This is a genomic window from Pseudomonas sp. BT76 TE3572 (genome assembly GCF_050435365.1).
In the GTDB taxonomy this organism is placed as follows: domain Bacteria; phylum Pseudomonadota; class Gammaproteobacteria; order Pseudomonadales; family Pseudomonadaceae; genus Aquipseudomonas; species Aquipseudomonas fluorescens_W.
Map to the genome: position 1 here is coordinate 4,273,588 of NZ_JBNDKE010000001.1, position 57,671 is coordinate 4,331,258.

The 57,671-nt window shown below is 60.9% G+C and carries 40 protein-coding genes and 2 pseudogenes (2 of these 42 only partly in view); 8 read left to right on the forward strand and 34 right to left on the reverse strand.

From position 1 onward, the window contains the following. Both ABH912_RS19390 and ABH912_RS19395 read right to left on the reverse strand, forming a co-directional pair. On the reverse strand, positions 1-862 hold the 5' portion of the coding sequence (locus ABH912_RS19390; protein WP_429511405.1) for a vWA domain-containing protein. 851 nt of this gene lie to the left of the window's left edge; only the first 862 of its 1,713 coding nucleotides appear in the window; its start codon is at positions 860-862; its stop codon lies beyond the left edge, outside the window. Between the two features lie 86 nt (positions 863-948). Next, on the reverse strand, positions 949-1,509 hold the full coding sequence (locus ABH912_RS19395) for a YbhB/YbcL family Raf kinase inhibitor-like protein (RefSeq protein WP_429511406.1): 561 nt from the start codon (positions 1,507-1,509) through the stop codon (positions 949-951). Between the two features lie 139 nt (positions 1,510-1,648). Here ABH912_RS19395 and ABH912_RS19400 point away from each other — a divergent pair, with 139 nt between their 5' ends. After that, positions 1,649-3,175, forward strand: a complete 1,527-nt coding sequence (locus ABH912_RS19400) for an FAD-dependent oxidoreductase (protein WP_429511407.1) — start codon at positions 1,649-1,651, stop codon at positions 3,173-3,175. Positions 3,176-3,294: 119 nt separating this feature from the next. Here ABH912_RS19400 and ABH912_RS19405 read toward each other — a convergent pair whose 3' ends face one another. The 10 genes from ABH912_RS19405 to ABH912_RS19450 form a co-directional block, all read right to left on the reverse strand. Next, a complete protein-coding gene (locus ABH912_RS19405; protein WP_429511408.1) occupies positions 3,295-4,800 on the reverse strand; it encodes a YdgA family protein in 1,506 nt (501 codons plus the stop codon). A 238-nt stretch (positions 4,801-5,038) separates the two neighbouring features. Further along, a complete protein-coding gene (locus ABH912_RS19410) occupies positions 5,039-5,677 on the reverse strand; it encodes a hypothetical protein (protein WP_033058623.1) in 639 nt (212 codons plus the stop codon). Between the two features lie 82 nt (positions 5,678-5,759). After that, complete coding sequence (locus ABH912_RS19415; RefSeq protein WP_033058625.1) at positions 5,760-7,208, reverse strand: efflux transporter outer membrane subunit; 1,449 nt, start codon at positions 7,206-7,208, stop codon at positions 5,760-5,762. Further along, a complete protein-coding gene (locus tag ABH912_RS19420; protein WP_429511409.1) occupies positions 7,205-8,092 on the reverse strand; it encodes an efflux RND transporter periplasmic adaptor subunit in 888 nt (295 codons plus the stop codon). The genes ABH912_RS19415 and ABH912_RS19420 overlap by 4 nt, the downstream gene beginning before the upstream one ends. Next, positions 8,089-8,298: a DUF1656 domain-containing protein gene (locus tag ABH912_RS19425; protein WP_033058629.1), complete on the reverse strand. Its 210-nt coding sequence runs from the start codon at positions 8,296-8,298 to the stop codon at positions 8,089-8,091. The genes ABH912_RS19420 and ABH912_RS19425 overlap by 4 nt, the downstream gene beginning before the upstream one ends. Further along, positions 8,295-10,367: an FUSC family protein gene (locus ABH912_RS19430; RefSeq protein WP_429511410.1), complete on the reverse strand. Its 2,073-nt coding sequence runs from the start codon at positions 10,365-10,367 to the stop codon at positions 8,295-8,297. Before ABH912_RS19430 ends, ABH912_RS19425 begins: the two co-directional genes overlap by 4 nt. Next, complete coding sequence (locus ABH912_RS19435) at positions 10,364-10,792, reverse strand: MarR family winged helix-turn-helix transcriptional regulator (protein WP_033058633.1); 429 nt, start codon at positions 10,790-10,792, stop codon at positions 10,364-10,366. The genes ABH912_RS19430 and ABH912_RS19435 overlap by 4 nt, the downstream gene beginning before the upstream one ends. A gap of 138 nt (positions 10,793-10,930) precedes the next feature. After that, positions 10,931-11,122, reverse strand: coding sequence for a type II toxin-antitoxin system Phd/YefM family antitoxin (locus ABH912_RS19440; protein WP_033058634.1), 192 nt, complete (start codon positions 11,120-11,122; stop codon positions 10,931-10,933). 96 nt (positions 11,123-11,218) lie between these two features. Then, a complete protein-coding gene (locus ABH912_RS19445) occupies positions 11,219-11,464 on the reverse strand; it encodes a DUF2789 domain-containing protein (RefSeq protein ID WP_429511412.1) in 246 nt (81 codons plus the stop codon). Between the two features lie 139 nt (positions 11,465-11,603). Continuing rightward, complete coding sequence (locus tag ABH912_RS19450; RefSeq protein ID WP_033058638.1) at positions 11,604-12,065, reverse strand: aminoacyl-tRNA deacylase; 462 nt, start codon at positions 12,063-12,065, stop codon at positions 11,604-11,606. A 198-nt stretch (positions 12,066-12,263) separates the two neighbouring features. Between ABH912_RS19450 and ABH912_RS19455 the strand changes: the two are divergent. The 3 genes and pseudogenes from ABH912_RS19455 to ABH912_RS19465 all read left to right on the forward strand — a co-directional run bounded on the left by ABH912_RS19455 (position 12,264) and on the right by ABH912_RS19465 (position 14,266). Beyond that, a pseudogene (locus ABH912_RS19455) lies at positions 12,264-12,794 on the forward strand (NfeD family protein). A gap of 2 nt (positions 12,795-12,796) precedes the next feature. Then, positions 12,797-13,555, forward strand: a complete 759-nt coding sequence (locus ABH912_RS19460; RefSeq protein ID WP_129439535.1) for a slipin family protein — start codon at positions 12,797-12,799, stop codon at positions 13,553-13,555. A 327-nt stretch (positions 13,556-13,882) separates the two neighbouring features. Continuing rightward, positions 13,883-14,266 (forward strand): DUF6124 family protein, encoded by a 384-nt coding sequence (locus ABH912_RS19465; RefSeq protein ID WP_429511413.1) that lies wholly within the window; start codon positions 13,883-13,885, stop codon positions 14,264-14,266. Between the two features lie 122 nt (positions 14,267-14,388). Here ABH912_RS19465 and ABH912_RS19470 read toward each other — a convergent pair whose 3' ends face one another. The 7 genes from ABH912_RS19470 to ABH912_RS19500 form a co-directional block, all read right to left on the reverse strand. Then, positions 14,389-15,321 (reverse strand): sulfotransferase family protein, encoded by a 933-nt coding sequence (locus tag ABH912_RS19470; protein ID WP_429511414.1) that lies wholly within the window; start codon positions 15,319-15,321, stop codon positions 14,389-14,391. Next, positions 15,309-16,094, reverse strand: coding sequence for an aspartyl/asparaginyl beta-hydroxylase domain-containing protein (locus tag ABH912_RS19475; RefSeq protein ID WP_429511415.1), 786 nt, complete (start codon positions 16,092-16,094; stop codon positions 15,309-15,311). Before ABH912_RS19475 ends, ABH912_RS19470 begins: the two co-directional genes overlap by 13 nt. After that, positions 16,091-16,696, reverse strand: coding sequence for an adenylyl-sulfate kinase (gene cysC / locus ABH912_RS19480; protein WP_429511416.1), 606 nt, complete (start codon positions 16,694-16,696; stop codon positions 16,091-16,093). Before cysC ends, ABH912_RS19475 begins: the two co-directional genes overlap by 4 nt. Next, complete coding sequence (locus ABH912_RS19485) at positions 16,680-18,194, reverse strand: TolC family protein (RefSeq protein ID WP_429511417.1); 1,515 nt, start codon at positions 18,192-18,194, stop codon at positions 16,680-16,682. Before ABH912_RS19485 ends, cysC begins: the two co-directional genes overlap by 17 nt. Positions 18,195-18,234: 40 nt before the next feature. Beyond that, positions 18,235-26,124 carry an Ig-like domain-containing protein gene (locus ABH912_RS19490; RefSeq protein WP_429511418.1) on the reverse strand — a complete coding sequence of 2,630 codons (7,890 nt, stop codon included), beginning with the start codon at positions 26,122-26,124 and terminating at the stop codon, positions 18,235-18,237. A 51-nt stretch (positions 26,125-26,175) separates the two neighbouring features. Then, positions 26,176-27,021, reverse strand: a complete 846-nt coding sequence (locus tag ABH912_RS19495; RefSeq protein WP_033058648.1) for a sulfotransferase family protein — start codon at positions 27,019-27,021, stop codon at positions 26,176-26,178. 119 nt (positions 27,022-27,140) lie between these two features. Further along, positions 27,141-28,712 (reverse strand): glycosyltransferase family 39 protein, encoded by a 1,572-nt coding sequence (locus ABH912_RS19500; RefSeq protein ID WP_429511419.1) that lies wholly within the window; start codon positions 28,710-28,712, stop codon positions 27,141-27,143. A 241-nt stretch (positions 28,713-28,953) separates the two neighbouring features. Between ABH912_RS19500 and ABH912_RS19505 the strand changes: the two genes are divergently transcribed. Then, positions 28,954-29,541 carry a phage tail protein gene (locus ABH912_RS19505; protein ID WP_429511420.1) on the forward strand — a complete coding sequence of 196 codons (588 nt, stop codon included), beginning with the start codon at positions 28,954-28,956 and terminating at the stop codon, positions 29,539-29,541. 54 nt (positions 29,542-29,595) lie between these two features. Further along, positions 29,596-29,907, forward strand: a complete 312-nt coding sequence (locus ABH912_RS19510) for a DUF6916 family protein (protein WP_429511421.1) — start codon at positions 29,596-29,598, stop codon at positions 29,905-29,907. Between the two features lie 124 nt (positions 29,908-30,031). Here the strand turns inward: ABH912_RS19510 and ABH912_RS19515 are convergent, their stop codons facing one another. From ABH912_RS19515 to ABH912_RS19530, 4 genes are read right to left on the reverse strand one after another with little or no spacing between them, the layout of a single operon-like run. Then, on the reverse strand, positions 30,032-30,529 hold the full coding sequence (locus tag ABH912_RS19515) for a GNAT family N-acetyltransferase (protein WP_429511422.1): 498 nt from the start codon (positions 30,527-30,529) through the stop codon (positions 30,032-30,034). Between the two features lie 12 nt (positions 30,530-30,541). After that, entirely contained in the window at positions 30,542-32,638 is a 2,097-nt protein-coding gene (locus tag ABH912_RS19520) for a biotin/lipoyl-binding protein (protein ID WP_429511423.1), read from the reverse strand. Beyond that, the gene (locus ABH912_RS19525) at positions 32,639-33,958 is read right to left on the reverse strand and encodes an efflux RND transporter periplasmic adaptor subunit (RefSeq protein ID WP_429511424.1); all 1,320 of its coding nucleotides are present in this window, start codon (positions 33,956-33,958) and stop codon (positions 32,639-32,641) included. Next, positions 33,955-34,728 carry an efflux RND transporter periplasmic adaptor subunit gene (locus ABH912_RS19530; RefSeq protein ID WP_033058662.1) on the reverse strand — a complete coding sequence of 258 codons (774 nt, stop codon included), beginning with the start codon at positions 34,726-34,728 and terminating at the stop codon, positions 33,955-33,957. Before ABH912_RS19530 ends, ABH912_RS19525 begins: the two co-directional genes overlap by 4 nt. A gap of 499 nt (positions 34,729-35,227) precedes the next feature. On the opposite strand from ABH912_RS19530, the gene ABH912_RS19535 reads away from it, so the two are divergent. Next, positions 35,228-35,917, forward strand: a complete 690-nt coding sequence (locus tag ABH912_RS19535) for an NYN domain-containing protein (RefSeq protein WP_429513132.1) — start codon at positions 35,228-35,230, stop codon at positions 35,915-35,917. On the opposite strand, the gene ABH912_RS19540 is transcribed toward ABH912_RS19535, so the two are convergent. The 11 genes and pseudogenes from ABH912_RS19540 to ABH912_RS19590 all read right to left on the reverse strand — a co-directional run bounded on the left by ABH912_RS19540 (position 35,898) and on the right by ABH912_RS19590 (position 50,265). Beyond that, positions 35,898-37,385: an efflux transporter outer membrane subunit gene (locus ABH912_RS19540; RefSeq protein ID WP_429511425.1), complete on the reverse strand. Its 1,488-nt coding sequence runs from the start codon at positions 37,383-37,385 to the stop codon at positions 35,898-35,900. The genes ABH912_RS19535 and ABH912_RS19540 overlap by 20 nt on opposite strands. After that, the gene (locus tag ABH912_RS19545) at positions 37,382-38,452 is read right to left on the reverse strand and encodes an HlyD family secretion protein (RefSeq protein WP_429511426.1); all 1,071 of its coding nucleotides are present in this window, start codon (positions 38,450-38,452) and stop codon (positions 37,382-37,384) included. Before ABH912_RS19545 ends, ABH912_RS19540 begins: the two co-directional genes overlap by 4 nt. Before the next feature lie 26 nt (positions 38,453-38,478). Next, on the reverse strand, positions 38,479-40,014 hold the full coding sequence (locus ABH912_RS19550; RefSeq protein WP_033058669.1) for an MFS transporter: 1,536 nt from the start codon (positions 40,012-40,014) through the stop codon (positions 38,479-38,481). Positions 40,015-40,229: 215 nt separating this feature from the next. Next, complete coding sequence (locus ABH912_RS19555) at positions 40,230-41,150, reverse strand: LysR family transcriptional regulator (RefSeq protein WP_033058671.1); 921 nt, start codon at positions 41,148-41,150, stop codon at positions 40,230-40,232. A 201-nt stretch (positions 41,151-41,351) separates the two neighbouring features. Next, a pseudogene (locus ABH912_RS19560) lies at positions 41,352-42,219 on the reverse strand (ABC transporter permease). A 20-nt stretch (positions 42,220-42,239) separates the two neighbouring features. Continuing rightward, complete coding sequence (locus ABH912_RS19565) at positions 42,240-43,100, reverse strand: ABC transporter ATP-binding protein (RefSeq protein ID WP_033058675.1); 861 nt, start codon at positions 43,098-43,100, stop codon at positions 42,240-42,242. A gap of 5 nt (positions 43,101-43,105) precedes the next feature. Then, positions 43,106-44,131 (reverse strand): ABC transporter substrate-binding protein, encoded by a 1,026-nt coding sequence (locus ABH912_RS19570; RefSeq protein ID WP_046047244.1) that lies wholly within the window; start codon positions 44,129-44,131, stop codon positions 43,106-43,108. Between the two features lie 18 nt (positions 44,132-44,149). Continuing rightward, on the reverse strand, positions 44,150-45,046 hold the full coding sequence (locus ABH912_RS19575) for a TauD/TfdA dioxygenase family protein (protein WP_429511427.1): 897 nt from the start codon (positions 45,044-45,046) through the stop codon (positions 44,150-44,152). 310 nt (positions 45,047-45,356) lie between these two features. After that, entirely contained in the window at positions 45,357-46,724 is a 1,368-nt protein-coding gene (locus tag ABH912_RS19580) for an HlyD family type I secretion periplasmic adaptor subunit (RefSeq protein ID WP_429511428.1), read from the reverse strand. Beyond that, complete coding sequence (locus ABH912_RS19585; protein ID WP_033058683.1) at positions 46,714-48,870, reverse strand: type I secretion system permease/ATPase; 2,157 nt, start codon at positions 48,868-48,870, stop codon at positions 46,714-46,716. Before ABH912_RS19585 ends, ABH912_RS19580 begins: the two co-directional genes overlap by 11 nt. Before the next feature lie 42 nt (positions 48,871-48,912). Further along, positions 48,913-50,265: a TolC family outer membrane protein gene (locus ABH912_RS19590; RefSeq protein WP_429511429.1), complete on the reverse strand. Its 1,353-nt coding sequence runs from the start codon at positions 50,263-50,265 to the stop codon at positions 48,913-48,915. Positions 50,266-50,623: 358 nt separating this feature from the next. On the opposite strand from ABH912_RS19590, the gene ABH912_RS19595 reads away from it, so the two are divergent. Next, positions 50,624-57,671, forward strand: partial view of a retention module-containing protein gene (locus tag ABH912_RS19595; RefSeq protein ID WP_429511430.1) — the 5' portion only. It continues 6,800 nt past the right edge of the window; only the first 7,048 of its 13,848 coding nucleotides appear in the window; the start codon lies at positions 50,624-50,626; its stop codon lies off the right edge, out of view.

Sequence of the window (57,671 nt, forward strand, 5' to 3'; positions counted from 1 at the left end):
GCGCCATTTGATAGGCCAGTTCGATGCCTGACGCCCCAGCGGTGGAGCCGCCGGCGTTTAACTGATCGATGGCGGTACGAATTTTCGCCTTGTCGCGTCCGGACGTCGGCTCCAGCACCACTCTCGAATCGCCGGCATAGACGACCAATGAAACCCGGTCCTGTTCGCGCAATTGATCGACCAGCAATTTCAGGGTGCTTTTGACCAGCGGCAAACCTTCGCGCCGGTCCATCGAGCCGGACACGTCCACCAGAAACACCAGGTTCGCCGGGGCCAGTTCCGCGACCGCGCGGTCCGAGGCCTTGATGCCGATGCGCAGCAATCGGGTATGCGGGTTCCACGGCGACGGCGCCAGCTCTGTGGTCACGCCGAAGGGCGAGCCATCGGTGGGCAATGCGTAATCGTAGGGGAAGTAATTGACCATCTCCTCCAGTCGCACCGCACCTTCGGGTGGCAGGCGCCCCTGATTGAGCAAGCGGCGGACGTTGGCGTAAGCACCAGTGTCGACGTCGGCACTGAAGGTCGAGACGGGCGCTTCGGCCACGCTGTGAATCGGGTTATCCGCCAGCGCTTGATACTGCTCCCGTTGCTCATCCCGATATCCCTGTGGAGATGCCTCGCCCGCCAGCATCGGCGCATTGCTCGCCATCGGTGCCGGACGCACGCTGCGCTTGGCCATCGAGGTGTCTGCCATGACCGCCTCGCTGCGCACCATGACTTCAGCCGGCAGCGCACCTTGAGCCGGTGGCGGAGCCGAGGCGGAATCAGGCGTGGATGAAACGCCACAACCGGCAATGGCCAGCAGCAACCCGGCGGCGAAACCCTGGGCGGCCGGGCGGAGGAAATGCAGAGGGAGGAACATGGGGGCTGACCTCAGGAGGAAGTTGATCCATTCATCCTCTGAGACGAGCCCCTTTTCAGGTTCGGGTTAAACCGGCCGAAAAAATTTCAGCGGTGATAACGCCGCACCACACTGCTGTTTTTCAGCACATGGCCTTTGATTTTTTCCAGTAGCTGCACGCGCGTCAGGCCGGCGGGCAAAGCCTCCGGCGCCAGGTCCAAGGCATAGAGCTGGATGATGTAGTGGTGCGCACTGTCGCCGACCGGCGGGCAAGGGCCCATATAACCGGCGGTGCCTTTGCTGTTGGTGCCACTGACGCCTTCAAGGGCGGATTTTGCGCCGACGCCAGCGGCAATCTGATGCGTCGTGGCTTTGATGCCGTAATGCACCCAGTGATCGACGCCTTGGCCTTTTTGGCCGTCAGGATCGTGCATGACGATGGCGTAACTGAGAGTTCCCGGTGGGCCGGCGTTCCAATTCAAGGCCGGTGACTGGTTGTGCCCACCACAATTTGGCGCATCGCTGGCGGCAGCCGAGGTGAACAGTCGATCATCGGTGACACCAGGGATGTTCAGGGTAAAACGCTCCTGGGCCTGCGCCGGAAATTGCACGCAAAGGGCGACTGCAACGGCCGCCAGCCAAGGGTTCAGAGAGGTCAATCGGGTCATACCGGAGCACCTTGTGCGGGTGGGGCCGTCGTCGGCGTGCAAACTATAGCCGGACCGTTCATTCGGTGGCAGCGGGAATTGGCTGAACCTCAAGATAAGCGCCAAACTCTTAAGTGAAACGCTTGCCTGGAGAGTGATCATGGCACTGCATCGCGTCGCCCGTTTCGCCGATGTGTCCGAAAACCGGGGCCTTGAGGTCCAGATCGCAGACACGAAAATTGTCCTGTTGCGGGTGGGCGATCAACTACGCGCCTTTCAGGGCGAATGCCCCCATGCCGGAGCGCCGCTGGCCGAAGGCGCACTGAGCGACGGACGTTTGATCTGCCCGTGGCACAAGGCTGTTTATCGGATCGAAGACGGTGCGCTGTGCGAACCACCGGCCCTGGACAGCCTCAAGCGCTATCCGCTGGAAGTGCGCGACGACGAGGTCTGGGTCGACGATCAGCCGATGTCCGACGCTCACACCCCGCCGGCGGATGACGCGCGAACGTTTGTAATCATCGGTGCCGGTGCCGCAGGCACGGCGTGCGCGGCGGCGTTACGCGAAAAGGGCTTCGGTGGCCGAATAATGTTGGTCGACCGTGAAACCGACGCCGGTTACGACCGCACGGTACTGAGCAAATTCGTGATTGCCGGGGAGATGCCGCCGGAAGAAGTCCCGCCACTGCGTGATGAAAACTTTTACCGCGAACAGCGCATTGAGCGAATAAACGCTGAAGTGACGAGCCTGGACGCCGCGAACAAAACGTTGCGCCTGTCTGATGGTCAATCGCTGAGCTACGACGCTGCCCTGCTCGCCACCGGTGGCACACCCAATCCGCTTACGCTGCCTGGCGCCGACCTGCCGCAGGTGTTCGTGCTGCGGTCAAAGGATCAGGCACAGCGGATTCTGGACTCGGCAAAACCGGGCCAACGGGCGGTGATCATCGGCGACAGCTTTATTGCGATGGAATCCGCGTCCTCCCTGCGTCAATACGGCCTGGACGTCACCGTTCTGGCCCGCCACGCAGTGCCTTTTGCTAAACAGTTTGGCGACGCCGTCGGTAAGGCGATTCGTGCCCTGCACGAGGCCAACGGTGTGGTGTTTCATACGGATGGCAACGCAACGCACATCGAAGGAACAGCCAACGTCGAAGCGGTGCGCCTGGACAACGGTCAACGTTTACCCGCGGATCTGGTGTTGGTCGGCATAGGCGTCAGCCCGGCAACCGCATTTACCGGCCTTCCCCTGGAAAAAGACCAGTCGCTGAAGGTCGACGGCGGGATGCGCGTGACCGATGGGCTTTGGGCCGCCGGCGATATCGCGACCTTCCCGCTCAACGGCCAGCCCCAACGAATCGAACATTGGCGCCTGGCACAGCAACAGGCACGGATCGCGGCGATGAACATGCTCGGCGGCGACGAGCATTACCTCGACGTGCCCTATTTCTGGACCTGGCACTTCGGTAAAAACTACGACTACCTCGGCCACGCCGCGACCTGGGATGAGGTCGAGTTCAAAGGCGATCCTGACCACCCTCCCTTTATCGGCCTGTTCGGCAAGGACGGGTTGGTGGTCGCTGCAGTGGCTTGCGATGAAGAACGTGCGATAGCGCTGCTCGCCGAACGGATGAAACGGCCGTTGTCGGTGGACGAGGCGTGGCGGCTGATTCGGGACCTGAATTAACGAGATGTGGGAGTCCTTCGGCTTCCAGCGGGAGCAAGCTCCCTGGCCACAAGCCAGACAGCAAAACGCCCGGCGTCTGCGTTGCGCAGAGGCCGGGCGTCGGTCTGTAAGCCTCGGCTTTACTCGACGGCGACGTTACCGCCGAATTTGCTCATGACAAACCCGACAAACTCTTCGACGGTCATCTTCTGGCCGTTGAATTCCACCTGATTGTTGGCGTAGTGCAGTTTGGCGACGATGTTGTTGTCATCCAGTTTTGCCAACTGCGTACCGACTGCCATGCTGCCAAACATGTCGGCGGTGGCGGTGGCCTGATCGGCGATGAGCTTGGCGTCGGTCTGACCCTCGATTTGCGACTGCACGCTCAGCAGGTCAACGAGCATTGGCTTGGACACTTTCACGTTGACGTCCAGCAGCGCGATCAGTTGTTGAGTCAACTGGTCCGGCGGCAAGTCCATGGATTGTGGTTTGGTCAGGTCAAGCACCAGGTTGGCGCGACTTTCGCCATTGGGGGTGTTGAACGACAGATTCTCCAGGGCGACCTGCGGACCGGCGGCCAGCAGTTTCTCCAGGCTGGTTTTGACCTGCGCCTCTTCGGCCGGGGTCAGGACCAGCTCTGGCGCCGGTTCACCCGCAGCGACAGCCTCAGCGGCGGCCCGCTCGTACGGTTGCAGTTTGGTCTGGTAAATCTGCATCAGCGACATTGTTGCCGGGATGTCGAGGTTCTTCAGGCTCATGGCCATCTGCGCAGACCCGACAGCCTTGCCGTTCAGGCTCACCTCACCCACCTTGTAATCGGCACGCCCCGAAGCGCTGGTACCGGATTCCTCGGTCTGGTTCTTCATTTCAAATTTCTTGAAACCCAAGACCGACTGCTTGGCGCCGAAGGTGGTCTTGCTGTCGGTCAGCTCGACGGTATTCTCGCCGGTGTAGTAGCCGTAGGTACTTTTTGTCAGGTTGCTGGCCACGGTCAGGCCGTTCAGTTCGACCTTCACCGGCGTCTGATCTTCAGCCACCGTGCTCAGGGTCAGGCTGTCCATGTAACCGTCGGCCTTGACCTTCTGCGCTTGAGCGCTGGCGGCGACATCGAGGTTCAGCCCGGAAAATTTCAGGTTGGACTTGTCGTCCAGCGCCACGTCCAGCGGCAGCAATTGCAGGGTACCGTTGGTGGCATTGTCGTAGCCGATGTTGACCACACCCGTGAGTGGGGATTTGTCTTTGGCAGCGACGAACCACTTCTCGGTGGTCGGCGTTCTTTCCAGTTCGTAGTGACTGGTGGCCAGGACCGGCAGCCACTTCAACGACATCAGGCGCGAAAACGGCAGCGGACCGTGCTCGATGCGATCGACGAACAGCAACTCCACCGGAGCTTCACCGAACATCTCGCCTTCGCCCTTGAGGCGGTAGTGCGCGGTGCTGCTGAACACATGGCGCTCCAGCGATACCAGCTCCAGCGACGCCGTGCCGTTGGAACCGACCAGCGCGGCTTGCAGCTCTTTGTTGGCGTCGGCGATCGAGGTGTTCAGCACACCTTCGAGTTTGGTGCCGGTGTACCAGGCACCGCCGGCGCTGATTGCACCGATGGCAATGACGATTCCAAGAAGCACGCCTGCTGATTTATTCATGAATGACCCGATCAATGTCCGTTGTTTGAAGTGTGGTCGTCTTCCCTGAACCCATGACGGGTTGCGGTCACGACTGCGCTAAAAGAGCGATGGAGATTAGCATCAGGCGCACCAGGCGACCCAATGATTAAAGGTTAAAGAGTGTCTATGGACCGTATGCAGGGGTTGAGAGTTTCGGCGGGTATGAAATCGCCTTCGCGAGCAGGCTCGCGAAGGCGTCAGTGCAGGCGACATCCATTCAGGAATACTGAACCTCAATCTCATCAAGCTGATGATCAAAGCTCTTGAGCCGTGCGGTCCACGTATAGACCAGCACTTCGAAGTCGCGATTGATCACCGCCGTGCCGCTTGGGGATTCCGAGCGCGGGTCGCAGAAGTCCAGTTGATAACGTTCGCGGGCCATGGCGGTGGCGACATCGGAGAGTTCACGGGCGTTATTGAGCCAGTGCCAGCCGTCGTCGGACACTTGCTTGTCCAGCGCCTGGCATTGTTTTTTCAGGGTTTCGAGGCTTTTTTCCAGCGGCGTGCCGGTGAGTTCGCCCATGACTTCCTGGAACGTACGCCCCGGTTGCCAGTAACTGCCCCAGAAATACCGATCGAACACCGTTTCGACACGGCGCAGCGCGACTTTGGTGTCCCAGATGAGCACAAGGGTCTTGCCTTGTTCGAGCTGTCTTTTTTTGATGCGTGCGCCCTGGACTGAAGCCCAGGCCACCACCACGATTGCCATCACGGCAATCAGTGCCGCGGCGCTGTCGAGGAACACCAGCGCTTTGTCGATCTGGTGGGCCAGCATGATGCCGTAGAAATAAGTGGCCGACAGCAACACCAATGCCGCTATAGCGCACCAGAAGCCGGGAGCATAAGGGTTTTTCATTATTGGAATCCCCATGACCAACGCGAGCCTTGATTGATGAGTTCGACGCGCGACCTCATCAAGTCAAAGCATAGCAACGGCCTCAGGGTTTGCCGGAGTTCGTGCCTTGCGTTCGTCCGCTTTCCCAGCCGCCACCCAAGGCCAGGAACAAATCGATCTGGCTCATGGCAACCTGCGTGCTGGCGGAAGCCAGTTGCGCCCGCACGTCGGTGTAGGTGCGGGTCGCTTGCAAGTCTGCCAGGAACGATGCGCGGCCGGCCTGGAAGAAGCGGTGGGTCTGATCTGCCGCCAGTTGCGCCGATTGCTCGGCATCGGCCAGTGCGTCGCGACGTTGTAACAACGCGGAGTACTGTGCCAGGCCGGTTTGGGTCTCGCGGATGGCGTTAAGCACTACGCCATCGAAATGTGCCAGCGCGCCTTGGGTCGTTGCTTCGGCCTCGCGGATTCGCGCCCGGGAGCCGTTGGACGGCACGGTCCAGGTGAGCAACGGCCCGAAGCCCCAGCGATTGGTCGCCGGTTTGCCGAGGTTTTCCAGGATGCCGACGGTACCCACGGTCGCGCCGATGCTGATGTCCGGGTACAACTCGCCCGTGGCGATGCCGATGCCGGCGGTCGCGGCAGCCAATCGACGCTCGGCCTGCCGCACATCGGGACGGCGCTTGAGCAACGTCGCACCGTCACCGACCGGCAACAATTGCGCAATCTTTGGCAGTTCGGCGCAGCGGTCAGTGCCGGCCGGCAGTTGATCCAGCGGTTTGGCCAGTAGCATCGACAACCGGAACAACCCGGCCTGACGCGCCGCCTCATAACGCGGCATGTCGGCGCGCAGGGATTTGAATTGGGTTTGCGAGCGGGTGACCTGGGTTTCATCGCCACGCCCGGCGTCACGCAAACGCTGGATCAGCGTGGTGCTCTGGGCTTGCAAGTCGAGGGAATGCTGGGCGATTTCCTGCTCTTCGTTGGCCGCGCAGACTTGGGTGTAGGCCCGGACCACATCGGCTACCAAGGTGATTCTCGCGGTATCGGCCGCGGCTTGGGTCGCATCGGCATTGGCCTTGGCCGCCTCGATGCCGCGCTGCAACGTGCCGAACAAATCGAACTGATACGAGGTGGTAATGCCAATGTCGCCGACGTTGGCCACCGGCACTTTCTCCGGCAGCAGGAATGCTTCGCCAGATTCCTGCAAACGCTGGGCGCCCATCTTTACCCCGCCGCTCCAGCCACCTGCCGCTTGAGCTTCATCGACCTGCGCACGCGCCCGGGAAAGGTTCGCCGCCGCCACGCGTAAATCAGTGTTGGAGGCCATGGCCTGCTCGACCAATTGATCGAGGCGCGGGTCCTGATACAAGCGCCACCAATCGCTGGGCACGGGTGCCGAGACGACATTTTTGCCGTTCACCGCCAAGTCGCCCTGCAAGTCTTCACGGTGTACGGCGGCCTCATCCGGCACGTGATAATCCGGCCCGACCACCTGGCAGGCCGACAGCAACAGACCTAAACCGGCGATAGCCAAACCCGAAGCCCTGCTCATTTCGCGGGCTCCTGGGTTTGATCGTCAATGATCGACACGGTGGCGGTACGCCCGGCGATCATGCGGAAGTCCGCCGGCACGTCATCGAATGCAATCCGCACCGGAATCCGCTGCGCCAGCCGCACCCAACTGAACGCCGGGTTGACGTTGGGCAGCAGGTTGCTGCCGCTGCTGCGGTCGCGGTCTTCGATGCCGGCGACGATGCTTTCCACATGCCCGCACAGGCGAGCGCGGTCGCCGATCACCCGAATATCGACGCTCTGGCCGACATGAATGCCGTCCAGTTTGGTTTCTTCGAAATAACCGTCGATGTGGAACGAATTGCTGTCCACCACTGACAACACCGGACGCCCGGCGGTGACGAATTCCTGGTTGCGCGGCGCACGGTCGTTGACGTAGCCGTCCACCGGGCTGCGGATGGTCGAGCGGTCGAGGTTGAGCTGGGCGCTGTCCACCGCCACCTGGGCTTCCATCAACGCCACTTCGGCGCGGGCCACCCGGGACTGGCTCTCTTCCAGTTGCTCACCCGGCACCAGATTTCCGAGGCCACGGTTACGCTTGGCTTCGCGTTGCGCCTGCGCCAGGGTTTCCTGACGGTCGGCGACCGCCGCCTTGGCCTGACGCAGGGCCAGTTTGAAACGGTCCTGATCAATGCTGAACAGCACCTGGCCACGTTTGACTAATTGGTTGTCACGCACGTCAACTCGCTGGATCAGCCCGGACACGTCCGGCGCGATCTGCACAATGTCGGCGCGAATGTGGCCGTCCCGGGTCCAGGGCGCGAACATGTAATACATCACCATGCGCCAGACCACGACAACGGCGAAGGTCACGATCAGCAGGGTCAGCACTACGCGACCGATGGTTAAAAAAGGTTTTTTCATGTCATCAGGTATCGACTGAGTGAGTCCACGGCGCCGAGCAGCACAGCGTAGAGAGCCACGTTAAACAATGCCCGGTGCCAGACCAGACGGTAAAAGTGCAGTCGCGTCAGCAACCCGTGCACCAGCAGGAACAACACGTACGTAATGCCCATCAGCACCAGCAGCGTGGGCAGGAACACCCCACTGATATCCAGATCACCGATCATAAAGGCGCTCCATCGATGCCATGGGGAAGCGGTTCTTCGAGCTCGCCGGCGCCGACGAATTCCACCCCCGGCAGCAACGACAGACGCAGGCCGCTCAAGGCGTGCAGCAAATGCAGACGCGCACTTTCATCGCACTCCGTGTTGAGAGCACGGCGGGTGCGGTCCAGGGTCATCAGCAACGGACTTGGTGCCGGCAACCGCTCGCCAGCCTTGAGGCAGGCCTTGAAATACTCACCAACCTCGGCCACCACCTGGTGCAGCAACACTTGCGGTGCGCCGAGGACTCGCGGTGTATAGGCGAGCAAATCCAGCAGGTTCAGCGCCACGCGCACTTCCCGCAGGGCGATGCCGGTGTCCTGGCCGGTCATGGCCAGGCGCGGCAAATGCTGCATCAGGCGATCGAGCATCTGCACACCCAAGTGCCGGTGCTCAGACAACGTCGCCGGTTCGGTCAGGCTGACGATGTCGCGCCAGCTGAAACGGGTCAGACGCTTGGCCGCCAGATCGGCGCCGAACGGCCGGGCAATCAGGGTCCAGACGAAGGCGAACAACAAGCCCACGGGACCGGCTAGGTTGGAGTTGGCGAAGCTGAGGAAATCCGCGTCGTAGGCGCCCTGAATACTGATGAAGGACGAGGTGTTGACGAGGGTCAGTAGCATGCCCAGATAGAACTGCGGCTTGACCGTCAGGGTGCCGATGCAAATGAACGGCACGGCAAACGCCAGCACCAGCATCGGGAAGTCATGCAGGTTGGGCAGGACCAGAAACAGATAGAGGCTGGCGAACAACACCGACATCGCCGTCCAGAAAAAGAATCGGTAGATCTGCGGCGCCGGGTCGTCCATCGAGGCGAAAAAGCTGCACGCCACCGCCGCCAGAATCACCGCAGCGCCACCGTCGGTCCAGCCGAGCAGAATCCACAGCACCGACGCGACGATGATGGCGGTGACGGTGGACGCCGCCGAATAGAGCATCAGCCCACGGTCGAGAAACGGCGACAGCCGACCGAGCCGCCAGTGCCGATAGACCGCGCGCCAGCTGTCCTGGCTTTCGCACTGGATGGCGTACTGCAGACTGCGGCAGTCCTGCCACACATCGATCCACTCGCCGAGGCGATACAGGGCGTTCGAAAACAGCAGCTGCTTGCGATCATCCAGCGCCTCGGCGGACGGTTGCAGCGCTTCGAGTTGATCTTTCAGCGCTTGCCAGCGCACGAGGTCGGCGTCTTTGTGGTCGAGCCATTCGGTGGTCGCGGCCAGCAGCGGCGCGAACTTATCCACAAGCTCGGGCGTGCGCCGCTCAAGGGCATAGAGCGCGTCGTCGAGGGCGTCGATCACTGGCAGCAGGTGAATCATGCGGCCGCGCAGTTCCTTGGTGTTGCGCACCGTTTGCGGCCGTGCGCCTTCGTGGGGCAACTGACCGATCATCAATTCAAGCGTATTGAAGGTCGCGACCATCGACGAACGCAGCGCGCTGACTTCGTCCGGCTGCACGTTGCGGCTGAGGAAACGCAGGCTGTAAGTCGAGGCATCGGCAAACCATTTATTCACCGAGTCGTTGAACACCGGCGCCAGCCGCCGAGGCCAGAACATGGCGCCAACCACCGCGGCCACGGCGATGCCGAGGAAGATTTCTTCGGTCCGTGCTTCGGCGATGTCCCACACCGCAAAGGGGTTATCCACCACCGGCAGAGCGATCAGCGGCAAGGTGTAACCGGCCAGCATCAGCGCGTAACTGTTGGCCGTGCGCAGGTGCAGCGACAGAAACAGCAGAATCCCGGTCCACAGCGCAATGACCACCACCAGCACATAGGGGCTCTGGACAAACATCGGCACGAAAAAAACCGCGGCGGCGGCACCGAGAAGGGTGCCGACTGCGCGGTACAGCGCCTTGGAACTGGTAGGGCCGACAAACGGACTGGAAACGATGTAAACCGTGGCCATCGCCCAATAAGGCCGGGGCATTTGCATGAGCATGGCGATGTACAACGCGATCATCGATGCCGCGAACGTTCGCACACCGTAGAACCAGTCCCGCGCTGGGGGCATGCCGGTAAAAAATCCGCTCAAGGGTTGATCACCGGCAAATGATTGGCCGATTCAAAAGCCCTCAGCACCCGCAACGCCGCTTCCAGATCACTCTGATCGATCCCTTCGAGCACTTCATGGCGCAAGCGCACCAGCTCGATTTCGACGGCCTGCACCAACTCACGGCCGGTCTCGGTCAGGCTCAGGCATTTGGCGCGCCGGTCATGGGTGTCTTCGGTACGGCAGACGTAGCCGGCATGACACAACTGATCCAGCAGACGCACCAGCGACGGGCTCTCCATCCCGGCCGCCTGCGCCACCGTCACCTGCCGCACACCCTCGCCCAAACGCCCGATCATCAACAACGGAACGGCGCAGGCTTCGGAGATTCCATAGTTGACCAGCGTGGTCTGGCAGATCTTCCGCCAATGCCTGGCGGCCACCACCATGGAGCTGCTGATGTTCATCTGGAGAGCGTCGAGGTTGTTCGGCACGAGGGAATGCACACACTGTTAGTTTGCTAACTATCAATATGGCATTTGAGGGGAAAGTTGGTCAAGTTTTGAAACAATTCTCAGGCGAACGGACAGCCTTTTTACGATCCATCAGGACGCCAGGTTGAAATCGCCTAGACGTACCAGCATCGCTTCATAAAGATCTGCCGAAACCAGATAGGCCTTGATCTTATTGTTTTCCAGCACCGCAATAGGTCCGGCTTGCGCTTCGCGTACTGTAGCTCCTGCGTTTTTCGCGAGCTCAGAGATGCTGATGACTCTTCCTGCCAAAACACGTTGCATGACTCGGTCTCATGGTCGGACTCAACGCCATGAAGCTACTTCAGCTCAGGTAATACCTTTCAGAAAAGCTGTGACAAGGTTTTGCGCTCAGATTTTTTACACCCCCCGCCCCTTCCTCAACAACACATCCAACTGATCCACCACCTCAGCCCAATCGGCGTCATCCAGAATATCGTCGCGCAAAAACTGCGCTTGGCTCTGGCTCCAGAAGAACGCATCCGCCAGGTGCAATTCGGGTTTGAGCGGTGAATGGGTGGCGATAAATTTGTCGATGCTTTCGGCGTCATCAGGCAGGCCGAGTTGTTTGAACAGGGAGGGGAGGCTGTGGGTTGGGGATTCCATGTCGGGCTCCTTTTTCATGGCAAATGATTGGGTGACTGCTAAGCAGTCAATCGCGGGCAAACCTCGCTCCCACAAGAACGGCGTGAACCCTGTGGGAGCGTGGCTTGCCCGCGAAGGCGTCATGACTGACGCCGAAAAACTACTGACTCAACTCACACACTTCAGCATGCGGCACCATTTTCAGGAATTCCGGCACGCTCATGTGCACCAGGTTGTTGTGGTTACCAGCCTCCAGGTAGATGTCTTTTTGCCGGGTCAGCAGTGGGTCGATGACCATGTCCAGGCCATAGGATTCGCCCAACGCCGGCACGGCGCCGCGTTCGCAGTCCTGGAACAGATGCGCCAGGGTGCTTTCCCGGGTGATCTGCCATTCGCCACTGCCGCGTACTTTGCTCAGGTCCAGGTGACGGCTCGCTGGCAACACAGCCATCAGATAATGGCCGTGGTGGTCGTCGAGGATCACCGATTTGGCCACCCGTTCGGCAGGAATACCCGCGACCCGCGCCGTTTCAAGGCTGCTGGCCGAGTGCGGATGGGTGACGACGTCAAATTCGCATTGAGCCTTGTTCAGGCTGTCCTGCACAGTTCTTGCCATACGCATGATGCACCTCGGAGTCCGCAACAACGTTTCGCGGACGATGGTTAAAGCTTTTCTCTTCACTAAAAGTCTAGGCCCGCTGGCGCCATCGCGCGGGAAATCTGCCCGCCGGAATAACGTCAACAACTGATCAAAATTCGTACAATTCAGAGCTCAGCTAGACTGTATAAAGAACCATCAATGACTCTCCCGGAGGGTCACGTGAACACTCGTTGTTGTGCAGTTGCGCTGCTGTTGGCCTTGAGCGGATCGGTGTTCGCGGCGGACACCGTCGTCTTGCTGGTGCCCAACCCCATCGGGATCTAGCTGATCACGTTCGGCATCGCGTTTCTGGTCGCCGAAGCGGCCCTGCCCAATTACGGCGTGATCGGTCTGGGCGGCATTGTGATGTTCGTGATCGGTGCGGTGATTCTGACCAACACCGAGGTGCCGGTTCCGTTGATGATCGGCCTTGGACTGATCAGTGCCCTGTTGCTGATTTTCCTGCTGATTCACGCCCTGAAAACCCGACCGCGCGAAAACGTCAGTGGCGATGCAGGACTGGTAGGTAGCGTGACCCCGGTGATGTCGCTGGCCGGCAATGCCTACAACGGTTGGGTGCACCTGCAAGGAGAAAAGTGGCAAGTGCTCAGCGCCACGCCGCTGCAACCCGGGCAACGGGTCCGGGTGGTGGCACGCAAGGGATTATTGCTGGAAGTGGCCGCGGCTGACGCGGCGCCGGGTGGAGAATAACCATGGGCCTGCAACTGGGTTTTGCCGCGCTGCTGTTACTGGTGATTGCACTGGCGGGGTCGACCTTCCGCATCCTGCGCGAATACGAGCGCGGGGTGGTCTTCCAGCTCGGACGCTTCTGGCAGGTCAAAGGCCCTGGCCTGATCCTGCTGATTCCGGTAGTACAGCAAATGGTTCGCGTCGACTTGCGTACCGTGGTCCTCGACGTACCACCGCAAGACGTGATCACCCGCGACAACGTTTCGGTCAAGGTCAACGCGGTGCTGTATTTCCGCGTCCTCGATCCGCAGAAAGCGATCATCCAGGTCGAAGACTTTCTCATGGCCACCAGCCAATTGGCTCAAACCACGTTGCGGGCCGTGCTCGGTAAACATGAACTCGATGAACTGCTGGCCGAGCGTGAGCGGTTGAACATCGACATCCAGCAAGTGCTCGACGCCCAGACCGACGCCTGGGGCATCAAGGTCGCCAACGTCGAGATCAAGCACGTGGACCTCAACGAATCGATGATCCGCGCCATCGCCAAACAGGCCGAAGCCGAACGGGAACGCCGGGCCAAGGTGATCCACGCCGAAGGCGAATTGCAGGCCTCGGAAAAACTCATGCAGGCCGCCGAAATGCTCGGGCGCCAGCCTGGGGCCATGCAGCTGCGGTACATGCAGACATTGAGTTCGATTGCCGGGGACAAGAGTTCGACGATTGTCTTTCCGCTGCCGATCGAGTTGCTCAAGGGGATGGCGGATTTGTCCTCCAAGCCCTGACCTTTCCTACAGACACCAACGTCCGGTAATCCCATCGGAGATTTCCTTCAAGTTGTAGTGGTGTTGGTGAACTTGTTCCGGTCCAAACCCGGGTCTAGTCTGGCTTTGTCACTGAATAATCGGTGACACGGACGTGCAAGTCCGACGAAACTGTTTAGGTCGCAATTGCCATGGCTCATTGCTTTATGGCGGCTGCGCGCAGGAGATCCTCGGATCTGCTGGGTGTCCTAAACAGTCCCGGTCTTGCACACCTGCGCACGGCCGCCACCCTATTCGCGTGCAAGCGAACGGTGACGGCCCCCACTTACTGTTTAGGATCTTTTATATATGCACAAAATTACTCCGAATCCTCCAGAGAACTCTGGAACCGATTCCCAAGAATCACTCGAAACCGAAAAACTCAAAGAAGCCGCCGACCGCGCCTTCGCCCACTACTTCCCCCCAACCATCGAAAAACCGCCCAAACACCGCAAAGGCAACCTCTTCACCGTCGCCCCCGATGTCAACACCGAATCCCTTCTGGCCAACGCCTCCGAAGACCTGCTGTCCATCAGCGCCATCGCTGCCAATCTGGCGGACGATGTGGACGGGACACGGCGCTCGGTAGCCTTGGCGCTCAGTCGCATGGCCGATGGCGTGCAGTTGCTCGTAGAGCGAGCGCTGGATCATTGGGAGGAGTCGGAGGTCATGCAGGCTCGGGTCAAGGTTTAGCCGGGTACATTTGCGGTGATTTGACCACCGCTTTCGCGAGCAGGCTCACTCCTACAGGGGAATGCATTCCAAATGTAGGAGCGAGCCTGCTCGCGATGGCGTCAGTACAGTCAATGAATGAATCAGCGATTATCACGGCGATCTTTTTCCAATGCCTCATAAGGCCCTCGCGCCCAACGTTCCACACGTTCGTGCAAAAGCGCCGTGGCCTCGCGGCGCTTGCTATCGCTGTCCCCGACAAACTCGTCTGAAGGCCGTTTGGCATGCTGCCCCACCGCAGCAAACACTTGCTCACGCTGCACGTCATCCAACTCAAAAAACTCAGCCAACCGCCCCGCCATCGCCCCCGGCAATTCGCTGTAATTCACCGCCAACCCACCAAACTCCCGACAGTGCGCCAACCCCGACTCCAGCAACCTTCCCAACCGTCGCGCGATGTAATCCTCGCGGCCATCAAATGGCAGTTCATCAATCATCCCCGGCACCATGTGCATGCCCGGACGACGCAGATGCGAAACAGCAATTTCCAACGGATCGCGGTACAGAAACAACCACGGCGTCTCGGGAAAAGTCTCGCGCAACAGCGGCAGTTCAGCGATGTTCCAGGCATCGAGCTTGATCACCAGTCGCTGCTCGACGCCAAGCCGACGCTGGCCATAGGCGGACAACAACCCTTCAATGGCGGCACGCCTTTCGGCTAACGGCAAATCACTGCGCAGCAAAGCATCCAACGGCGGTGGTTCACTGATGACGATGTGGCTGTCGAGTCGGGCGAGCATCTGGCTGATGAGGGTCGAACCGCAGCGGGACGCATGAAAAATGAAGGCACTGGGCGTCAGTCCAGGACTGCACACCTGCCAGTCAGTGAGCGCCGACAACGGCGTTTCCCGGCGAAATGCCTGATTGAACGGCAGCCTCAACGCGTCCTCCACCGCATCGCGAAAAAACGGCTGATGCAGCCGCGTGTCGCCGAACCAGCACCAGTCAACCCGCCACTGACCTGCGACTGGCCAGACGCGAATCGGCAACCACCCCTCGAGATTCAGGCGCTCCATTGTTCGTTCCATCGACGCCGGCCGTCGCGCATCGCAGCACGCAGTTCTTCGCGGGTAAATGGCAAGCCCCGCTCGGCACCCAGTTCCAGCGCGCGGGCGATAAACACTTCGCTGTCCTGCATACCCTGCAAGGTTTTACTCAGTTGTGGATCGCTTTCCACCAGCGCTTTGAACGGCGCAAAAAATCCATGACCGACATCGGGACGCGGCGTCGTCGCCACCCCGTCAGAAATCGCCTGCTCCAGCCAGGCGCCGGGCCGACAATCGAGCACCAGATGAATGCGCGCCTGAGTATCACGATTGTCCACGCGATGAGGTCGTGACAGGTCGAGAAACCAGCATTCACCGGCAGCCATCGGCATGCGCTGGCCGTCCAGCATAAAGTCCACGTGAGGCGGGCTGAGCAGTGGAATGTGCAGACGTAAATCGGCGTCCGGCTCGCCCAGATCATAGTCGCGATGTTCGTGAATCTGCCCGCCAGGACCGAGCCGCAATAGCCGCGCGCTGACGATGTCCAGCGGCAGATCGCGCAAGCCTTGCTGCCATCGGACATCCCGCAACCACGGCGCGCGTAGCAGCGGTTCGCCGCGACCCGGTGCCAGTTCGGTCAACGCATCCGCTGCTGAAATCAGCGCTACACCGCTCCAGTCGCCAGCGTAATAAGCGTTGTTGAAATGCCCCCGCCACAAGTCCTCGTCAATAGCGGCCAACGCCTGCAATAGCAGCGGTAAATCCACCGCCACCGGCAAACGGGAGAACGCCGGTCGGTTCATCGCTTCGGCAACACCGCGCACTCGCCGAGCCAGGTCAGCAAGTGGTCGAGACAGGCCTCAACCGACTGCACGCCGGTATCGAGCACCAGGGAGGCGGACGGCGGCGATTCATACGGTGCAGACACACCTGTAAATCCTGGCAAATCGCCCCGTCGTGCTCGGGCGTAATGACCTTTCGGGTCGCGCTGCTCGCAGACGGCAAGGGAGGCGCTGCACCAGACCTCGCGGTAATCCTCGCCCAGTCGCCGGGCAAACACCTCACGCAACTCCACCAGCGGCGCGATCATCGCGAGGATGACGATCTGCCCATTCTCCACCAGCAGCGCCGCGACTTCGCTGGCGCGACGGATGTTCTCCAGACGATCACTGTCGGCAAAACCCAGATCGCGATTGAGCCCGACCCGCAGCCCGTCGCCATCGAGCACGATGCTCTGCACGTCGCGCTCGAACAGCTCGGCGTGCAGCGCCTGGGCCAGGGTCGATTTGCCCGCCGCCGGCAACCCGGTCAGCAAAATCGCCGTGCCGCGATGGCCGTTACGGACCTCTCGTTGTGCGCGGCTGATGCTGGCGGTTGGCGCCCGCAGATTATTGGACGGGGGCATGGGTCACCGGCACGGTGATGTTGCCCGACGCCCACGCCGCTTCGCGGGTGGCTAATGCGGTGGCAATGGATTGCACTTCGGTGGATTGCACCTGATCCGGCAGTGGATCGAGCCCCGCACTGGCAAAAATCTGGCCGTAAGCGTTACGCAGATCGGCGTACGACAGGTCGCGACGCAAATCGGCCTGCAAGGTGTTCAGTTCGCCCTGGATCAAGTCCAGTTCCCCCAGACTGGCCGCCTGATAACGGTTGCGCAGTTGGCCAACGATCTGTCCGTCGATGTCCGACAGTTGCTGATTGGTCTTGAACTGTCGCAACGCCTCGCGGTAGTTGGCGTTGGCCACATAAAGCTGCGCCAATACCGCGATCGACATGGCCTGACGGCGCGCGGCGGCGACTTCTTCGCCGGCCTTGGCGACGTTGATCGCCGCTGGGGCGGAGATCACGTTGAACAAATTCCACGTCACTTTCACACCGTAATCGGCCCAGCCTTGCTCCACCAGGAACGAGTTGCTGTCGTAATGCCCGCCGGCCGAGAACTCCAGCCCCGGCAGCAGCCGCAACATGGCTTTGCGGGTTTCGGCCGCGCTGATGCGGCTTTGGTAATCCTGTTCGCGCAGCTCGGGACGACTGGTCAGGGCTTCCTGTTCCAGGCTGGCGAGGTCAACGTTCAATTCCGGAATGACATAGTCGTCCTGGGTCGCCAGGGTCAGGTCGGTGCCCAGCGGCAGATTGATCAGGGTCGCCAGTTCGGTTTTCGCCAGCGACAGCGCACGACGCTGTTCTTCCAGTTGGCGCGTGGCTTCGATCAGCGAACGTTGATAACCCAGTGCCTGAATCGGATCGCCGATTCGCTGCTGGCTCATGCTTTGGCTGTTGCCGCGCGCGGTGTCGACCCGGGCCATGAGGCTGTCGATCTGCTTGAGCAAACGCTCGGCGGCCATGGCTCGCCAATAGGCCGAGCGCACGTCCTGAACGATGGTGTTGATCACCTTGCGCCGACGTTCCTGAACGATCAGTCGCTGGTCGCCCTGTTGCTTGGCGCTGATGTAGCTGACGCCAAAATCGAGCACGTTCCAGACCATGGTCAGGTCAGCGACGTCACGGTCGCGGTCCTGTGAGGTCGATGGCTCCAACGACTGGGTGCCGGTCCGTACGCTCTGGCTGCTGGAGGCGTTGACGTTGTTACGGCCGACGTACCCGGCGTCCAGCGCCATGCGCGGCAACATGTCGAAACTGGCGAGGTCGAGTTGGCGCTTGGCCAGGGCCTCTTCCATGATCTTGAGCCGGCCTTCGAGGTTGTACTTCACCGCACGGGCCATGGCTTGATGCAGGGTCAGCGGACCGCTGAGGGGCTCCTGATCCTTGTACATATTTTGCAGATCGCTTCTGGCGCGCTGTTCGCTGACGCTGCGTTCGATCGGTTCACTGGTGACGGCACATCCGCTTATCGCAAGCGCCAGCAGGCTGGCGCCGAACAACATGTGACTTCTATTCATCCTTGACTGCCCCTGGGTACTGCATTGTTTTAAGGGTTTTTCAGGCCTGCATTTCGCTGATGCCGACTTGCTTCAACGCCGCGGCCAGGGTGTCGACCTGCCGCTGCTCGGTGTCTTTGATCTGTTGCAATTGCTGGTTCAATGTCAACGCGCCGAACACGCCGCGCAGCCCTTGGGAAACATCCCCGCCCTTGATCGAATGACTGCCGAAAGAATTCAGCTCGCCTCGTTCGCTGCCGGAGTCCTGATTGAACAGACCGGACAACGTACTGGTGCTAAACACCCCGCCATCGCCACCACCAAAGCCGAGGAAGCCGTTGCCCGAGCCATCGCCACCGTTGTCGCTGCTGCTGAATACCTGGGCGATGAAGCTGGGCGCCAGCGCACCGTGGTTGATGAAGATGTCGCCCAGCGGCCGGATGCCATTGCCAATCACGCGGCTTTCGAACAATGGGGTAAAGGTCAGCGGTGAGCCGAGATCACCGGTGGGTGGGGCAAAGATGATCGGTTGCAGTGGCACGTTGGGCTGATCGGATACGGTCACCGGTGGTGGGACCCGGGCCAGCGGGTCGGGCGTTACGACCACGGCAGGCGTCTGCACTGGCACGGTGTCGATGGTGTAGTTATTGGACACCGCCACACCCGTGCCGGTATTGCCCGAACCGTCGCTGACGTTGCTGGTGTCCAGCGCGATGAAGTTGCTCGGGTCGGTGATGCTCGCGGTCGGCGTGAAGGTCGCCGTCCAGGTCTTACCGCCATCGCTGCTGGTCAGGTTGGTCAACTCGCCGTTGGTGACGCTGAGGTCCGACAGATCGAAATCGCTTACCACTTCGCTGAAGGTGATCGTCACCAGCGTGGTCTGGCCGATGCTCAGGTTCGGGTTGGCGACGACGATTGTGGCGGTCGGCCGAGTCGCATCGAGTGCGTAGTTGTTGGAGATCGCGATTGTCGCGCCGAGGTTGCCAGCAGCGTCGACCACGTTGCCGGTGTCGAGCAGGATCAGGTTGGTGGTGTCGTTGATGTTGGCGGTCGGGGTCAGCGTGGCGGTCCAGGTCTTGCCGCCATCGCTGCTGAGCAGGTTGGACACAGTGCCATTGGCGACACTGAGGTCCGACAGGTCGAAACCAGAAACCGCCTCGGTGAAGGTGATCGTGACCGTGGTCGTCTCGCCGATGCCCAAGCGGTTATCCGCCACCACAATGGTCGCCGTCGGCCGCGCCGTGTCGATGGCGTAGTTATTGGAATCGGTTACGCCCACACCACTGTTGCCCGACGCGTTGGTCACACCGCTGTTGTCGAGGCTGATCAGGTTGGCGGTGTCCGTCACGTTGACGGTTGGCGTGAAGGTGGCGGTCCAGGTAATGCCGCCGTCGCTGGACGACACGTTGCTCAGCGTGCCGTTGGCAATGGTCAGGTCCGCGTTGGTGAAACCGCTCACCGCTTCGCTGAAGGTGATCGTCACCCCTGAGGTTTCACCGGCCTTGAGGGCGTTGTCGGCCACCACGATGGTTGCGGTCGGCACCTGGGTCTCCACCACATAGTTGGCGGAGTTGGTCGTGCCCGAGCCCGCGTTGCCGGCCAGGTCCGAGACGCCGGTGTTGTTCAGGGTGATGAGGTTGGTGGCGTCGGTCACGCCGATGGTCGGGGTAAACGTCCCGGTCCAGGTGATACCGCCGTCGCTGCTGCTGACATTGCTCAACGTACCGTTGGCGACGCTCAAATCGCTGTTGTCGAAACCGCTTACCGCCTCGCTAAAGGTGATGGTCACCAGTGAGGTTTCGCCCGGTTTCAGGGTGGTATCGCTCAGCACGATGGTGGCCGTCGGGCGCTGGCTGTCGATAGCGTAATTATTGGAATCGGTGGTGCCGCTGCCGGCGTTGCCCGACAGGTCCGTGACTCCGGTGTTGTCCAGAGTGATCAGGTTGGTCGTGTCGGTGATGCCGGCGCTCGGGGTAAAGGTCGCCGTCCAGGTGACGCCGCCGTCGCTGCTGCTCACGGCCGTCAACGTACCGTTGGCAATCGTCAGGTCGGCGTTGGTGAGACCGCTCACCGCCTCGCTGAAGGTGATGGTCACCAGGCTGGTCTGGCCAACGCCCAGAGCTGCATCAGTCACTACGATAGTCGCGGTTGGACGCTGGGTATCGATGGCGTAGTTGTTCGAATCGGTGGTCCCGCTGCCGGCGTTGCCCGAGGCGTTTTGCACGCCGCTGTTGTCCAGCGTGATCAGGTTGGTCGCGTCGGTGATGCTCGTCGTTGGCGTGAAAGTCGCCGTCCAGGTAATCCCGCCGTCGCTGCTGCTCACCGCGGTCAAGGTGCCGTTGGCGATGGTCAAGTCGGCGTTGCTGAAACCGGTCACCGCTTCAGAGAACGTAATGGTCACCAGGGATGTTTCGCCGATTTTCAGCGTGGTGTCGGCAACAACGATAGTGGCCGTCGGCAGTACGGTGTCGATGGTGAAGTTGGCCGAGTTGGTGGTGCCGCTGCCCGCGTTGCCGGCAATATCGGCCACGCCGGTGTTGTTCAGAATGATGAGGTTGCTGGTGTCCTTGACGCCGACGGTCGGTGTGAAGGTCGCGGTCCATGTGATACCGCCGTCGCTGCTGCTGACCGCGCTCAAGTTGCCGTTAGGAATGCTCAAGTCACTGTTGTCGAAACCGCTGACTGCTTCGCTGAACGTGATGGTCACCAGTGAAGTTTCGCCGGCGCTTAGCATGCTGTCGGCGACCACAATCGTGGCGGTCGGACGCAGGCTGTCGATCACGTAGTTGTTGGAATCGGTGGTACCCGAGCCAGTGTTACTGGCCGCGTCCGCAATGCCGGTGTTGTCCAGCGTGATGATATTGGTCGCATCGTTGATGCTCGCCGCCGGCGTGAAGGTCGCGGTGTAGGTGATGTTATCGCTGGTGCTCAAGCCGCTCAGGGTGCCGTTGTCGACCGTAAAGTCGGCAAGGGTTAAACCGGTCACCGCTTCGCTGAAAGTGATGGTCACCAGCGAGGTTTGGCCAAGCGCCAGTGTTGGATCCGCCACGACGATGGTCGCGGTTGGTCGCACGGTATCGATGGCGTAGTTGTTCGAATCAGTAGTCCCGCTGCCAGCGTTGCCCGAGGCGTTTTGCACACCGCTGTTGTCGAGGCTGATCAGGTTGGTCGCGTCGGTGATGCTCGTCGTTGGCGTGAACGTCGCCGTCCAGGTAATGCCGCCGTCGCTGCTGCTCACCGCGGTCAATGTGCCGTTGGCGATGGTCAGGTCGGCGTTACTGAAACCGGTCACGGCCTCTGAGAAGGTGATGGTTACGAGGGATGTTTCGCCGATGTTCAGCGCGTTGTCGGCAACCACGATAGTAGCGGTCGGCAGCACGGTGTCGATTGTGTAGTTACCGGAGTTGGTAGTGCCGCTGCCCGTGTTGCCAGCCAAGTCAGCCACGCCGGTATTGTTCAGGGTGATGACGTTGCTTGAGTCATTCACGCCAACGGTTGGGCTGAAAGTCGCGGTCCAGGTGATGCCGCCGTCGCTGCTGCTCACCGCCGTCAACGTGCCGTTGGCGATGCTCAGGTCGGCGTTGGTGAAACCGCTGACCGCTTCGCTGAACGTGATGGTCACCAGCGAGGTTTCGCCGGCACTCAGGGTCGGGTCGGCCAGAACGATGGTCGCGGTAGGTCGGACGGTATCGATGCCGTAGTTATTGGAATCGGTGGTGCCGCTACCGGCGTTGCCCGACAGGTCCGCGATCCCGGTGTTGTCCAGGGTGATCAGGTTGGTCGTGTCGTTGATGCTGGCGCTCGGAGTAAAAGTCGCCGTCCAGGTGATGCCGCCGTCGCTGCTGCTCACCGCCGTCAACGTGCCGTTGGCAATCGTCAGGTCGGCGTTGGTGAAACCGCTGACCGCTTCACTGAAGGTGATGGTCACCAGCGAGGTCTCGCCGATTTTCAATGCCGTGTCCGCCACCACGACCGTGGCCGTCGGGCGCACGGTGTCGATGGCATAGTTGTTGGAATCGGTGGTGCCGCTGCCAGCGTTGCCCGAGGCGTTTTGCACACCGCTGTTGTCGAGGCTGATCAGGTTGGTCGCGTCGGTGATGCTCGTCGTTGGCGTGAACGTCGCCGTCCAGGTAATCCCGCCGTCGCTGCTGCTCACCGCGGTCAATGTGCCGTTGGCGATGGTCAGGTCGGCGTTACTGAAACCGGTCACGGCCTCTGAGAAGGTGATGGTTACGAGGGATGTTTCGCCGATGTTCAGCGCGTTGTCGGCAACCACGATAGTAGCGGTCGGCAGCACGGTGTCGATTGTGTAGTTACCGGAGTTGGTAGTGCCGCTGCCCGTGTTGCCAGCCAAGTCAGCCACGCCGGTATTGTTCAGGGTGATGACGTTGCTTGAGTCATTCACGCCAACGGTTGGGGTGAAAGTCGCGGTCCAGGTGATGCCGCCGTCGCTGCTGCTCACCGCCGTCAACGTGCCGTTGGCGATGCTCAGGTCGGCGTTGGTGAAACCGCTGACCGCTTCGCTGAACGTGATGGTCACCAGCGAGGTTTCGCCCGCTGTCAGGGCGCTATCGGCCAACACAATCGTGGCGGTCGGCCGGACGGTATCGATGGCATAGTTGTTGGAATCGGTGGTGCCGCTACCGGCGTTGCCCGACAGGTCCGCGATCCCGGTGTTGTCCAGGGTGATCAGGTTGGTCGTGTCGTTGATGCTCGCGGAAGGCGTGAACGTGGCGGTCCAGGTGATCCCGCCGTCGCTACTGCTCACCGCGGTCAAGGTACCGTTGGCAATCGTCAGGTCGGCGTTGGTGAAACCGCTGACCGCTTCGCTGAAGGTGATGGTCACCAGCGAGGTTTCGCCGATTTTCAGCGCAGTGTCCGCCACCACGATGGTTGCTGTTGGCCGCACGGTGTCGATCGCGTAGTTGTTCGAATCGGTAGTGCCGCTGCCCGCGTTGCCGGACTGATCGCTGACCCCGGTGTTATCCAGGGTGATCAGGTTGGTTGTGTCAGTGATGCTGGCGGTTGGCGTGAAGGTCGCGGTCCAGGTGATGCCGCCGTCACTGCTGCTCACGGCGGTCAAGGTGCCGTTGGCGATGGTCAGGTCCGCGTTGGTGAAACCGGTCACGGCCTCAGCGAACGTAATGGTCACCAGCGAGGTCTCGCCGATTTTCAGCGCAGTGTCGGCCACGACGATGGTTGCTGTCGGACGTAGTGTGTCGATCACATAGTTGTTCGAATCGGTGGTGCCAGCGCCGGTGTTGCCCGACAGGTCCGCGATCCCAGTGTTGTTCAGAGTGATCAGGTTGGTCGTGTCATTGATGCTCGCGTTCGGGGTGAAGGTCGCGGTCCAGGTGATGCCGCCGTCGCTGCTGCTCACGGCGGTCAAGGTGCCGTTGGCGATGCTCAGGTCCGCATTGGTGAACCCGCTGACCGCTTCGCTGAAGGTGAATGTCACCAGCGAGGTTTCGCCGATTTTCAGCGCATTGTCCGCCACCACAATGGTCGCCGTTGGCCGCACGGTATCGATGGCGTAGTTGTTCGAATCGGTGGTGCCGCTGCCGGCGTTGCCGGCCAGGTCGCTGACCCCGGTGTTGTCCAGGGTGATCAGGTTAGTTGTGTCAGTGATGCTGGCAGTCGGGGTGAAGGTGCCCGTCCAGGTGATGCCGCCATCGCCGCTGCTCACCGCCGTCAAGGTGCCGTTGGCAATCGTCAGGTCGGCGTTGGTCAAACCGCTGACCGCTTCGTTGAAGGTAATCGTCACCAGCGAGGTTTCGCCGATTTTCAACGCATTGTCCGCCACGACAATTGTGGCGGTCGGGCGTGCGGTGTCGACGACGTAGTTATTGGAATTGGTGGTACCGACGCCGGCAGTGCCCAGGCCGTTGATCACGCCGGTGTTGTCCAGAGTGATGAGGTTGGTCGTATCGGAAATACTGGCAGTCGGCGTAAACGTTGCCGTCCAGGTGATGCCGCCATCGCTGCTGCTCACCGCCGTCAATGTGCCGTTGGCGATGGTGAGATCCGCATTGGTGAATCCGGTCACGGCCTCGGAAAAGGTGATCGTCACCAAGGACGTTTCACCGATGATCAGGGTGGTGTCAGTGACCACAATGGTCGCGGTCGGTGGTGGCGAATACGCCGTATTGAGTACACCGCCGTCGTTGTAGATGCTCGCGAAGGCGGTCGGCGAGGTGCCGGTTGAACCTCCGCCCTGCGCGGTACCGCCTGCACCACTGCCCGCCGCATTACCGGCCAGGGCCGCGAAGTTGGCGGCCGTCATCAGCAGTGTGCCTTTGTTCCAGATCGCGCCGACGCCGCGGCCGCCGATGCCGCCATTGCTGGCATTGCTACCTTGGCCGCCGCCACCGCCGCCGCCGCCACCCGCGCCAATGTTATTGCTGATGGTCGACGTGCCGATGACGGTGATGGTGCCGCTGCTGGCGTTGTAAATCCCGCCCACCGCGTTGCCGCCGGCGCCACCCACCTTGTCCCAACCGGCCCCGCCGCCACCGCCACCAATGGAAATCGTGCCGTTGGTGGCCGTCGAACCGCTACCGCCGTTGCTGTAATAGGAAACGCCCACCCCGCCCGCGCCGCCAGTGGAGGTACCGCCGCGACCGCCCATGTGGGTCGCGTCATAACCGCCGCCGTAACCGCCGACACCGCCGCTGCCCGCCTGGCCGCCCAACGTACCGGTACCCGGGCCTGCCGACCCGCCATGCCCGCCACCCTGGCCGCCCAGACCGCCGCCACCGCCGCCGCCACCGCCGTAAAAAGCGCCCGTGACACCACCACCACCACCGCCACCAGAAGCGCCGTTGGAGGTCACGGAAACGTTGTTCAGGGTCAGAATCCCTGCGTTGAAAATGCCCCCGGCCATCGCGCCCGTGGCACCGTAGCCACCGTTACCGCCCGTGCCCGACACCAGGCCTCGGGTGATCACCAGGCCATCAAGGGTCACAGTTCTGCCCGCCGCGATTTCAATCACTCGGGTCTTGTACTGACCATCTAGAATCACGTCAGCCGCGCCGTCATTGTTCAAGTCGCCATCTACGGTGATGTTCTTGTTGATCAGCAGTTCGGACGTCAGCTGCACCGTCATGCCGGTGCTGAAGGTGACGATATCGCCGTTCTGCGCCGAGGCCATGGCGGCACGTAGTGAGCCAACCCCGGTGTTGGCGTTGTTGGTGGCGGTCCAGGTGGCCAGGCCCCACTGATACTCGCTCATGGCCGTGGTCGAGAGGACGTTGGCGCTTTCGATGTTGCCGGTGGCAATTTCCAGATCCCAATCGCCGCCGACACCGGTGCGATTGCTCGAAGCGGCCACATCCCGGCCGGTCAGTTGCGCCAGAGAATCGACGAAACTCAAGCCGCGCTGGCCTTCGGCGGTGTAGCAGCCGTAGATCATGATGTCGCCGCCGACATTCATGTCCTTGCCGATTTCCGCCAGCACGGCGCTGCGAGCCGCGACGTTGTCGGCGGACAGATAACTATCGCCCAGCCACAGATCGCCCGCGTTGCCGTGGGCAATGATCTGCACCGAACTGATGCCCTGATGGTGATCTAAGTAGTCGGCAATCTGCTGCAAGCCGTCCCTGCTCGCATCCAGCTGAACCACTTGAGTACCGGGCGCCACCCCTTTGAGCAGGCTGTCGGCGTCCTTGACCCGGGAATCGACGAACACCACGCTCTGCCCCGGCACGGCAACGGGCGCCGTCGCAGGCGTCGCATCGGCCTGGCCGTGGGTGTCTTTGCTGGCGACCGCTTGATCGGCCGTCGGCGTTTTGGCCGCATCGGCGGTGGGATGGCTGTCAGGCTGAGCGGCATCCGCCACCGTAGCCGCGACCGCGCCGTCGAACAGCATGCGCGGTTCCAGGGACATGATCATTGGCGAGGCCAGCGCCCGTGCGCCTTCGGTAACTCGCGACTTGCCGTTGCTCCACCACATGCTGCTCACCCGGACTCGAACTTGTTTGACGCGTCAATGAAAACGCCGCGATCAACTGATCGCGGCGTCGGCCTTCATACGAATGACATTGGCAGCGCTGGCTGAGCCATCGAGCCAAAAGGACAATTCTGCGTATTGCTTGAACAAATCCGGTGGCAGGATCGTGCGCCGCGATTGCAGCTCGACTTTGGGTTTGACCCTGTGCAGGCCGGAGACGCCGAGGGCTTGATCGAACTCCGGCGCGTCGTAGGCGAGGTTGTCAAAGTCATGCTCGAACCAGGGTTCGCCGATGAAGTCGTAGACCAGCCGCATGACCCGATCAGGGGCCTGGGTCAGCAAGTCGTAATCGACAATCAGCAACGAATCGGCGTGTTCGCCGTAATAGGCTTCCTTGAGCGCTGCCCAGGCAAAACCCACCAGACGATTGCGTTGCGCCAGGGTTTCACAACGGCTGTAGACGGTGTTGCGTTCGACCGCGTCGCCGAACAGCTTGGTGTTTTCAAAGGGGTTGGCGCGGTATAGACGCTCGATGCTGTCCATGACCCAGGCGACATTGCGCACGCAGGCAATGACCTTGGCTTGGGGGAACAGGTCGCTGATGGCCGGCAGGCGCGAACTCCATAACCGATTGGTGTCGAACACCACCGGTTTGTCGGCCTTGTCGGCGTAGAAGGAATCGAACAGACCGCGAAGCAAACGACGGCGCAGATCGGTATCGATCACCGCACCGAACTCGCTGCCGGCGCTGCACTGCTCCAGAACACCGGAAAACAGGGCGCCAACGGGGCTGGTCATGCCGGCATGAAAGCGCGGGTTTTGCAAAAGAATCGCGGAAAGCAGGGTCGAGCCTGAGCGCGGCAAACCGGAAATAAAATGGAACTGTGGCAATCCCTTCACCCTAGTCACAAATCCTTTATGTACGACGGAGCGTAGACCATGATCAGTCTTACGGGTAATGGTGTTTTGATATCAAATCGAAACTAAATCGTCTGAAAAAAGCGATTTTGGTTACAAGCTCAATGCAACACGAACAAACGCGCGTTGGCGCCTCCCGCCTGCGTTACGCCAACGTTCTGCCAGCCTGCGGGCAACGGCGCGAATTCGTCCGGTACATCGACGGTGCCGATCAACCACACGCGTCCGCTGCCTTTGGGCAAATCGCCGAGGCTGTCGAGGTAAATATCCTGGGTCACCAGCGTGCCGAAACCATAGGCATTCGGCCGACTCGAAACACCCTTGGCCGACGGCGGGGTGTACAGCAGCGGTTTGGCGTCGGTGCGGTTGTAGTAGACGTAACTGAGGTACCAGAGCATGTCGCTGGTGACGATCCGGTCACCGGCAACGAAGTGCTGGTTCACGTAGTCGACCATGACGCTGATTTGATCGTTGGTATCGACCGTGGCGTTGTTGTTCAGCCCCACCAGTTCGACGCCGACAAACAACACCAGCACCGTCACGGCCAGTACCCGGAAGACCGCGTACAGGCGATCGATGGCCAATGCGGCAATCATCGGTAAGCCGATGGCATACGCGGTGAGGTAACGCTCGATGAACACTGGCGAGATGAACGACGCCGAAAACACCAGCAACACCGGCAAAACGGTGTAGATCACCACCAATGCACTGCCACGAATGACACTGCGATCCCGCGCCAGTGCCACCCACACCAAGGCCAGCGACGCCAAGGGCAACGTGATGAAAACCCATGTGGGGAGGTTCTCGCCATCGTCCTGGATCAGGAACGACCAGATCATCGAAGGCAACGAGGCGAAGGTGACCGGTGTCTCCCACCCTACATCGCCATTGGCTTTTAGCTGATCCATGTGCTGCATCAGATCAATCAGGCTGGGCACCCATGGCATGTACACCAACACGATCGCCATGTTCGCCACCCACCAGCCGGGCTGCTGGATATGCCGCAAACGATAACCAGGCCGTACGCAGATCAGCCCCAGATACAGCCAGTGACACAGCACGCACAGGGCGGTGAAGTAATGGGTGTAGAACGCCGCGCTCATCAGCAGTGCGTAAATCACCAGATAGCGCTTATGTCCCGGGTGTTTGATCCAGTAAACCAGGGCGATCGTGGCACCGATCAGCCACAGCCCCAGCAACGAATACATGCGCACTTCCTGGCTGTAACGCACGGCGGTAGGCAGCAACGCCAACAGGACGCCGGCCAACAATGCGGCGCGGCGAGTGGCAAGCAAGTCCACCAGCCAGACACCCAGCGCCACGGTGGCAATCCCTGGTAGCGCGCTTAAGGTTCGAATCGAAAAAATGCCATCGCCAAACAGCTCGATCCAGCCATGCAGCAGCATGAAATACAGCGGTGGATGCACATCATGGGCGGCATGCACCCAGATCTCGCTCAACGAATATTGGCTCAACAGCAGGCTGGAGCCTTCGTCGCCCCAAATAGCCGCCGCCGTCAGGTCGTAGAAACGCACCAGCGCGGCCAAGGCCAGGATCGGCAACAGCCAGTGCTCCCGCGCCCATCGCAGCATTCGCTGAACAATCGCCCAGACGCCGGGTGCCTCGTGCGGGCCTTGGGTGCCGTCAATCGGCGTTTCTCTGTGTGCCTCCATTGCCTCCCCTCAAGACTGCCGGTGAAAAACCTTGATGCTTGCAATCACTGTAGGACAGCGACAGTGCCGTCGTCGATGCTGGCTTTACGACCAACGACATTCGGCAATCAGGCCGATCAACTACGCTCTGGCGTGGCGTGATCCAGCCACGGAGATGAATGGAGTCGGCTGTACGCAACGATGTGCCCGCACGGGCAATCTGCGTGGCGCGCCAGACAACTAACCTGAGGGATAAGGAACTATGGAAGTATTCATGGGCACTGTTCAGTCTTTTGCCTTTAACTTCGCCCCTAACGGCTGGGCCCTGTGTAACGGCCAGACACTGGGGATCTCGCAATACCAGGCGCTGTTCTCGCTGCTGGGAACCTACTATGGAGGCAATGGCACCACCAACTTCATGCTACCCAACCTGCAAGGCCGAATGCCGATAGCACAGGGCAACGGGCTGAACCTGACCCCGCGCGTCATCGGTGAATTCTCCGGGACCGAGAACGTCACCGCGACCATCACCAACCTGCCGAACCACACCCACGCCTTATCCGGGCTCACGGCCAGCACCACCCTGCAACTGGCCAGCCCGGCGAGCAACCCGGCCACCAACCCGACCGCAACCAACTCGTACATCGGTGCCTCGGGCGGCGGTCCGGGTTCGGCGAGCATCTACTCAGACGCGCAAGGCGCTGCAGCCGTGCCACTCAAAGGCGTGGCCACCACGGTCACGGGAGAAATCTCGTCCGCCGGTAACGGCCTGCCCATGGAAACGATGAACCCGTTCCTGGTGCTCAACTTCAGCATTGCCTTGAACGGGTTATTCCCTTCGCGCAACTGAGGTTCGGCCGGGGGATTCAATCCCCCGGCCATTTAAGATTTCTGGAGGGATGCCATGCTGCAACAGGTGCAAAGCCAACACTTTCAGGCGTTGCTGGGCAAGACGGGAACGCTGCGGCTACCGGATGGAAGTGAATTGCCGATCCATATCGGCAGCCTTGAAGAAACACCCCGCTCGCGGATGCCCAACAACGAGCGCATGCCGTTCAGTGTCGAATTCAACAGCCTGGAACCTACAGCGTTTGTCGATGGGTTATGTACGCTGGAATTGCCGGAACTGGGTCAGGTGCAAAACATTTTTGTCTCCCGGGTGCCGGTGATGGGACGTGACCCGGGCAAGGGATATTTCTACATCGCCTTCAACTGAACACACCGAAATCCAATGTAGGAGTGAGCCTGCTCGCGATAGCGGAGTGTCATTCACCCAAAATGTTGAATGATCCACCGCTATCGCGAGCAGGCTCGCTCCTACAGGGGGAGCAGTGGTGGATTCAGCTATGCGGATACCACACCAACCGCTCCGCCGCCGGGTTGCGCTCTTCGACCTGAAACCCCAGCGCCAGGTAATGCTGGCGCGCGTGGGGATTGTTGGCCCAAACCACCGTCGCTACCGGGCAACGAACCTGTTGCGCGGCTTTCTGCACACCTTGCAGCACCTTGCGGCCATAACCCTGGCCGCGCGCCTGCGGAATGAACGCGAGGTACAGCACACGAATTTCATTAGGCCCAAAATCGGTGGTCAGCGCGCCGATGGCCGTGTCGAGTTTTTCCACCACGTAATGCATCGCGTTGGGGTAACGCTCACCCAAACCTTGCTCCTGCACCTGAAATTGCTGGGCGACCACCTGCTCAACCACTTCTCGCTCATCGTCGATCCATTGCAGGTCCGGTCGCGCCGCCTGGTAAAGGCGCTGCAAAAAAGGCCCATCGCTGGTCCGCGATGGCCGCACCACCAAACCATCCGCCGCCACTGAATCGCTATTCGCCATCGCTTGCTCTCCCTAGAAACCGCTTTCCCTGACACCCAGTGCCGCCAGACGCCGCCACGCAACACCCAGCAACGACTCGCCGCGCCCCTGCAACACCACAATGCCGCGCAAGGGTTGCACCGGCGTCGGTACCTCCTCGAGGACGCTCAACCGCGCCCCATATTGAGCCTGTACCGGCTCCGCTCTTTGATGCTGATCCCGGCGCACGGCAATCGGCCCATGGTGATCGGAGGTCAACGCTTCCTGATCGACAAATTCCGCGCCGTTGGTGTCGATTTCGCTCAGTTGCACGGCGATCGCCGGGTGCATCGGATCGTCGGCGATGAAGCGTCCGCTGGCACCCGTGGCGACACGCCAGAGTTCGACCTCGGCCAGATAACCGCGCAACCGCGCGCCGTCTTCGACCACCCGAGCCAACGGATCTTTGGTCGACAACCAGCGACCGACCGCCAACTGCGGCAACAGATCGCGCACCTTGCCGGCATGGGGCGCCCGCAGCAGCAGGCGCTCACGCTGGGCGACCAGGCCTCGGTATTCGGCGACCGCTTCGGCCAGGCGCTGTTCGACGATACCGGCGTCGGCGGCGGTTTCACTGCGGCTGGCCTGGCGGCGCATCTGCAACTGCTGGATCTGGATTTCGCGACGGACGATAGCCTGGCGCGAATCGAGGTCCGGGGATTCCAGCTCAATCAAAACCTGGCCCTGGGCAACCGCTTCACCATCGTGAACATTCACCGTTTTGACCCGCGCCGCGACTGGCGCGTGCAAGGCACTGGCGCGGCCAGCCTCCAGCATCGTCGGCAACTCCACGGCGCTGCGCCACGGCACGACCAGCATCAGCAATAGCCCAAACAAGGCCAGGCCACTGAGCAGCACCCGAGGCGCATGCGCCTGTTCGCGGCGAGTCCACCATTGCCGCCACTCACTCATGATCGGCAGGAAGATGAACCACACCAGCTCCACCAGCATCAGGAAAATCCCCAACACCTTGAAGAACAAGTGGTAGACCGCGAGCGCAATCCCGAAAAACAACGCCGCACGCCACAGCCACGAGCCGTAACCCCAGATCAACAAACGCCGTTGCATCTTCGGCGACCAGGGCTCCGGCGCTGGCGCACCGTAACCGAATAAAAACTCACGCAAGCGCCAGCGACAAAGGGCAAACGCTCGCCCTTGAAGGTTGTCGACTTCCCAATAGTCGCTGAGCAAAAAATAGCCATCAAAACGCATGAACGGGTTGAGGTTGATCACCAGCGTGGTCATCCAGGTGGCACTGGCGAGCATGAACGCCGCCGTGCGTCCGGGACCGTCGGGCAGCAGTGACCAGGCGAGCAGCGCGATGCTCGCCAAAAGCAATTCCGCCAGCACGCCACCGGCGCCGATCAGCAGCCGCGCGCGGCGATCATTGACCCGCCAGGCGTCGCTGACGTCGGTGTAAAACATCGGCAGCAACACCATGAATGCCACGCCCATGCTCTGCACCCGACAACCGGCGCGCTTGGCCATGAAGGCGTGACCGAACTCGTGGCAGAGCTTGGCGAAGAACAGCGCCACGCCGAACGCCAGCGCGCCGCCGAGGCTGAACAAATGCGGGAAGGTCGCGATAAAGCGCTGCCAGTCCCGGGACACCAGAAACACGCCGAGCCCCAGGGTTGCCGGCAACCCGTAGCGCAGCGCACGCGGGCCGAAACGCTCCAGCCATGGCCAGGCGCGATTGAGAAAAGCGTCCGGGCGCCACAGCGGAATGCGGAAAAACAGGTACTGGTGCAGCAAGATCTGCCACAGCGACTGGCGTTGAGCGGCCGCTTTGAGGCTGTAACTGGCGCGCTGTTGCGGATCGAGGGCGGAGATCAGGTCGTGGCTGCGCAGAAAGCCCAGCAATTGCTCAAGCTCCGCGCCATCCAGCGGCAAACCTGGCTCGCGGTTGGCTGCACGCAGCACTTGCTTGGGATCACCCAAGGACCAATGGCGCAGCAAGCGCATCGCCGCCACGCCGAGTTTGAAATAGCGACCGCGCACCGGATCGGCCAGGGTCCAGCGCGGCGAGCCATCGAGCGCCGGTGATGCAGGCGTCAGCTGCAAGTCTGCACGCAGGTTCGGCAGGCTCATCTAAAGGCCCACGCTCTGGCGCAAACCGGCCAGGGGTTTACGTAACAGGTACAGCGCCAACGGCGCACGGTCACCGAAGACTTTCGCCGTCCCGCGCAGCCCGATACGCGGTGGTGTTTGCTGGAAACTGGCGTCGAGTCGATAAGCCAACTGCCCGCCGGCCGTGGGTTGTGCTTCATAAGCCGCGCGCTCGAGCCGGGCCAGATGCCGTTGCAACGGATCACTGTCGAGGAACAGCGCGACCTGCGCGCCCGGCTCCAGCGCAATCGCATCGCCCACCGCGAGTTCGATGCGCAACTCAGCCTGGGTCGGGTCGGCGATTTCCATCAGCCGCTCACCGGTCTGCACCGGTTTACCGGTCCAGCGCTCCGCGTCGGCGAACACCGCAATGCCTCCGCGCTCGGCGCGCACTTCGCTGCGCTTGAGCAGTTCGCGGGCGTAATCCCGCTCAGCACGTTTTTGCTCGACTCGCGCGGCCAGTAGATCGATTTTCGAGCTCGATTCGGCGTCGGCGAACGAGCGTTGGGAATTGGCCTTCAGCTCAGCTTCAGCAACCCCCAAGGCGCGCTCGGCCACATCGGCCTGGGCCCTGAGCGTGGTGCTTTCAAAGCGCAACAACAGGTCGCCGGTTTTCACCGTCTGATTGGGTTTGACCAGAAACTCGGCAATCACCCCGTCCAGCGGCGCCGCAACGACTCGGCCGCCCAGCGGAACGACTTCGGCCGGAGCCAGCACCGATTGGCGCACCGGAATGAGCAGCCCGAGCAACACCACCGCGACCAGCGCCACCTGACGTTTTCGTGTCCAGCGCAGTCGCCACGGTTTGCGCGGTTGCAGCGCCAGCCAGGCATGGCTGTAGGTGTCACCCAATTGCGACAGCAGCACTTGTTCGGAAGGATTCCACGGCAGGTCCCGCGCCAGCCACAGACCACCAAACACCTCACCTTGGTGATCGATCAGCGGCAGCCAGAACACCTGAGCCGCGGAAAGACTTTGCCAGTCCGCCTGAATCGATTCGCTGAGAACATTCGCCGGAATCACCCGCGCCTGTTTCAGCACCTCGAGCTTGAACAGCTGCGCCACGGCCTGCTCGACAAACGCCACGAACGGCGCATTCGGCTCCACCGCACTGACGCCCGTCACGGCCTGCACCTTGCCGGCAATCAACAGCGCCGCGTGGCGAAAACCGAACAGCGCCTGGCTGTCATTGACCAGGCTGTAGGCCAATTGCGAAGGCGTGCGAGCGGAGCGGGTCAGGCATTCGAGATCCAGAAACCTTGCGAACACCTGTTCAGCGCCACCCGTGACCGGGGCGTTCACTTGAACTCCGCGAAGCGTGCCGTGCCACTCATGCCAGCCAGCAAACCGTTGGCGTTGGGCAGCGTCGCCACCAGCAGCAAGGTCTGACTGCCTTCATCAATCCGTGCGCCGAGGCGTTTGACCGTGGCATCCAGTGGCTGACCGGTTTCATCGGGAACAAAGCTGAAGGTCTGGCCAGGCTTGAGCCGGGCCATCCAGCGCGACGGCACCAGCAAATGGATTTCCAGCGTGCGGTTGTCGACCACGTCCAGTAACGGCGTGCCGGCAGCGACGCTTTCATAACGCTTGACCTTGCGCTCGACGACCTGGCCATCGAACGGCGCCAGCACGCTGCAGCGCTTGACCTGGACCTGATAAACCTGGGATTGCGCCTGAGTCTCGCTGACCTTGGCCTCGGCCCGCGCCACTTCAAAACGCCCGACCGAATTCAACGCCGCCAATTGCTTGTTGTGGGACAACTCTTCACCGGCGCCACGATTGGCAGCCTGGGCCGCGTTGAGCTGGGCCTGATAAGCCGAGCAATCAAAACGCGCCAGGGTGTCACCCTTCTTGAACGACTCGCCCTCACTGAACGGCAACTCGACAATACGCCCGGACAACTCACTGGCCAGCACCGCCTGATCCCGGGCTCGCAGCACACCACGGGCCTCACTGCTGGCATTTGCACTGCCGCTGCTGTCCAGCAATGGATCATCGGGCGCAGGCGTTTGCGCCTGTACTACGCACGTTACAAAGGTCAATCCAATAACCCACACACGAACACGCCGCATAACCGTTACTCCCTGACGGATGAGCGGAGTCTATGACAGCGTGGGTCGGCGTCAAGCGGATGGGCGTTATTGGATAGAAATGTAATGTTTCAAAAAGGACAAAATTTTCAGAGTGCTGAATTGTTCTTCCCGTCATGAGGTGTGGGTACTTAATCCCACACGAAATCGGGAACAACCGTTCAGTCGAAATTGAAGAGAGTGATAGACGTTTTGCACTGTTGATTGCCCTGCATCACGCCTTACCTTCTGTCGTAACAATCATTAACAGATAAGGCTATTAACGCCTTGACCCTCGCCCCGCCAACTGCACAAAACTGGCTCGCCGGAGCTGGAAAAGATCCAGTTGAGCGGAGCCCTGATCAGTCGATGGTTGACGTGCGTGACGCACTCAATTTAGGATCTACGCACTACTCAACCCCGTACGCAGAGATTCAGTTCTCTGGCAGTTGGGGTGAAAAAACCGGCTTCGGCCGGTTTTTTCGTTTCTGAGGATTGGATTGTGCGCACTGCGTTCTTCGTTGATGGCTACAACGTGTTCTACGGGTTGCTAGCTGACACACCTTATAAATGGCTAAACCTGCCGCAGCTGTTGGCTTATATCGCCCACATTGAAAACCCTCAAAGCTCTGTGGCCTCAATCGACTACTTCACCTCGTCGGTTAAACCAGAACTGGCTACTCGTGGCATCGCGTCCAAGGAAGCTCAAGATACTTACGTCCGTGCCCTGAAGGCTCAGAATGTTGCCATTCACTATGGTCGCCACCAACTCGAACCTGCACGCGCACCGCGCTTCATCAACAAGAGAATCGGTGCCTCGCGTCAAGATACAACCCCTATCTGGAAACTCGAAGAAAAGGAAACTGACGTCCATATCGCCATAAGCATGTATCGCACAGCAGCCAGACAAGCCAAGGTCAACGGTGCTGAAGGCATCCAACAACTCGTTTTAGTCTCCGGGGACACAGATATGGCTCCCGCGCTGAGAGCTATCCGAGAAGACTTTCCCCAAATGACAGTGGGTGTCGTTCTTCCTTACAGAACAGGGTTCAAACGAACCCCACCCGGCTCGCTAAAAGAACTTTCCCACTGGATGCGCAGAGTCATCTCGGCAGAAGAGCTGCAGTCACACCAGTTTCCAGACAAAGTACCTACCCGTAAGAAGCCGGCCATCAAACCGGATTATTGGTAACAACATCCGCCACCGGATACACCGACTCCCACCCTCCACCCAACGCCTTATACAACCCGACCATCGCCAACGACACGCCGGTCGAGCTCTCCACGAACTGTTCCTGAGTCGCCAACAGCGCGCCTTGCACCGTCAGTACGTTAACGAAATCCACCACCCCTTCCACGTATTGCTGTTGCGCGGCGCGCAGGGCGATCTGGTTCTGGCGGACGGCTTCGGCAAGGCTGTCGCGACGCAGTTGGCTGGCGTTGTAGGCGGTCAGTTGATCGTCGATTTCATGCCAGGCGCGCAGCACGGTTTGCTGGTAGGCGATAGCGGCTTCCTGTTGTTGGGCTTCGCGCAAGTGCAGCATGCCGCGCAGGCGACCGCCGTCAAACAGCGGCAAGCTGAATTGCGGGCCGATACCGAAAGACCGCGAGCCCCAGGAACCGAAATCACTGAGCTGCATGGCTTGCGATCCGATGTTGCCCGACAGGGTGATCCGCGGATAGAAATCACCCTTGGCCACACCAATGCTCGCGGTTGCGGCATGCAGACGGGCTTCGGCCTGGCGGATGTCCGGGCGGCGTTCGGCCAGTTGCGACGGCAGGCCGATTGCGACCTGACGCGGAGTTTGTGGCACCGGGGCGTCTGTGGATAACTCGGCAGACAGCGCTTGCGGCGGCTCGCCCATCAACAGGCTCAAGGCGTTGATCAGTTGCGACTGGCGCTGCTCCAGCGCGGGCAGACGCGACTCGATAGCCGCTACCTGGGCGGCGGCTTCGGCGACATCCAGGTCGGTGGCGACACCGTCAGACAGGCGCAGCTGCGAAAGCTTCAGACTGTGGCGGGCGACGTCGAGATTCTCCTCGGTGACGGCGCGCGTACTTTGCACACCGCGCAGCTGAATGTAGTCCTGAGCGGTTTCGGCGAGCACCGACAGCAGCACGCCACGTCGGTCGTTTTCCGCGACTTCCAGGGTGGCGTCGGCGGCTTCAGTTTCGCGACGCACACGGCCCCAGAAATCCAGCTCCCAGGATGCGGAGAAGCCTGCATCCCACAGGTTGTACGCCGAGTCACCGTTGTGTCCCGACGGATCGTTCAAGCCTTCGCCGCTGTTGCGTTTACGCCCGTAGCTGCCAGTGGCGGCGGTATTCGGGTAACGCTCGGCGGTGATCACCTGACGCACAGCGCGGCTTTGCTGCAAACGGCTGCTGGCGAGTTTCAGGTCGAGGTTGTCGGTCAAGACGCGCTGAGTCAGGGCCGAGAGTTTCGGGTCGTGAAACACCTCCCACCAGCGTTCGTCCATGGTTTCAGCGATGACTTGGCTGGCGGCGGACTTGGATGGTTTCGACCACTCGGCCACTTGTTGCGGCTGAGGTTTTTGGAAGTCAGGGCCGACGGTGCAGGCGCTCAGTGAAAACAGACTCAACACAATAGCTACTGAAGGAAAGCGGCTCTTGTGGCGAGGGGGCTTGCCGAAGTTCATCGCTGAGTGACCTCACGCGCATTATTTCCGGCACTGGCCGTATCAATACTCGCCTCAACCGACATCCCCACGCGCAATCGCTCCGCCAATGGCTGACCCGGATCGAGGACGATTTTCACCGGAATCCGCTGCACCACCTTGGTGAAGTTCCCGGTGGCGTTGTCCGGTTTGATCGAGGCGAACGTCACACCGGTGGCCGGTGCGATGCTCTCGACGCGACCGCTCAGGGCCTGGCCGCCAAGGCTGTCGACACGCACTTGCACGCCCTGCCCCGGCTGCATATCGGTCAGTTGGGTCTCCTGAAAATTGGCGACCACATAGGCTTGCGCAAGCGGCACCACCGCGAGGATTTTGCTCCCCGGCGTGACATAGGCGCCGACCCGAACGGCGCGTTCGCCGACCATACCGTCCTGAGGTGCAACGATGCGTGTGTAGGAGAGCTCGTAGCTGGCCATTTCCAGCGCTGCTTGCGCCCGTTTCAATCCTCCTTCCGCTGCATCACGCTGGGCGGTGAGGATCTCCACCTGCTTGCGTTCCGCCGCCAGCACCGCCGTCACGTTAGCCAACCGCGCGGTGGCCTGATCGATGCGGGTCCGCGCTTGTTGAGCGTTCTGCACCGTGCCCGCACCCACCCCGGCGAGGTGGTTGTAGCGATTCAGTTCATGCTCGGCAAAGGCCATTTCAGCCTTGGCCGACACCACGGAGGCCTGGGCTTGAGCGATCACCGAAGCCTGGCGTTCAAGGGTCGCACGGGCATTTTGCAGTTGCGCCCTGGCCACCAGCGTTTCAGCGTCTGCCGCTTGGGCGGCAGCACGCAGATCACGGTCATCAATCAACGCCAGCAACTGCCCGGCTTTGACCTGCTGGTTGTCCTCCACCAGCACTTCCTTGATGAACCCGGCCACGCGCGGCACCACCAGCGTGAAGTCCGCCGAGACAAAGGCGTCATTGGTGTTCTGTTGCGTGCGCTTGCCGAACAGGCCAGGCGCCAGCAAATACACCAGCACACCGAGCGCCACCACCGCGGCGACGCCGACGGCCACTTTTTGCTTTGATTGAGTCGTCATAAAAACCTTCTGTTTCAGCGAAGCATTCAAGTCGGCGCGCGCGGCGGATAAATCCGCGTCGGCAGCCAGAAAATCAGCAGGATCAGCGCCAGTGCGACGCCGGCCATGCACAGATAAAGATCCGATGCCGTCAGCACCACGGCCTGCTCATGCAGCCGGTGGGCAAGGCCCGGGCTGTCGCTGTCGACCAGGGGGGAGTTGCCAAGGTTGTCCACCAGCATCACCGAGTGAAAATGCAGCCGTGAGGTGGTCAACGCCTCCAGCACGCCGGTGGCGACCACCGCCGCCAGGCCTTTTACGGTGTTGAACCAGGCTGAAGCGAAGGGCCCTTCCATCGGGCTGATGCTGCCGGTGGAGAGCATCAACAGCGGCAGCACCGCCATCGGTTGACCGAAAATTTGCAGCAGTTGCAGCACATAGAAGTCGTCGCGAATCCACACCGACGTCAGCTGCGATCCTCCGATGCAGGACAGCGTCAGCATGCTCAGACCGATGCCCAGCACCCAGCGGCAATCGACCCAACGCAGGTTGCACAGCGCCGCCACCAACGGCAGCGCGATCAACTGCGGCAGCGCCGCCAGCAACATGATTGGCGCGGTCTGAACCGGGCGATAACCCTGCACCTGCGCCAGGTAGCTGGACGGAATGATGATCACCGCCAGCAGCACCACCAACACCCCGGCCAGGGTCAGCAAAGCGAACGAAAGGTTGCGGATGCCGAGCATCTGCATCTTGAAAAACGGCATCGGTTGCGACCATTCGTTGATCAGGAACAGCACCAACAGCAGCGACCCACCCCCGAGTAATCCGCTGATCAGGTTCGACTCGAACCAGTCCAGCCGATTGCCTTGCAAAATGCCGATTACCAGCATGCAGATCGCCGGAAACCCCAGCAGCAAGCCGCGCCAGTTGAATTGTTTGAAGCGCTCGAGGCGCAACGGGTCCTGGGGCAAGCCATACGCCACTGCGACCATGGCGATCAGGCACGGTGCGATGATTTGCCAGAAGGTCCATTGCCACCCGACGTGTTCGGTCCACAGCCCGGCCAGTGGCGTGCCGAGCCCCGGGCCGAACGTCGCGGTCAGGGCGTAACCGGCCAGACCATAAAGCTTCACGTTGGCCGGCAAAAAGCGCAGCGCGACAGTCATCAGCATCGGCGGCAACGCGCCGCCGGCCAGGCCTTGCAAGGTGCGCATAACCAGCAGGCTTTCATAGTTTGGAGCGAACGGGCACAACACGCCCAACAGAGTGAACGCGCTGATGGCGCAGAGGGTGAACCGTCGCAGCGAGAACGTCACTGAGCACCACGGGGCGAAAGCCATGGCCGCCACCGAGGTCGCGGTGTAACTGGCGACCAGCCAGGTGCCTTCGTCGTAGCCGATGGCCAATGCGCCGCGGATGTCGGCGAGGGCAACCTTGGTCACCATCTCGTTCAGGCCCGACACCAGCACCGCCAACAACACGCCCACCAGGCCAATGATGATCCGCGGACCAAATACCGGTGGCGTGACGGCAGCCGGGCTCGCCGCGGCGAGAGGTGCCGTGACCGTGAGGGAAGTCATGACTGCAAGCTCCGGGGTTTGAATACCGAAGCATTCTAAGAAGCGCGAGACCTTACGAAAATTGACTTATTGGCAGCTTATAAGTGCGTTTGACGCAGCAATACCCCCCCTGTAGGAGTGAGCCTGCTCGCGATAGGGCCATCACATTCAACATAGATGTTGACTGATCCACCGCTATCGCGAGCAGGCTCACTCCTACAGTGGAAGCGTTCACTTCAGGAAGGCTGCGCAGCTAACCACGTCTCGTCGCAGCAAGTTTTCAGGGTTTCGCGCAACCAACGATGGGCCGGATCCTTGTCGAAGCGTGGATGCCAGGACTGGGTCAGCATAATGGTCGGCAGCGGAATCGGTAGTGTGAAGGAACGCAGCTTCAGGCCCAGGCGCTGGACGCTCAGCAATGCCTCCTTGGGCACCGGCAGAATCAAATCGGAATCAGGCAAGGCAAACATCGCCGCATGGAAACTCGGCGCAATCACCGCCACCCGCCGCTCCAGTCCCAAGGCGTTGAGCGCGGTATCGATCGGGCCACGGGCGATGCCGCGACGGGACATGCTGATATGGGAAAACCCGGCGTAACGCTCGGCAGTGATTTCTTCGTCGAACAGCGGATGGTCTTCGCGAACCAGGCCGACGAAATGAGTAGAGAACAGATTCTGAATCTTCACTTCCGGGGTCAATGGCCGGGTATTGCTGATGCTCAGATCAATCCGCCCTTCGCGCAGCGCCTCATCATCGCCATCGCCTTCCGGCACAAAACGCAGTTCGCAGTGCGGCGCCTGACGATCCATAGTGTCGAACAGCTTTCCGCCGTAAACGCCGACGAAAAAATCATTGGCCCGAATGTTGAACCGACGGCGCAACGTGCCCAGCTCCACCGCATCGGCCGAGCGAAACAACAACGCGGCCTGCTCCACCACGTCACGCACCTGCTCGCGCAACGCCAGCGCCTTGGGCGTGGGCACCAGGCCACGACCGGCGCGCACCAGGATCGGATCGCCGATGGCCTCGCGAATGCGCGTCAGCGTCCGGCTCATCGCCGCCGGGCTGAGGTTCATCCGCCGCGCGGCGCCCACCACGCTGCCCTCGTCGAGCAAGGCATCGAGGGCGACCAACAGGTTCATGTCCGGGAGTTGCATGCTGAGCACTCGTGTCTGATCTGGATTGATTCAGACGCAATGCTAGCAAACATCCGTGGGCTGATGTGCTGGTTGGGCGGGCCCCTTCGCGGGCAAGCCCGCTCCCACAGGGTTCTGTGTTGAACACATAGTCCACATCCACTGAAGATCACTGTGGGAGCGGGCTTGCCCGCGAAGGGGCCGGACCTGCCACCACAGAACTTAGCGCTGCATCCCCCAACGCTTCACCGTGACCCGCTCCAATGTGCTGAACACCAGGTTTTCCACCAGCAGCGCCGATCAGGATCACCACCGCCAACCCCGCAAACACCTTGTCGGTGTACAGCTCATTGCGGTTCTGGAAGATGTACCAGCCCAAGCCGCCCTTGCCACTGGTGGCGCCGAATACCAGTTCGGCGGCGATCAGCGTGCGCCAGGCGAAGGCCCAGCCGATTTTCAGCCCGGCGAGAATCGATGGCAGTGCTGCCGGGATCAGAATGAACAGCACGAAGCGCATGCCTTTGAGGCCGTAATTGCGCCCGGCCATACGCAGGGTTTCCGAGACGCCGAGGAACCCGGCATAGGTGTTCAAGGCCAGCGCCCAAAGCACCGAATGCACCAACACGAAAATCAGACTGTTCTGCCCAAGACCAAACCACAGCAACGCCAGCGGCAACAGCGCAATCGCCGGCAGCGGGTTGAACATCGAGGTCAAGGTACTCAACAGGTCGCGACCGAATTGCGTCGACACCGCCAGCGTGGTCAGGGCAAACGCCAGCACGATGCCGATCAGGTAACCCTTGAGCAACACCACCAGCGAAATCCACACCTTGCCCAGCAACTCGCCACTGAGCAAACCGTCGTACAGCGCGCTCCCGGTTTGCAGAAAACTCGGCAGCAGCAGGTCGTTGTTCTGTACGCGGGCAACCACCTCCCACAGGACCGCCAGCAAAATCAGGATCAGGCTTTTGCGTAACCAGCCTTGTTGCCAGAGGCGCTGACCGAGCGGTAATTCACGCTCCAGCGGCACACTCGTCAGCGGCTGCAACGCCGTTTCAAATTCTTCACGCGGGGATGATAAAAGGCTCATCGGGCACTCCTCTCAATGGCTCAATAAGCGATGCGGATGTCGGAGAAATCCAGCTCACGCCCGGTTTCCGGGGACTGACCTTCATCGAACAACAACCGATGAATGCGTCGCGCCGACTCCTGAAAGGCCACGCCGCCGAGGCTGTGCAAGTCGTATTGATGGCTATGGACTTCCGCCCGCACCCGCCCCGGATGCGGCGACAGCAACAGAATCCGGTTGCCCACCACCAGCGCTTCCTCGATGGAGTGCGTGACGAACAGCAGTGTGAAGCGCACTTCTTCCCAGAGCAGCAGCAGTTCCTCCTGCATCTTGCGGCGGGTCAGCGCGTCGAGGGCGGCGAATGGCTCGTCCATCAAGAGGATTTTCGGCTGCATGGCCAACGCCCGCGCAATCGCCACCCGCGCTTTCATGCCGCCAGACAATGTATGCGGGTAGGCATCGGCAAACGCCGCCAGACCCACCTTGTCCAGGTAGTGCAGCGCTCGCTCCTCGGCCTCTTTGCGCTTGAGGGTTTTCGAGGCAAGCAGCGGAAACATCACGTTCTGTTTGACGGTTTTCCACGGCGGCAGTTGATCGAACTCCTGGAACACCACGATCCGGTCCGGCCCCGGCGCATGAACGGTTTGCCCCTGAAGCCGGATTTCCCCTTCACACGGCTGGATGAACCCCGCAACCGCCTTGAGCAGCGTTGATTTGCCGCAACCGGACGGACCGAGCAGCACAAAACGGTCTGCCGGATCGATTTCAAAGCTGACCTGATGGGTCGCACGAACCACCCGCTGAGGCGTGCGGTATTCGAGGCTGACGTTGTCGACCGACAGCAGCGCCTGGGCTGCCGCGATCGGTTTGCTGACCGTGTGGCCTTGCAAAGGGGCGTTCATCTCGGTCAGCTCCCTTGCAGCGGTTTGGCGTCCTGGAAGAAGTAGTCCTTCCACGAGTCCGGTTTGTTTTTGATCGCGCCGACGCGGTAGAGGAATTCGGCCAGCGGGTAAGTATTTTTCGGCGTGACGCTGAATTCGAACTGCGGGTTATCGATGATTTTCAGCAGCGCGGCACGGTCGATTTTGGCCTTGGTGACACGGATGTAAGTGTCCGCCGCCGCGCCTTTATCGTTCTGGGCAAACTCGGCGGCCTCAGTCAGCGCCTGGACGAACGCCTTGTAGGTTTTCGGGTTTTCATCACGGAATTTCTCGGTGGCGAACAGCACCGTCGGCGAGTTCGGGCCAAGTACATCGTTGGAATTCAGCACAACGTGGACGTTAGGGTTGGCCAGCTCTTGATCCTGGAACGGAGGGTTGGAAAAGTGCCCGGTCAACTCGGTGCCGCCGGCAATCAGCGCCGCCGTGGCGTCGGGGTGCGGAACGGCGATGGTGTACTTGTCGAGGCGATTGAATTCCTTGTCGCCCCACTGCTTGGCGGCCGCGTATTGCAGGATGCGCGACTGCACCGACACGCCGACCGCCGGCACCGCGATGCGGTCCTTCTCGGTGAAGTCAGCGATGGTTTTGACCTTCGGATTGTTGCTCACCAGGTAGTACGGGAAGTTGCCGAGGGAGGCGACGGCTTTGACGTTCTGCTTGCCGTGAGTACGGTCCCAGATGGTCAGCAGCGGACCGACGCCCGCACCAGCAATATCAATCGAACCGGAGAGCAACGCATCGTTGACCGCTGCACCACCGGAGAGCTGGGTCCAGTCGACCTTGATGTCGATGCCTTCCTGCTTGCCGTACTTCTCGATCAGGTTCTGATCGCGCACGACGTTAAGCAGCAGGTAAACGATGCCGAACTGCTCGGCGATGCGAATTTCACCTTCGGCGTGAGCCACGGTCGGTGCCACCAGGCTGCCGGCGATCAGGCTGAAACCCAGGCCGATGGCAGCGGCCAGCGGTGCAAATGGAAGACGTTTGGACATGAGAGTTTCTCCGACAAATCAGAAAGGCGCGTCGCCCTGGATGGTGGTGCGATACAACTTGCGGCGCAGGTGGCTTGGGCATCCGGCGGCGAGATGAATCAGCGAGCGGTTGTCCCAGAACACCAGGTCGTGGGCCTGCCATTGATGGCGGTAGATGTTTTGCGGCAGCACGCTGTGGGCGTAGAGCTCGTCGAGCAGTTGCTTGCTCTCGTCTTCCGGCAAACCAACGATGCGGGTGGTGAAACCCTCGCTGACGAACAACGCCTTACGGCCGTTTTCCGGGTGAGTACGGACGATCGGGTGGACGACTTCTGCGACCTGAGCCAGTTGTTCCGGCGTCAACGTCGGGCGCCAGTTGCCTTCGAATTTGGTCTCGCTATAGCGCGCGGTGTAAGAGTGCGCAGCCGAGCGGCCTTCGACGGCTTTGCGCAGCGCTTCGGGCAGGTTGTCCCAGGCCTTGTGCATGTCGGCGAACAGCGTGTCGCCGCCTTCGGACGGCAGCTCCTGAGCGTGCAGCATCGAGCCCAGGCTCGGCAGTTCTTTATAAGAAAGGTCGGAATGCCAGAACTTGCCGGCGTCACCGAGGCCGATGGATTGGCCGTTTTCGATGATGTTGGAAACGATGAGAATTTCCGGATGCCCGGCCAGCAGGAATTGCTTGAGCACATGAATCTGCAACACGCCGAAACGGCGGCTGAAGGCGATGTGCTGCTCAGGGGTAATGCGCTGGTCGCGGAACACCACGACGTGATGATCCAGGTGCGCGCGGTGGATGCGCGCGAAGTCCTGATCATTGATCGGGCGGGATAGGTCGAGGCCGATGATTTCGGCACCGACTGCGCCACTGAACGGGCGGATGTCGAAGGTTTGCGGCGCGATATTCGCGGCGCTTGGGGAAGCCGTTGCTGCAGACATAAATCACTCCCACGCACGGCACGCTCAAGGGCGCGCGCGTCGATCAAGAAACTCACGGAGGACCCGTGTTGGTTCGTGTCGTGCGGCGCGCCGATTGGTCGGCAGGTACGCAGGAGAGTGACTTTATAGATATAAGAACTGAAGTTTAAATACCGTTAGCGAATAACTATATGGCAGAACAAGCGATGAGTCCCCTGTGGCGAGGGAGCTTGCTCCCGCTGGACTGCGTAGCAGTCCCCTTTTTTGGGATAAAGAGGGGGCCGCTTCGCGCCCCAGCGGGAGCAAGCTCCCTCGCCACAGGTTTAGCGTCCTATCGCTCGTGCAAAGCTTCGGCGCGGGCGCGAATAATCGGCTTGAGCAGATAGCTCAGAACAGTCTTCTTGCCCGTGATGATATCCACCGAAGCCACCATCCCCGGGATGATCAACAACGGCTTTTCATCCGTCCCCAAGTGGCTGCGATCGGTGCGCAGCTTGATGATGTAGTAAGTGGTTTTCTTGTCGTCATCGGTGATGGTGTCAGCACCGATCTGTTCAAGCTTGGCCTTCAGCCCACCATAAATGGTGTAGTCATACGCCGTGAACTTCACCGTCGCTTCCTGTCCCGGATGCAGGAAGGCGATGTCTTGCGGGCGAACTTTCGCCTCAACCAGCAAGGTGTCGTCCAGTGGCACGATTTCCACCAGGTCGCTGCCCGGCTGGATTACGCCGCCAATGGTGTTGACCAGCAGTTTGTTGACGATACCGCGCACCGGCGATGTCACCAGCGTCCGGCTGACCCGGTCTTCCAGCGCCTTGCCGGTGGCCTGAGCCTTGTTCAGATCAGTGCGTGCTTCGTTGAGTTGAGTCAGTGCTTCGCTGCGGAACTTGCCGCGGGTCTCGTCGATTTTGCGCTGCACTTCCTTGATTGCCGATTGGGCGCGAGGAATGGCCAGGGTGGTCGCGTCCAGTTGCCCGCGGGTTTCAACCTCGGCGCGCTTGAGCCGCAGCACTTCAACCGGCGATACCGCGCCCTGGGCCACCAGCGGTTCGGACATGTTGATTTCCTGACGCTGCAGCGCAAGGCCGTTGCGGTACTGCGACTGCTTGGAAGTGAACTCGCGCAGCTCTTGCTGACGCTGGATCAACTGCTCCTCCAAACCACCAATTTCATCGTGCAGCTGCTGACGGCGGCTGATGTACAGCGACTCCTCGCTGGCGGCCTGACCGGGCACGGCCTTGAGCACGTCAGCGGGGAAGTTCAGCGGACGGTCATCGACTTCTGCGCTCAAGCGTTCCACTCGCAGCAGCATCGACAACCGGTCGGCCTCGGTTTCGCCGACGTTGGAGGCGAATCGCGTGTCGTCCAGGCGAATCAGCGGCGCACCGGCTTCGACGATCTGCCCTTCGGTCACGTACAACTCAGAGACGATACCGCCCTCCAGGTTCTGGATTTTCTGGATCTTCGACGACGGAATGGCTTTGCCGTCGCCCTTGGTGACTTCGTCGATCACGGCGAAGTTGGCCCAGAGCATCAGGAACACGAAGAAGCCGATGATCGCCCAGATGGTCAGTCGCACCACGCGTGGGGCGTCTTCGATCAGCGCTTTGTTGACCTCCGGAAGTGGCTGGCCATGCAGCGAATCGGAGCCTTTGAAATAACGGCCGATCGAATTCTTGAAACCCGACTTAAGCAACACTGATCTGCCCCTTCTTCAACGCTTCCATCACCGCGGCTTTCGGGCCGTCGGCGAGAATCTGCCCGCGGTCGATGACGATCAGACGATCCACCAGCGACAACAGCGAAGCCCGGTGCGTCACCAGCACCACGGTCTTGTTTTCAATCACCGCCGCAAGGCGTTGCTTGAGGCGTTCTTCGCCGGTGTTGTCCATGGCGCTGGTCGGTTCGTCGAGCAGCAGGATCGGCGGATTGAGCAACAACGCACGGGCCAGGGCGACGTTCTGGCGCTGACCGCCAGACAGGTTCTGCCCACGCTCGCCGACTTGCAGTTCATAACCTTGTGGGTGCAGACGGGCGAATTCGTGGACGCCGGCCAACTCGGCCGCTTGCAGCACCATTTCGTCTTCGACATAGCGCGCGCCCGACACCAGGTTGTCGCGCAGGGTGCCGGCCAGCAGCTGGATGTCCTGGGCCACGTAGCCGATGTTATGGCGCAATTCGCTGACGTCGATCTGACGGATATCGACGCCATCCACCAACAGGGCGCCGTCATCCGGCTGGTAGAGACCTACGAGCAGTTTGGCCAGGGAGCTTTTCCCCGAGCCACTGCGCCCGATGATGCCGATCTTCTCGCCGGGCTTGATGATCAGGTTGATATTCTTCAGCGCCGCGTTCTGTTGGTTCGGGTAGGTGAAATTCATCTGCCGGCATTCGATGGCGCCTTGCAGCACCTTGCGGCTCAGTGGGCGTTCCTCGAAGTTGCGCTCTTGCGGCAGCTCCATCATCTGATCGACCGAGGTCATGGTCACCCGCGCTTGCTGGTAACGCGTCAGCAGGCCGGACAGCGAAGCCAGCGGGCTGAGCGCGCGGCCGCTGAGCATGTAGCAGGCGATCAAACCGCCCATGCTCAGGTGACCATCGATGATCTGGTACACGCCGAAGACGATCATGATCACGCCGGCCAGTTGCTGGATCAGCAAGGTGATGTTCATCGCCAGACCGGAGAGCATTTTCACCCGCAGCTCGAGGCGGCTGAGGGTGCCGATGGTCTGCTCCCACTGATATTGGCGTTCGCTTTCGGCGTTGTTGACCTTCACCGCATCGAGACCGGCAAGGGTTTCGATCAGGCTCGACTGCCGCTCGGCGCCCAGCGCCATGGTCCTTTCCATGGTCGCCACCAGCGGTTTCTGCAAGGCATAGCCAATCAGCAGGGCGATCGGGAACGCCAGCACCGGAATCCACACCAGATGCCCGCCAAGAATCGCGATGACCATGAAGATCAGCAGCGTAAACGGCAGGTCGATCAGGCTGGTGAGGGTCAGCGAGGCGAGGAAGTCCCGCAGGCTCTGAAACTCATGGATGTTCTGGGCAAAGCTGCCGACCCGGGCCGGGCGGTACTTCATGGCCATGCCGACGATGCGCTCGAACAACGTGGCCGAGATGATCAGGTCGGTTTTTTTCCCGGCCAGGTCCAGGCAGAGGCTGCGCAGGCTCTTGAGGATCAGGTCGAACAGGTACGCCCCGGTGATGCCGATGGCCAATACCCACAGGGTCGATTCGGCCTGGTTCGGCACGACGCGGTCGTAGACGTTCATCACGAACAGCGGCGCGGCCATGGCGATGATGTTGATCAGGAAACTGGCGGCAATGGCGTCGGCGTACAGCCAGCGCGAACGCTTGAGGGTGTCGCGGAACCACGAGCGAGCGCGCGGGATCAGCGTGCCGTGATTAACGTCAAATTTGTGCTGGGGTTGAGCGAAGAACACTTTGCCGATGTAGTCATCGGCCAGCAGTTCGCGGCTGACGACACTTTCGCCACCGTCGCTTTCACTGGTCAGCAGCCGTGCCTGGTCTTCACCGAGCCAACCGAGCAGGACAGCACTGCGACCGTCCTTGAGCAGCAACAGCGCCGGCATGGCAATCGCCGGGATCTGCTCCAGTTTGCGCACCAGCACCCGCCCTTGCAGGCCGGCGCGAGCGGCCGCGCGGGGCAGCAATTCAACGCTCAGGCGTTGCTTGGGCAACGGCAGGCCGGTGGTCAACATCGCGGCGCTGGCCGGCTTCTGATGCAGGGTGCAAAGAGCCAGCAAGCCGTCCAGTAGTGGATCGTCGTGCAGCGCGCGTGGATCATGAATGAGTTGAACTCGACTGACTTCTGATTCCACGCTCGGCACTCTTGGCTAACAATTGAACAATGAAGGTTCTGCTCAATTCAAACCGGGCAGTTGAACCTTGGGCTTCACGTCGTTTTGCACAACGGATGCCAACGGTGCGACCACTCCCTGGCTCTTGAGCAACTCGCCCATGGTCGCCTTGATTCGGTACTGAGTAAATAACTGAATGTTCTTGATCTCCGCCAGGCGACGAGAAGCCGAGAACAGCTCGTTTTCACTGTCGAGCAGGTCGAGCAAGGTACGCTCGCCGAGGCTGAACTGCTTCTGGTACGCGGTGCGCACACGGGTGCTGTGATCGACATATTGCTGGGCGATCGGCACTTGGGCATTGGCGTTGTTCAAGGCATTCCAGGCCAGGCCCAGCTCTTCGTTCAACACGCGCAAGGCGTTGTTGCGAATATCCAGTGCCTGGTTGGACAGGTAGGACTTGGATTCCAGATCAGCCTTGTTGCTGCCGCCGGCATACAGATTGAAGCGCATGCGCAACATGGCCTGCCATTCATTGCTGTGACCGTTCTGGCCATCGAGATCGTTGTCGGCGGTGCGGCCCAATTCAGCATCGAAGCGTGGGTAGAAGCTCGACTTGGCGGCGTCGTACTGTTTCTCGGCAGCGGCAATGTCGGATTCGGCAGAACGCAGGATCGGGCTGTTTTCCAGCATCTGCGCCCGGGCTTCATTCAGGTTGGCTGGCAACAACGCCATGAAATCGGAAGGACGTTCCAACTGATCGGGCATCTGGCCGACGGCGCTGAGGAAGTTGGTCTCGGCGTCCGCCAGGTTGGTCTGCTCGGTGATCAGGTTGTTGCGGGCCTGAGCCATGCGCGCTTCGGCTTGATCGAGGTCGGCACCGCTGCCCACGCCGCGCTGGGTGCGCAGTTTGATCTGATCGAAAATCCGTTCGTGGCTCTTCAGGTTCTCGGTGGCCAGGCGCACGAATTCGCGGCGGGTCAACACGTCGAGATACACCTGAGCGACGGTGAGTGCAGTGCGTTCGGACGTGCCAAGCAAGGAGTAAGCGCGGGAATTAACGGTGGCTTGTTGACGCCCCACTTCACTCGACGTCGCAAAACCGTCAAAAACCATTTGCGACAACCGCACACTCGACTCGCTGCGATTCAGGTTTTCCCAGTGATTGTTGTTGCCGGCGGCACGCGTAGTGACGTTGTCAGTGCCTTCGCGACCGTAACCGCCCAGCAGATCGACCCGTGGGAGGTATCCACCTTTTGCTGCCTTTAACTGATAATCCGCGGCCAATCGACTGTTAACGCCTGCCTGGATTTCCGGATGGACATCCAGTGCCTGTTGCATGGCTTCCGGAAGGGTCTGCGCCTGAACAAAACCGGCGGCAAGGACGAAGGGTAAAGCCGTGAGCAGGTGCAAACGCATTATTGGAGTTTCCCGGAATTGCTTGTCTTGAATCACTGCAGAACGTGCCGCTGCATCGGATGATGACAACCGAAATGACCGCTTGTCGGAAAATTGGATTTTGGAACTGCGTCACACTCTGCGGGGCAGGTCGGCACCGAAATATCAATGTGACATTACAGAGGCGAGTGTTTAGGATGACAGGCGGAAGGTCAATAGTTTGGCATAAAGTTTATAGCGAAAAAATATAGCCAAATTGTTGACGAATACCCGCGTCAAAGTTGTGCCTCTAATACCTTGAAAGAACATCCAGACTGTTTGGCAAACACGCCGCCAGGTTCATGGAAGTCAACTGAATGCGACACCCGGAGAGTCTTCAATGAGCAGTGTTGTGGCCATCGTCAAAAGCATTGTCGGTCAGGTTTTCGCGGTGTCCCCAGAGGGCGTGCGCCGCGTGCTCGTTGAAGGCGACCGCTTGTTTGTCGGCGATCAGGTAGACACTGGCGCGGCAGGCGCCGTCACGCTCGAACTGGCTGACGGCCGGACCCTGGACCTGGGCCGCGACACTCAATGGAGCGGCAGCGATCCGGACTCCAGCACTGACCTTGCACAAGCCACAGCACAAGCCGCGCCATCGGTTGAAGAGCTGCAGCAAGCCATCGTTGCCGGCGCCGACCCGACCACCGACCTTGAAGCCACCGCAGCCGGCCCGACAGCTGCCGGCACAGGCGGCGCCGCAGGTGGCGGCCACAGCTTCGTGATGCTGGATGCAACCGCTGGCCGGGTCGACCCGACCATTGGTTTCCCGACCGCGGGCATCGGCACTGCCGCGTTGGCTGCACAGAACACCATCGGTGGCCAGACAGCCGATACCAGCGCCAATGTTCAGCGCGAATCGACCCTGACCTTGAGCGCCACGCCGACCATCACCGAAGCCGGTGGCGTGCTGGTTTACACCGCGACGTTGACCCAGGCTCCGCTGACCGACCTGACCATCACCCTGTCCAATGGCTCGGTGATCGTGATCCAGGCCGGCCAGTTGACCGGTACCGTCAACGTCCCGCTTGCGCCGAACGACACTGTCTATAGCGACCCGACCCAAATCAACGTGTCCGTCACCGGCACTACGGGCGGCAGCGGCATCATCGTCACCCCGCCGACAACCCCGGCCGTGACCCAGGTCACTGACACCGTCGATACCACCACGGTCACCTTGACCGCCGGCGCCAACGTTACCGAAGGCGGCCAGATCACCTACACCGCGACATTGACCAACCCGGCGCAGACGCCGGTCACCATCACGTTGTCCAACGGCTCGACCATCACCATCGACGCCGGCAAAACCACCGGTTCCGTGAACGTCGACACCCCGGTCAATGACGTTTATCAGAACGGCAGCACCGTCAGCACCACGATCACTGGCGCCACCGGCGGTAACTTTGAGAACCTGGTGCCAAACCCGGCTCCGGCCGTGACCACCATTACCGACTCGCCGGACACCACCACCGTCACACTGACGGCGGGATCTACCGTCACCGAAGGCGGCCAGATCACCTACACCGCGACCCTGACCAATCCTGCTCAAACGCCGGTCACTGTCACCCTGTCCAACGGCTCGACCATCACCATCGAAGCCGGCAAAACCACCGGTTCCGTGAACGTCGACACGCCGGCCAATGATGTTTATCAGAACGGCAGCACCGTTAGCACCACTATCACTGGCGCCAGCGGTGGCAATTTCGAGCAGCTGACCCCGAGCACCGAGCCGGCGCTGACCACCATTACCGACTCGAAAGACAACACCGGCCTGAGCCTCACCGCCACCGGCTCCGTCGTCGAAGGCGGTCAGATCACTTACACCGCCACTTTGACCAACCCGGCCGGCACGCCGATGACCGTGACATTGAGCAATGGCTCGGTCATCACCATCGAAGCGGGCAAGACCACCGGCAGCGTGACCGTCGATACCGCAGCCAATGACGTCTACAACAATGGCAGCACTGTCAGCACCACCATCACCGGGACCACCGGTGGCAATTTCGAGCAGCTGACCCCGAGCACCGAGCCGGCGCTGACCACCATTACCGACTCGAAAGACAACACCGGCCTGAGCCTCACCGCCACCGGCACCGTCGTCGAAGGCGGTCAGATTACTTACACCGCCACTTTGACCAACCCGGCCGGCACGCCGATGACCGTGACATTGAGCAATGGCTCGGTCATCACCATCGACGCGGGCAAGACCACCGGCAGCGTGACCGTCGATACCGCAGCCAATGACGTCTACAACAATGGCAGCACTGTCAGCACCACCATCACCGGGACCACCGGTGGCAATTTCGAGCAGCTGACCCCGAGCACCGAGCCGGCGCTGACCACTATCACTGACTCCAAGGATGGCACCGGCCTGAGCCTGTCGGCGTCCACCGTAGTGGCCGAGGGCGGTTCGATCGTTTACACCGCAACCCTGACCCACGCTGCTGGCACTCCGGTCACTGTCACCCTGAGCAACGGCGCAGTGATCACCATCGCCGCCAACGCCACCAGCGGTTCCGTCACCGTCGACGCGCCGAAAGACGATGCCTACATCGACGCCGGCAAAGTCAGCGCCACAATCAGCACCGCCACCGGTGGTAACTTCGAGAACCTGGTGCCGAGCACGGTTCCGGCAGTGACCGAAGTGACCGACACGATCAATACCTCGACGGTCAGTCTGACGGCTAACGGCTCTGTGATCGAAGGCGGGACCGTGGTTTACACCGCATCCGTCACCGCGCCAGTGACCGACTCACCGGTGGTTGTGACCTTGTCCAACGGCCAGACCATCACCATTCCGGTCGGATCGAGCAGCGCCAGCGTGAACTTTGTTGCGCCGAACGATGCACTGGCCGGCGGCGGTTCGCTGAGCGTCAAGATCGACGACGCCAAGGGCGGTAACTACGAGAAGCTGGAAGTCGACGGCAAGCCGGCGAATACCTCGATTACCGATACGGCTGACACCACCACCGTTAGCCTGACCGCGACAGATTCCGTGGCGGAAGGCGGCTCGATCGTCTACACCGCCACCCTGACCAACGCTGCCGGCACGCCAGTGACCGTGACATTGAGCAACGGCGCAGTGATCACCATCGCTGCCAACGCTACCAGCGGTTCCGTCACCGTCGATGCACCAAAAGACGATGCTTACATCGACGCCGGCAAGGTCAGCGCTACGATCACTACGGCCACCGGTGGCAACTTTGAAAACCTGGTCAAAAGCCCGGCTGCAGCCGTCACCACTGTCACCGACACCCTCGACACCTCGACCGTCACCCTGACCGCCACCGACAGCGTGGCCGAGGGCGGCACCGTGGTTTACACCGCGTCGGTCGGCGCACCGGTCACCGGTTCGCCAGTGGTGGTGACCTTGTCCAACGGCCAGACCATCACCATTGGCGTTGGCCAAAGCAGCGGCACGGTCAATGCCGTGGTCTCGAACGATGTGCTCAGCGGCCACGCGCCGTTGACCAATTCGATCACCAAAGTCAGCGGCGGCAACTACGAAAACCTGATCGCCGATAAAACCCCGGTCAGCACCAGCGTGACCGACACCGTCGACACCACCACCCTGTCGCTGAGCGCCACCGGCAACGTCAAAGAAGGCGGCCAGATCACCTACACCGCCACCCTGACCCATGCGGCCGGCAGCCCGGTGACCGTGACGTTGAGCAACGGCGCGATCATCACCATCGATGCCGGTAAAACCACCGGCACCGTGAAAGTCGATGCGCCGAAGGACGACGTCTACAAGGACGCCGACAAACTGGAAGTCACCATCAAGGACGCCGCCGGCGGCAACTTTGAAAACCTGGTCACCAGCCCGACCCCGGCCGTGACCAATGTGGCGGACACCACCAACGCCACGCACCTGACCCTCAGCGCTGAAAAGTCGGTGCTCGAAGGCTCGCACATCACCTACACCGCGACCCTCACCAACGCCGCGCAAACGCCGGTGACCGTCAAGCTGAGCAACGGCGAAACCATCACCATCGACGCCGGCAAAACCACCGGTTCGGTGACCATCGCAGCGCCAAGCGATGACGTCTACAAAGATGCCGGCAAGCTCACCGTGACCATGACGAATGCCAGCGGTGGCAACTTCGAAAAACTCGACATCAGCAAGGCGTCAGTGACCACCACCGTCAAAGACACGGTCGACACCTCAACCGTCACCCTGACCGCCACTGACAGCGTGGCCGAGGGCGGCACCGTGGTTTACACCGCCTCGGTCGGTGCACCGGTCACCGGTTCGCCAGTGGTGGTGACCTTGTCCAACGGCCAGACCATCACCATTGGCGTTGGCCAAAGCAGCGGCACGGTCAATGCCGTGGTCTCGAACGATGTGCTCAGCGGCCACGCGCCGTTGACCAATTCGATCACCAAAGTCAGCGGCGGCAACTACGAAAACCTGGTCGCCGATAAAACCCCGGTCAGCACCAGCGTGACCGACACCGTCGACACCACCACCCTGTCGCTGAGCGCCACCGGCAACGTCAAAGAAGGCGGCCAGATCACCTACACCGCCACCCTGACCCATGCAGCCGGCAGCCCGGTGACCGTGACGTTGAGCAACGGCGCAACCATCACCATCGATGCCGGTAAAACCACCGGCACCGTGAAAGTCGATGCACCGAAAGACGACGTCTACAAGGACGCCGGCAAACTGGAAGTCACCATCAAGGACGCCGCCGGCGGCAACTTTGAAAACCTGGTCACCAGCCCGACCCCGGCCGTGACCAACGTGGCCGACACAGTCAACACCACGCACCTGACCCTCAGCGCTGAAAAGTCGGTGCTCGAAGGCTCGCACATCACCTACACCGCGACCCTCACCAACGCCGCGCAAACGCCGGTGACCGTCAAGCTGAGCAACGACGAGACCATCACCATCGACGCCGGCAAAACCACCGGTTCGGTGACCATCGCAGCGCCAAGCGATGACGTCTACAAAGATGCCGGCAAGCTCACCGTGACCATGACGGATGCCAGCGGTGGCAACTTCGAAAAACTCGACATCAGCAAGGCGTCAGTGACCACCACCGTCACCGACACCCTCGACTCCACGTCCTTGTCGCTGTCGGCCAGCAATACCGTCAGCGAAGGTGGCCAGATCACCTACACCGCGACCCTGAGCAACCCGACAGACACGGCCATGACCGTGAAGTTGAGCAACGGCGCGGTAATCACCATCGCCGCCGGCGCCACCACCGGTTCGGTCGACTTCGCTGCACCGGCCAACACCCCGTACATCGACGGCGGCAAAGTCCAGGCTACGATTGCCAGCCAGAGCGGCGGCAACTTCGAAAAAGTCGTCACCGACCATTCGCCGGCGGTCACCACCGTCACCGATTCGGCAGACACCACCGGCCTGAGCCTGAGCGCCACCGGCTCGGTCGCCGAGGGCGGTTCGATTGTCTACACCGCGACCCTGACCAATGCCGCTGGCTCCGCCATGACCGTGACGTTGAACAACGGCGCGGTGATCCACATTGCCAAGGGCGCCACCACCGGTTCGGTGAATTTTGCCGCGCCGAAGGATGACGTCTACAAAGACGCCGGCAAAGTTGAAGCCAGCATCACCAAGACTGCCGGCGGCAACTTCGAGAACCTGGTGGCCGACAAGACGCCAGCGGTTACCGACGTGACCGACACCCTCAATACGTCGACAGTCAGTCTGACGGCCAACAGCACTGTGGCTGAAGGCGGCACCGTGGTGTACACCGCGTCGGTCAACGCGCCAGTGACCGGTTCGCCGGTTGTCGTGACCTTGTCCAATGGCCAGAGCATTACCATTCCGGTTGGCGCCAGCAGTGCCAGCGTGAACTTCACCGCACCGAATGACGCCTTGGCTGGCGGCGGCGCCTTGAGCGTCAAGATCGACGACGCCAAGGGCGGCAATTACGAGAAGCTGGAAGTTAACGGCAAGGCGGCGGACACCTCGGTGACTGACTCTGCCGACACCACCACCCTCAGCCTAAGCGCGACTGACTCGGTCGCCGAAGGTGGTTCGATTGTTTACACCGCCACCCTGACCAACGCTGCCGGCACTCCGGTGACCGTCACCTTGAGCAACGGCGCGGTCATCACCATCGCCGCTAACGCGACCAGCGGCTCCGTCACCGTCAAGGCACCTGCCGATGACGTTTATAAAGACGCGGGCAAAGTCGAAGCGACCATCAAAAGCGCCAGCGGCGGCAACTTCGAAAACCTGGTCACCAGCCCGGCAGCTGCGGTCACAGAAGTGACTGACACCCTCAATACGTCGACGGTCAGCCTGAAGGCAACGTCCACCGCAGCCGAAGGCGGCAACGTGGTGTACACCGCTTCCGTGACTTCGAAGGTCACCGGCAAGGACGTGGTCGTCACCTTGGCCAATGGTGAAAAAATCACCATCCCGGTCGGTGAAAGCACGGCCTCGATCACCGTTAAAGCCCCGAATGATGCATTGGTCGGCCACGAGCCGCTGACCAACGCCATCAAGGATGTAACCGGCGGCAATTACGAGAATCTGGTCGCCGACAAGACCCCGACCTCGACCGCCATCAGCGACACCCTGGACACCACCAAAGTGACCATGACCGCCAGCGGTCAGGTGCTTGAAGGCGGCAACATCACCTACACCGCCAACCTGACGAATGCGGCCGGCACCGACATGACGGTCAAGTTGAGCAACGGCGAAAGCATCGTGATCAAGGCCGGCGACAAGTCGGGCTCCATTACCGTTCCTGCACCGGCCGATGACGTCTACAAGGACGGCAGCAAAATCACTGTCCGCATCGACAGCACCAGCGGCGGCGACTTCGAGAAGCTCGACGTCAACAAAGCCGCGCACAACACGATCGTCAAAGATACGATCGACACTACCACGCTGAAACTCAGCGCAGACGTGGGCACCGTCGGCGAAGGTGGTCAGATCAACTACACCGCGACACTGAACCACCCAGCGGACACGGCGATGACCGTGACCCTGAACAACGGTCTGGTGATCAACATCAAGGCTGGCGAGTCCAGCGGCTCTGCGTCTTTCACCGTACCGAATAACGTCTACACCGGCGCAGCGGACGTCCTTGCTTCGATCAAGGAAACCACCGGCGGCAACTTCGAAAAACTGGACACCGATCACTCGGCCGTCGTCACCAAAGTCACCGACACTGCTGACACTACCAACCTGACCTTGAGCGCTAGCGGCTCGGTGCAGGAAGGTGGCCAGATCGTCTACACCGCGACCCTGTCCCAGGCCGCCGGCAGCAACATGACCGTGAAGCTGAGCAACGGCGCGACCATCACCATCCTCAAGGATGCGGTGTCCGGCCATGTCAGCGTTGCCGCACCGAAAGACGACGTCTACAAAGACGCCGGAAAAGTTGAAGCGACCATCAAGGATGCCA

Bases quoted from the DNA above. Each gene is read 5' to 3' on its own strand.
- ABH912_RS19395 (WP_429511406.1), bottom strand. From the start codon at position 1,509: ATGACCCGATTGACCTCTCTGAACCCTTGGCTGGCGGCCGTTGCAGTC.
- ABH912_RS19400 (WP_429511407.1), top strand. From the start codon at position 1,649: ATGGCACTGCATCGCGTCGCCCGTTTCGCCGATGTGTCCGAAAACCGG.
- ABH912_RS19405 (WP_429511408.1), bottom strand. From the start codon at position 4,800: ATGAATAAATCAGCAGGCGTGCTTCTTGGAATCGTCATTGCCATCGGT.
- ABH912_RS19410 (WP_033058623.1), bottom strand. From the start codon at position 5,677: ATGAAAAACCCTTATGCTCCCGGCTTCTGGTGCGCTATAGCGGCATTG.
- ABH912_RS19415 (WP_033058625.1), bottom strand. From the start codon at position 7,208: ATGAGCAGGGCTTCGGGTTTGGCTATCGCCGGTTTAGGTCTGTTGCTG.
- ABH912_RS19420 (WP_429511409.1), bottom strand. From the start codon at position 8,092: ATGAAAAAACCTTTTTTAACCATCGGTCGCGTAGTGCTGACCCTGCTG.
- ABH912_RS19425 (WP_033058629.1), bottom strand. From the start codon at position 8,298: ATGATCGGTGATCTGGATATCAGTGGGGTGTTCCTGCCCACGCTGCTG.
- ABH912_RS19435 (WP_033058633.1), bottom strand. From the start codon at position 10,792: ATGAACATCAGCAGCTCCATGGTGGTGGCCGCCAGGCATTGGCGGAAG.
- ABH912_RS19440 (WP_033058634.1), bottom strand. From the start codon at position 11,122: ATGCAACGTGTTTTGGCAGGAAGAGTCATCAGCATCTCTGAGCTCGCG.
- ABH912_RS19445 (WP_429511412.1), bottom strand. From the start codon at position 11,464: ATGGAATCCCCAACCCACAGCCTCCCCTCCCTGTTCAAACAACTCGGC.
- ABH912_RS19450 (WP_033058638.1), bottom strand. From the start codon at position 12,065: ATGCGTATGGCAAGAACTGTGCAGGACAGCCTGAACAAGGCTCAATGC.
- ABH912_RS19460 (WP_129439535.1), top strand. From the start codon at position 12,797: ATGGGCCTGCAACTGGGTTTTGCCGCGCTGCTGTTACTGGTGATTGCA.
- ABH912_RS19465 (WP_429511413.1), top strand. From the start codon at position 13,883: ATGCACAAAATTACTCCGAATCCTCCAGAGAACTCTGGAACCGATTCC.
- ABH912_RS19470 (WP_429511414.1), bottom strand. From the start codon at position 15,321: ATGGAGCGCCTGAATCTCGAGGGGTGGTTGCCGATTCGCGTCTGGCCA.
- ABH912_RS19475 (WP_429511415.1), bottom strand. From the start codon at position 16,094: ATGAACCGACCGGCGTTCTCCCGTTTGCCGGTGGCGGTGGATTTACCG.
- cysC (WP_429511416.1), bottom strand. From the start codon at position 16,696: ATGCCCCCGTCCAATAATCTGCGGGCGCCAACCGCCAGCATCAGCCGC.
- ABH912_RS19485 (WP_429511417.1), bottom strand. From the start codon at position 18,194: ATGAATAGAAGTCACATGTTGTTCGGCGCCAGCCTGCTGGCGCTTGCG.
- ABH912_RS19490 (WP_429511418.1), bottom strand. From the start codon at position 26,124: ATGTGGTGGAGCAACGGCAAGTCGCGAGTTACCGAAGGCGCACGGGCG.
- ABH912_RS19500 (WP_429511419.1), bottom strand. From the start codon at position 28,712: ATGGAGGCACACAGAGAAACGCCGATTGACGGCACCCAAGGCCCGCAC.
- ABH912_RS19505 (WP_429511420.1), top strand. From the start codon at position 28,954: ATGGAAGTATTCATGGGCACTGTTCAGTCTTTTGCCTTTAACTTCGCC.
- ABH912_RS19510 (WP_429511421.1), top strand. From the start codon at position 29,596: ATGCTGCAACAGGTGCAAAGCCAACACTTTCAGGCGTTGCTGGGCAAG.
- ABH912_RS19515 (WP_429511422.1), bottom strand. From the start codon at position 30,529: ATGGCGAATAGCGATTCAGTGGCGGCGGATGGTTTGGTGGTGCGGCCA.
- ABH912_RS19520 (WP_429511423.1), bottom strand. From the start codon at position 32,638: ATGAGCCTGCCGAACCTGCGTGCAGACTTGCAGCTGACGCCTGCATCA.
- ABH912_RS19530 (WP_033058662.1), bottom strand. From the start codon at position 34,728: ATGCGGCGTGTTCGTGTGTGGGTTATTGGATTGACCTTTGTAACGTGC.
- ABH912_RS19540 (WP_429511425.1), bottom strand. From the start codon at position 37,385: ATGAACTTCGGCAAGCCCCCTCGCCACAAGAGCCGCTTTCCTTCAGTA.
- ABH912_RS19545 (WP_429511426.1), bottom strand. From the start codon at position 38,452: ATGACGACTCAATCAAAGCAAAAAGTGGCCGTCGGCGTCGCCGCGGTG.
- ABH912_RS19550 (WP_033058669.1), bottom strand. From the start codon at position 40,014: ATGACTTCCCTCACGGTCACGGCACCTCTCGCCGCGGCGAGCCCGGCT.
- ABH912_RS19555 (WP_033058671.1), bottom strand. From the start codon at position 41,150: ATGCAACTCCCGGACATGAACCTGTTGGTCGCCCTCGATGCCTTGCTC.
- ABH912_RS19565 (WP_033058675.1), bottom strand. From the start codon at position 43,100: ATGAACGCCCCTTTGCAAGGCCACACGGTCAGCAAACCGATCGCGGCA.
- ABH912_RS19570 (WP_046047244.1), bottom strand. From the start codon at position 44,131: ATGTCCAAACGTCTTCCATTTGCACCGCTGGCCGCTGCCATCGGCCTG.
- ABH912_RS19575 (WP_429511427.1), bottom strand. From the start codon at position 45,046: ATGTCTGCAGCAACGGCTTCCCCAAGCGCCGCGAATATCGCGCCGCAA.
- ABH912_RS19590 (WP_429511429.1), bottom strand. From the start codon at position 50,265: ATGCGTTTGCACCTGCTCACGGCTTTACCCTTCGTCCTTGCCGCCGGT.